This window comes from Klebsiella sp. C349492 (assembly GCF_042055345.1).
Lineage (GTDB): Bacteria > Pseudomonadota > Gammaproteobacteria > Enterobacterales > Enterobacteriaceae > Klebsiella > Klebsiella scottii.
Genome location: NZ_JANQCE010000008.1, coordinates 173,015 through 230,215, shown reverse-complemented (window position 1 = coordinate 230,215; position 57,201 = coordinate 173,015). Strand labels below are relative to the sequence as shown.

General features: G+C 57.9%; 52 protein-coding genes (2 of these 52 only partly in view). 30 read left to right on the top strand and 22 right to left on the bottom strand.

All coding sequences use genetic code 11. The annotated features are described in order from the left end of the window. Positions 1 to 1,232: the 5' portion of a sodium:alanine symporter family protein gene (locus NWP14_RS24645; protein WP_095103899.1), read on the bottom strand. 199 nt of this gene lie to the left of the window's left edge; only the first 1,232 of its 1,431 coding nucleotides appear in the window; the start codon lies at positions 1,230 to 1,232; the stop codon falls past the left edge of the window. Positions 1,233 to 1,434: 202 nt separating this feature from the next. Between NWP14_RS24645 and tal the strand changes: the two genes are divergently transcribed. From tal to NWP14_RS24630, 3 genes are all read left to right on the top strand, one after another. Further along, the gene (gene tal / locus NWP14_RS24640) at positions 1,435 to 2,388 is read left to right on the top strand and encodes a transaldolase (RefSeq protein WP_095103897.1); all 954 of its coding nucleotides are present in this window, start codon (positions 1,435 to 1,437) and stop codon (positions 2,386 to 2,388) included. A 109-nt stretch (positions 2,389 to 2,497) separates the two neighbouring features. After that, positions 2,498 to 3,085: a molybdopterin adenylyltransferase gene (gene mog / locus NWP14_RS24635; protein ID WP_095103895.1), complete on the top strand. Its 588-nt coding sequence runs from the start codon at positions 2,498 to 2,500 to the stop codon at positions 3,083 to 3,085. Between the two features lie 122 nt (positions 3,086 to 3,207). After that, complete coding sequence (locus NWP14_RS24630) at positions 3,208 to 4,518, top strand: MFS transporter (protein ID WP_375216138.1); 1,311 nt, start codon at positions 3,208 to 3,210, stop codon at positions 4,516 to 4,518. Positions 4,519 to 4,562: 44 nt separating this feature from the next. Here NWP14_RS24630 and satP read toward each other — a convergent pair whose 3' ends face one another. Further along, positions 4,563 to 5,129: an acetate uptake transporter gene (satP, locus tag NWP14_RS24625; protein WP_095103891.1), complete on the bottom strand. Its 567-nt coding sequence runs from the start codon at positions 5,127 to 5,129 to the stop codon at positions 4,563 to 4,565. 535 nt (positions 5,130 to 5,664) lie between these two features. Here satP and dnaK point away from each other — a divergent pair. From dnaK to nhaR, 4 genes are all read left to right on the top strand, one after another. Further along, positions 5,665 to 7,581, top strand: a complete 1,917-nt coding sequence (gene dnaK, locus NWP14_RS24620; protein ID WP_041143977.1) for a molecular chaperone DnaK — start codon at positions 5,665 to 5,667, stop codon at positions 7,579 to 7,581. Between the two features lie 87 nt (positions 7,582 to 7,668). Beyond that, positions 7,669 to 8,805: a molecular chaperone DnaJ gene (gene dnaJ, locus NWP14_RS24615; protein ID WP_095103889.1), complete on the top strand. Its 1,137-nt coding sequence runs from the start codon at positions 7,669 to 7,671 to the stop codon at positions 8,803 to 8,805. 224 nt (positions 8,806 to 9,029) lie between these two features. Further along, complete coding sequence (gene nhaA / locus NWP14_RS24610) at positions 9,030 to 10,190, top strand: Na+/H+ antiporter NhaA (RefSeq protein ID WP_375216137.1); 1,161 nt, start codon at positions 9,030 to 9,032, stop codon at positions 10,188 to 10,190. A gap of 52 nt (positions 10,191 to 10,242) precedes the next feature. After that, a complete protein-coding gene (gene nhaR / locus NWP14_RS24605; protein WP_095103885.1) occupies positions 10,243 to 11,142 on the top strand; it encodes a transcriptional activator NhaR in 900 nt (299 codons plus the stop codon). A gap of 72 nt (positions 11,143 to 11,214) precedes the next feature. Here nhaR and rpsT read toward each other — a convergent pair whose 3' ends face one another. After that, the gene (rpsT, locus tag NWP14_RS24600) at positions 11,215 to 11,478 is read right to left on the bottom strand and encodes a 30S ribosomal protein S20 (protein WP_003018940.1); all 264 of its coding nucleotides are present in this window, start codon (positions 11,476 to 11,478) and stop codon (positions 11,215 to 11,217) included. Positions 11,479 to 11,808: 330 nt separating this feature from the next. Here rpsT and ribF point away from each other — a divergent pair, with 330 nt between their 5' ends. From ribF to rihC, 6 genes are all read left to right on the top strand, one after another. After that, on the top strand, positions 11,809 to 12,747 hold the full coding sequence (gene ribF, locus NWP14_RS24595; protein ID WP_095103883.1) for a bifunctional riboflavin kinase/FAD synthetase: 939 nt from the start codon (positions 11,809 to 11,811) through the stop codon (positions 12,745 to 12,747). Between the two features lie 44 nt (positions 12,748 to 12,791). Further along, complete coding sequence (gene ileS / locus NWP14_RS24590; RefSeq protein ID WP_375216136.1) at positions 12,792 to 15,608, top strand: isoleucine--tRNA ligase; 2,817 nt, start codon at positions 12,792 to 12,794, stop codon at positions 15,606 to 15,608. After that, entirely contained in the window at positions 15,608 to 16,105 is a 498-nt protein-coding gene (gene lspA / locus NWP14_RS24585; protein WP_045860018.1) for a signal peptidase II, read from the top strand. Before ileS ends, lspA begins: the two co-directional genes overlap by 1 nt. A 105-nt stretch (positions 16,106 to 16,210) precedes the next feature. Further along, positions 16,211 to 16,660, top strand: a complete 450-nt coding sequence (gene fkpB, locus NWP14_RS24580) for an FKBP-type peptidyl-prolyl cis-trans isomerase (protein WP_045860016.1) — start codon at positions 16,211 to 16,213, stop codon at positions 16,658 to 16,660. Position 16,661: 1 nt separating this feature from the next. Further along, complete coding sequence (ispH, locus tag NWP14_RS24575) at positions 16,662 to 17,612, top strand: 4-hydroxy-3-methylbut-2-enyl diphosphate reductase (RefSeq protein WP_331834528.1); 951 nt, start codon at positions 16,662 to 16,664, stop codon at positions 17,610 to 17,612. Positions 17,613 to 17,677: 65 nt separating this feature from the next. Further along, on the top strand, positions 17,678 to 18,592 hold the full coding sequence (gene rihC / locus NWP14_RS24570) for a ribonucleoside hydrolase RihC (protein WP_095103879.1): 915 nt from the start codon (positions 17,678 to 17,680) through the stop codon (positions 18,590 to 18,592). 5 nt (positions 18,593 to 18,597) lie between these two features. Here the strand turns inward: rihC and NWP14_RS24565 are convergent, their stop codons facing one another. Further along, on the bottom strand, positions 18,598 to 19,500 hold the full coding sequence (locus tag NWP14_RS24565; RefSeq protein WP_331834529.1) for a LysR family transcriptional regulator: 903 nt from the start codon (positions 19,498 to 19,500) through the stop codon (positions 18,598 to 18,600). 92 nt (positions 19,501 to 19,592) lie between these two features. On the opposite strand from NWP14_RS24565, the gene NWP14_RS24560 reads away from it, so the two are divergent. The 3 genes from NWP14_RS24560 (at position 19,593) to NWP14_RS24550 (ending at position 21,676) form a co-directional block, all read left to right on the top strand. Continuing rightward, complete coding sequence (locus tag NWP14_RS24560; RefSeq protein ID WP_331834530.1) at positions 19,593 to 20,222, top strand: alanyl-tRNA editing protein; 630 nt, start codon at positions 19,593 to 19,595, stop codon at positions 20,220 to 20,222. A 115-nt stretch (positions 20,223 to 20,337) separates the two neighbouring features. Further along, the gene (locus NWP14_RS24555) at positions 20,338 to 20,901 is read left to right on the top strand and encodes a glucose-6-phosphate isomerase family protein (protein WP_375216135.1); all 564 of its coding nucleotides are present in this window, start codon (positions 20,338 to 20,340) and stop codon (positions 20,899 to 20,901) included. Then, positions 20,894 to 21,676 (top strand): glucose-6-phosphate isomerase family protein, encoded by a 783-nt coding sequence (locus tag NWP14_RS24550; protein ID WP_331834532.1) that lies wholly within the window; start codon positions 20,894 to 20,896, stop codon positions 21,674 to 21,676. The genes NWP14_RS24555 and NWP14_RS24550 overlap by 8 nt, the downstream gene beginning before the upstream one ends. Positions 21,677 to 21,758: 82 nt before the next feature. On the opposite strand, the gene NWP14_RS24545 is transcribed toward NWP14_RS24550, so the two are convergent. Genes NWP14_RS24545 through NWP14_RS24525 form a run of 5 tightly spaced genes read right to left on the bottom strand, consistent with a single transcriptional unit; the run spans position 21,759 to position 26,070 of the window. Continuing rightward, positions 21,759 to 22,577 (bottom strand): PTS system mannose/fructose/sorbose family transporter subunit IID, encoded by an 819-nt coding sequence (locus NWP14_RS24545; RefSeq protein WP_095103869.1) that lies wholly within the window; start codon positions 22,575 to 22,577, stop codon positions 21,759 to 21,761. Further along, positions 22,577 to 23,374, bottom strand: a complete 798-nt coding sequence (locus NWP14_RS24540) for a PTS sugar transporter subunit IIC (RefSeq protein WP_095103867.1) — start codon at positions 23,372 to 23,374, stop codon at positions 22,577 to 22,579. The genes NWP14_RS24545 and NWP14_RS24540 overlap by 1 nt, the downstream gene beginning before the upstream one ends. Positions 23,375 to 23,384: 10 nt before the next feature. Then, entirely contained in the window at positions 23,385 to 23,879 is a 495-nt protein-coding gene (locus NWP14_RS24535; protein ID WP_346430417.1) for a PTS sugar transporter subunit IIB, read from the bottom strand. Between the two features lie 12 nt (positions 23,880 to 23,891). Next, complete coding sequence (locus NWP14_RS24530; RefSeq protein WP_375216134.1) at positions 23,892 to 24,320, bottom strand: PTS sugar transporter subunit IIA; 429 nt, start codon at positions 24,318 to 24,320, stop codon at positions 23,892 to 23,894. A 4-nt stretch (positions 24,321 to 24,324) separates the two neighbouring features. Then, positions 24,325 to 26,070, bottom strand: a complete 1,746-nt coding sequence (locus NWP14_RS24525) for a class I mannose-6-phosphate isomerase (RefSeq protein ID WP_331834534.1) — start codon at positions 26,068 to 26,070, stop codon at positions 24,325 to 24,327. Positions 26,071 to 26,259: 189 nt separating this feature from the next. On the opposite strand from NWP14_RS24525, the gene NWP14_RS24520 reads away from it, so the two are divergent. From NWP14_RS24520 to NWP14_RS24500, 5 genes are all read left to right on the top strand, one after another. Continuing rightward, the gene (locus NWP14_RS24520) at positions 26,260 to 27,294 is read left to right on the top strand and encodes a LacI family DNA-binding transcriptional regulator (RefSeq protein ID WP_375216133.1); all 1,035 of its coding nucleotides are present in this window, start codon (positions 26,260 to 26,262) and stop codon (positions 27,292 to 27,294) included. A 207-nt stretch (positions 27,295 to 27,501) separates the two neighbouring features. After that, positions 27,502 to 28,323 (top strand): 4-hydroxy-tetrahydrodipicolinate reductase, encoded by an 822-nt coding sequence (gene dapB, locus NWP14_RS24515; RefSeq protein WP_375216132.1) that lies wholly within the window; start codon positions 27,502 to 27,504, stop codon positions 28,321 to 28,323. 458 nt (positions 28,324 to 28,781) lie between these two features. Next, positions 28,782 to 29,930 carry a glutamine-hydrolyzing carbamoyl-phosphate synthase small subunit gene (carA, locus tag NWP14_RS24510; protein ID WP_375216131.1) on the top strand — a complete coding sequence of 383 codons (1,149 nt, stop codon included), beginning with the start codon at positions 28,782 to 28,784 and terminating at the stop codon, positions 29,928 to 29,930. Positions 29,931 to 29,946: 16 nt separating this feature from the next. Next, on the top strand, positions 29,947 to 33,171 hold the full coding sequence (gene carB / locus NWP14_RS24505) for a carbamoyl-phosphate synthase large subunit (protein WP_095103853.1): 3,225 nt from the start codon (positions 29,947 to 29,949) through the stop codon (positions 33,169 to 33,171). Between the two features lie 168 nt (positions 33,172 to 33,339). Continuing rightward, entirely contained in the window at positions 33,340 to 33,573 is a 234-nt protein-coding gene (locus NWP14_RS24500; protein ID WP_041143999.1) for a YgdI/YgdR family lipoprotein, read from the top strand. 54 nt (positions 33,574 to 33,627) lie between these two features. Here NWP14_RS24500 and NWP14_RS24495 read toward each other — a convergent pair whose 3' ends face one another. Genes NWP14_RS24495 through idnO form a run of 3 tightly spaced genes read right to left on the bottom strand, consistent with a single transcriptional unit; the run spans position 33,628 to position 35,401 of the window. Beyond that, complete coding sequence (locus NWP14_RS24495; RefSeq protein WP_095103851.1) at positions 33,628 to 34,095, bottom strand: YhcH/YjgK/YiaL family protein; 468 nt, start codon at positions 34,093 to 34,095, stop codon at positions 33,628 to 33,630. Further along, positions 34,092 to 34,622 carry a gluconokinase gene (locus tag NWP14_RS24490; protein ID WP_331834539.1) on the bottom strand — a complete coding sequence of 177 codons (531 nt, stop codon included), beginning with the start codon at positions 34,620 to 34,622 and terminating at the stop codon, positions 34,092 to 34,094. Before NWP14_RS24490 ends, NWP14_RS24495 begins: the two co-directional genes overlap by 4 nt. 14 nt (positions 34,623 to 34,636) lie before the next feature. Continuing rightward, on the bottom strand, positions 34,637 to 35,401 hold the full coding sequence (gene idnO, locus NWP14_RS24485) for a gluconate 5-dehydrogenase (protein WP_331834540.1): 765 nt from the start codon (positions 35,399 to 35,401) through the stop codon (positions 34,637 to 34,639). A gap of 288 nt (positions 35,402 to 35,689) precedes the next feature. Between idnO and NWP14_RS24480 the strand changes: the two genes are divergently transcribed. From NWP14_RS24480 to folA, 6 genes are all read left to right on the top strand, one after another. Beyond that, positions 35,690 to 36,682 (top strand): LacI family DNA-binding transcriptional regulator, encoded by a 993-nt coding sequence (locus NWP14_RS24480; protein WP_095103845.1) that lies wholly within the window; start codon positions 35,690 to 35,692, stop codon positions 36,680 to 36,682. A gap of 210 nt (positions 36,683 to 36,892) precedes the next feature. Further along, complete coding sequence (locus NWP14_RS24475) at positions 36,893 to 37,843, top strand: 2-hydroxyacid dehydrogenase (protein WP_331834541.1); 951 nt, start codon at positions 36,893 to 36,895, stop codon at positions 37,841 to 37,843. A gap of 94 nt (positions 37,844 to 37,937) precedes the next feature. Continuing rightward, complete coding sequence (locus tag NWP14_RS24470) at positions 37,938 to 39,242, top strand: MFS transporter (protein ID WP_095103841.1); 1,305 nt, start codon at positions 37,938 to 37,940, stop codon at positions 39,240 to 39,242. A 95-nt stretch (positions 39,243 to 39,337) separates the two neighbouring features. Beyond that, positions 39,338 to 39,868 (top strand): glutathione-regulated potassium-efflux system oxidoreductase KefF, encoded by a 531-nt coding sequence (kefF, locus tag NWP14_RS24465; RefSeq protein WP_095103839.1) that lies wholly within the window; start codon positions 39,338 to 39,340, stop codon positions 39,866 to 39,868. After that, positions 39,861 to 41,726 (top strand): glutathione-regulated potassium-efflux system protein KefC, encoded by a 1,866-nt coding sequence (gene kefC, locus NWP14_RS24460; RefSeq protein ID WP_095103837.1) that lies wholly within the window; start codon positions 39,861 to 39,863, stop codon positions 41,724 to 41,726. The genes kefF and kefC overlap by 8 nt, the downstream gene beginning before the upstream one ends. A 155-nt stretch (positions 41,727 to 41,881) precedes the next feature. Beyond that, positions 41,882 to 42,361 (top strand): type 3 dihydrofolate reductase, encoded by a 480-nt coding sequence (gene folA, locus NWP14_RS24455; RefSeq protein WP_095103835.1) that lies wholly within the window; start codon positions 41,882 to 41,884, stop codon positions 42,359 to 42,361. 60 nt (positions 42,362 to 42,421) lie between these two features. Here the strand turns inward: folA and apaH are convergent, their stop codons facing one another. From apaH to lptD, 6 genes are all read right to left on the bottom strand, one after another. Then, complete coding sequence (gene apaH / locus NWP14_RS24450) at positions 42,422 to 43,270, bottom strand: bis(5'-nucleosyl)-tetraphosphatase (symmetrical) ApaH (protein ID WP_095103833.1); 849 nt, start codon at positions 43,268 to 43,270, stop codon at positions 42,422 to 42,424. 4 nt (positions 43,271 to 43,274) lie between these two features. Then, positions 43,275 to 43,652, bottom strand: coding sequence for a Co2+/Mg2+ efflux protein ApaG (apaG, locus tag NWP14_RS24445; protein WP_041144010.1), 378 nt, complete (start codon positions 43,650 to 43,652; stop codon positions 43,275 to 43,277). A gap of 2 nt (positions 43,653 to 43,654) precedes the next feature. Continuing rightward, entirely contained in the window at positions 43,655 to 44,476 is an 822-nt protein-coding gene (rsmA, locus tag NWP14_RS24440) for a 16S rRNA (adenine(1518)-N(6)/adenine(1519)-N(6))-dimethyltransferase RsmA (protein ID WP_041144011.1), read from the bottom strand. Further along, a complete protein-coding gene (pdxA, locus tag NWP14_RS24435; RefSeq protein WP_375216130.1) occupies positions 44,473 to 45,462 on the bottom strand; it encodes a 4-hydroxythreonine-4-phosphate dehydrogenase PdxA in 990 nt (329 codons plus the stop codon). The genes rsmA and pdxA overlap by 4 nt, the downstream gene beginning before the upstream one ends. Positions 45,463 to 45,645: 183 nt before the next feature. Then, a complete protein-coding gene (gene surA / locus NWP14_RS24430; RefSeq protein ID WP_095103829.1) occupies positions 45,646 to 46,932 on the bottom strand; it encodes a peptidylprolyl isomerase SurA in 1,287 nt (428 codons plus the stop codon). Between the two features lie 54 nt (positions 46,933 to 46,986). Next, positions 46,987 to 49,332: an LPS assembly protein LptD gene (lptD, locus tag NWP14_RS24425; RefSeq protein ID WP_375216129.1), complete on the bottom strand. Its 2,346-nt coding sequence runs from the start codon at positions 49,330 to 49,332 to the stop codon at positions 46,987 to 46,989. A 244-nt stretch (positions 49,333 to 49,576) separates the two neighbouring features. Between lptD and djlA the strand changes: the two genes are divergently transcribed. Further along, the gene (gene djlA / locus NWP14_RS24420; protein WP_331834545.1) at positions 49,577 to 50,404 is read left to right on the top strand and encodes a co-chaperone DjlA; all 828 of its coding nucleotides are present in this window, start codon (positions 49,577 to 49,579) and stop codon (positions 50,402 to 50,404) included. A gap of 30 nt (positions 50,405 to 50,434) precedes the next feature. On the opposite strand, the gene NWP14_RS24415 is transcribed toward djlA, so the two are convergent. Further along, positions 50,435 to 51,133, bottom strand: a complete 699-nt coding sequence (locus NWP14_RS24415) for a response regulator (protein WP_095103823.1) — start codon at positions 51,131 to 51,133, stop codon at positions 50,435 to 50,437. Further along, complete coding sequence (locus NWP14_RS24410; protein WP_331834546.1) at positions 51,123 to 52,748, bottom strand: sensor histidine kinase; 1,626 nt, start codon at positions 52,746 to 52,748, stop codon at positions 51,123 to 51,125. Before NWP14_RS24410 ends, NWP14_RS24415 begins: the two co-directional genes overlap by 11 nt. Before the next feature lie 287 nt (positions 52,749 to 53,035). Here NWP14_RS24410 and NWP14_RS24405 point away from each other — a divergent pair, with 287 nt between their 5' ends. After that, a complete protein-coding gene (locus NWP14_RS24405) occupies positions 53,036 to 54,403 on the top strand; it encodes a 2-hydroxycarboxylate transporter family protein (RefSeq protein ID WP_095103819.1) in 1,368 nt (455 codons plus the stop codon). Positions 54,404 to 54,573: 170 nt separating this feature from the next. Beyond that, positions 54,574 to 55,062 (top strand): citrate lyase holo-[acyl-carrier protein] synthase, encoded by a 489-nt coding sequence (locus NWP14_RS24400; protein WP_095103817.1) that lies wholly within the window; start codon positions 54,574 to 54,576, stop codon positions 55,060 to 55,062. A gap of 97 nt (positions 55,063 to 55,159) precedes the next feature. Here NWP14_RS24400 and rluA read toward each other — a convergent pair whose 3' ends face one another. Continuing rightward, complete coding sequence (gene rluA, locus NWP14_RS24395) at positions 55,160 to 55,819, bottom strand: bifunctional tRNA pseudouridine(32) synthase/23S rRNA pseudouridine(746) synthase RluA (protein ID WP_331834548.1); 660 nt, start codon at positions 55,817 to 55,819, stop codon at positions 55,160 to 55,162. A 12-nt stretch (positions 55,820 to 55,831) separates the two neighbouring features. Further along, positions 55,832 to 57,201, bottom strand: the 3' portion of a protein-coding gene (gene rapA, locus NWP14_RS24390) for an RNA polymerase-associated protein RapA (RefSeq protein ID WP_095103813.1). The gene runs 1,537 nt beyond the window's last position; 1,370 of the gene's 2,907 nt are visible here — the last part of the coding sequence; its start codon lies off the right edge, out of view; its stop codon occupies positions 55,832 to 55,834.

Here is a 57,201-nt window from a genome sequence, read left to right as displayed (position 1 = left end):
AGTCGCCAGACGACGGGGAGGCTCATCATCGTTCCCGTTAAGACCATCAGGATGGTGATAGTCCGCAGCGCCCAGATGCAGGTTGGGCTATTAAAACGCAGAAAAATAAGGTTATTTTCAGCGTAAATGTAGTTTGCCACGATGGAGCTAAAGGCAAAAAGCAGCACGATGACGGCGACAAAGCTGGCGCCCCAGCCGCCGACGAGCCCGTTCATCGCATACTGAATGGCCTGGATACCGTTAGCGGCGTCCTCTCCGCCTCCGCGCGGCGCCAGCATGATAATCACCGCGCTGGCGGTGCAGATAACCACGGTATCGATAAAAACGCCAAGCATCTGGACTATCCCCTGAGCCGCCGGGTGAGGAGGCCAGGAGGCGGCGGCTGCGGCGGCGTTAGGCGTTGAGCCCATTCCCGCTTCGTTAGAGAACATCCCGCGCTGAAAACCGCTGGTCAATGCCTGGCTGATGGTATAACCCACCGCGCCGGCGGCGGCTTCCTGCCAGCCGAATGCGCAGCGGAAAATGGTATTAAAAATTGCCGGCAGGGCGGTGATGTGCCACAGGCCGATTAGCAGGCTGGCAGCGACCCACAGCACGGCCATCAGCGGGACGAACCATTGCAGGATCTTTGCCACGTTGCGCAAGCCGCGAACGATAACCAGCAGGGTGATCACGGCCAGCACGCCGCCGGTGATAACGCCGGGCAGATCGAACGCATAGGCCATCGCATGCGCCACCGAGTTGGCCTGAACGGTGTTAAAAATGACGCCATAGGCGAGCAGCAGCAGGATTGAAAACAGCACGCCCATCCAGCGCATCCCTAAGCCTCGGGTCATATACCACGCCGGGCCGCCGCGAAATTGCCCCTGCGCATCGCGTTCTTTGTAGAGCTGGGCAAGGGAGCATTCGGCGAAGCTGCTGGCCATACCGAGCAGCGCAGAGACCCACATCCAGAATATGGCGCCCGGCCCGCCGGCGGTGATAGCCAGCGCCACGCCGGCCAGGTTACCGCTACCGATGCGGGCGGCCAGGCTGGTGCACAGGGCCTGAAAAGAGGTTAAGCCGTCGGGCTGGGGCAGAAGGCTTTTGCGCAAACTTTTTCCAAACTGGCGAACATAACGGAACTGAATACATTTCGTCCGCCAGGTAAACCATACGCCGGCGCCCAGTAACAGATAGATCATTACCGAGCCCCAGAGTATTTCATTGATAAATGAGAAAAAGTCAGGCATTAAGCATCCTCTTGTCCATGTTGGTAAGCTCGTGTAAGCGTTACCATTTTAGTGACAATCCTTTAACATTCAGAGAATTAATTCGCTCAGTTTATCACACTCTGCGCTCTTGCATGGTCCGCAGTTGCGCTGACCATGCAGCGTGTTATCATCTTGGCAGACCGGTTACATCCCCTTAACTGCTGTTTAAGAGAACACTATCATGACGGATAAATTGACTTCTCTGCGTCAGTACACCACTGTCGTAGCTGATACCGGAGATATTGCGGCAATGAAGCTGTATCAGCCTCAGGATGCCACGACTAACCCTTCTTTGATTCTTGGCGCGGCTCAGATCCCTGAGTACCGTAAGCTGATTGATGACGCTATCGTCTGGGCCCGCGCTCAGAGCAGCGATCGCGCGCAGCAGATTATCGACGCTTCCGATAAGCTGGCGGTGAATATTGGTCTCGAAATCCTTAAGCTGATTCCTGGCCGTATTTCTACTGAAGTTGATGCCCGTCTCTCCTATGACACCACGGCATCCATCGCTAAAGCTAAACGCATCATCAAGCTGTACAACGATGCGGGCATCGGCAACGATCGCATTCTGATCAAACTGGCTTCTACCTGGCAGGGCATCTGCGCCGCCGAGCAGCTGGAAAAAGAAGGCATCAACTGTAACCTGACCCTGCTGTTCTCCTTCGCTCAGGCTCGCGCTTGTGCGGAAGCGGGCGTATTCCTGATCTCTCCGTTCGTAGGCCGTATTCTCGACTGGTACAAAGCGAACACTGATAAGAAAGAGTATGCGCCGGCGGAAGATCCGGGCGTGGTTTCCGTTAGCGAAATCTACGAGTACTACAAGCAGCACGGTTATGAAACCGTGGTGATGGGCGCAAGCTTCCGTAACGTCGGTGAAATCCTCGAGCTGGCCGGCTGCGACCGTCTGACCATTGCTCCGACGCTGCTGAAAGAGCTGGCGGAAAGCGAAGGCGCTATCGAACGTAAGCTGACCTTCAGCGGCGAAGTTAAAGCCCGCCCGGAACGCATCACCGAATCTCAGTTCCTGTGGCAGCATAACCAGGACCCGATGGCGGTAGACAAACTGGCGGAAGGTATCCGTAAGTTTGCTATCGACCAGGAAAAACTGGAAAAAATGATCGGCGACCTGCTGTAATCATTGCGCGTGGCCGGGCTCCCGGTCACGCTACTTCTTTTGAACCCTGTCTGTATTTCCCTCCAGCGTGTATCATTCCGTCTAATTGCACTATTTGAACGGAATAACGATGAATACCTTACGAATCGGCTTAGTTTCCATCTCCGATCGCGCCTCCAGCGGCGTTTATCAGGATAAAGGCATCCCGGCACTTGAAGAGTGGCTGGCGCGTGCGCTGACGACCCCTTTTGAGCTCCAGACCCGCTTGATCCCCGATGAACAGGTGATTATCGAGCAAACGCTGTGCGAGCTGGTTGACGAAATGGGGTGCCATCTGGTGTTAACTACCGGCGGTACCGGCCCCGCGCGACGAGACGTGACGCCGGATGCGACGCTGGCGATTGCCGATCGCGTTATGCCGGGCTTTGGCGAGCAGATGCGTCAGGTGAGCCTGCACTTCGTCCCGACGGCTATTCTTTCCCGCCAGGTTGGCGTGATCCGCAAACAGGCGCTGATCCTCAATCTGCCCGGCCAGCCGAAGGCTATTCAGGAAACCCTTGAAGGGGTCAAAGATGCCGATGGCCAGGTGCTGGTGCACGGCGTCTTTGCAAGTGTACCGTATTGTATACAGCTGCTTGAAGGGCCTTATGTTGAGACTGCGCCGGAAGTGGTAGCGGCTTTTCGCCCAAAAAGCGCGAGGCGCGAAAGTTTATCCTGAATTTGATGCTTTCCTGACATAACCTGCAATGTTGGTGGTGTGCCGTTTTATTTACGATATAGTGTTTTTTACTTTACACACTGCGTGATAACACCTACATACCTCTGGATGAATAGCTCGTTATGTCACAACATACCCGATCTCTGAATCGACAAGACTATAAAACTCTGACGCTGGCTGCCCTTGGCGGGGCGCTGGAGTTTTACGACTTCATTATCTTCGTCTTCTTTGCCGCCGTCGTCGGCGAGCTGTTCTTCCCGGCGGATATTCCGGAATGGCTGCGCCAGGTGCAGACCTTCGGCATTTTCGCCGCCGGCTATCTGGCGCGCCCGCTCGGCGGCATTATCATGGCCCACTTTGGCGATCTGGTCGGGCGCAAGAAAATGTTTACCTTGAGCATTTTGCTGATGGCGCTGCCGACGCTGGCGATCGGCCTGCTGCCGACCTATGAATCGATGGGGATCGTCGCACCGCTGCTGCTGCTGCTGATGCGCGTGCTGCAGGGCGCGGCGATTGGTGGTGAAGTTCCCGGCGCCTGGGTCTTTGTTGCGGAGCACGTGCCGGAGAAAAAAATCGGTATCGCCTGCGGCACGCTGACGGCGGGCTTAACGGTGGGGATCCTGCTGGGATCGGTGGTGGCGACGCTGATTAATACCAGCCTGTCGCCGCAGGGCATCCATGACGGCGGCTGGCGTATTCCTTTCCTGCTGGGCGGCGTGTTCGGCCTGGTGGCGATGTATTTGCGCCGCTGGCTGCAGGAAACGCCAATATTCCTTGAGATGCAGCAGCGTAAAGCATTAGCCCAGGAGCTGCCGGTTAAAGCCGTGGTGCTGAAGCATCAGAAGGCCGTGGTGATCTCAATGCTGCTGACCTGGCTATTATCTGCAGGCGTGGTGGTGGTCATTTTGATGTCGCCGGTATGGCTGCAAAAGCATTACGGCTTTGCTCCGGCGGTGACTCTGCAGGCGAACAGCATTGCGACGATTATGCTGTGTGTCGGCTGCCTGCTGGCAGGCCTGGCGGCAGATCGCTTTGGCGCCAGCCGGACTTTTATTGTCGGCAGCCTTCTGCTGGCGGTGTCCAGCTGGGCGTTCTATCACCTTTCCGGCACCTCGCCTGAACAGCTTTTCCTGCTGTACGGCACCGTAGGGCTGTGCGTTGGCGTGGTCGGGGCGGTGCCTTATGTGATGGTCCGCGCCTTTCCGGCGGAGGTGCGTTTTACCGGAATTTCATTCTCGTACAACGTGTCCTACGCTATTTTCGGCGGCCTGACGCCGATTGCCGTCACTATGCTGATGGGCGTATCGCCGATGGCTCCGGCGTGGTACGTGCTGGCGCTTTCGCTGATGGGGCTGGGGCTGGGAATTTGGCTGCGTCAGGGGCTGGGGGAGTATACCGCCGCCGCGAGGGGCGAACTGCAGCGCCTGCCATAGCGTGGCTGCTGAATACCCTCGCCGTCAGGCGAGGGTATTGTCTATCAATGAGGCGCGCCGATCGGCAGAATGGTGCGACCAAACTGCTCGTTGAGCACTTCACCCATCGCCAGATAAATGGCGCTGCCGCCGCAGACTAAGCCAATCCAGCCCGCGATTTTAACGATGCCTTCGTTGTCGGCCAGGTGACCAATTGCCAGCAGGGCAAACAGTACGGTCAGGCTGAGGAAAACGAACTGCAGCATCCGTGCGGCTTTCAGGGTACCGAAGAACATAAACAGCGTGAAAACTCCCCACAGTCCGAGATACATGCCCAGGAAGTGCGCATTTGGCGCCTCCGCCAGGCCCATTTTCGGCATGAGAAGAATGGCGACCAACGTCAGCCAGAAGGCGCCGTAGGACGTAAAAGCGGTTAAACCAAAGGTGTTACCTTTTTTGAATTCCAGCAGGCCTGCGAAAATTTGCGCAATGCCGCCGTAAAAAATGCCCATCGCCAGGATAGCTACATCAAACGCGAACAGGCCGCTATTCGCCAGGTTAAGCAGAACAGTGGTCATGCCGAAGCCCATAAGGCCCAGCGGTGCCGGATTAGCCAACTTAGTGTTGCCCATAATTCCTCAGAATAATGATTAGAAAGGGAAGCATTACCCCGCCACGCAGCGGTGGGGCGCGGCATAATAATGAGGAGTCGGCAGGCTGTCTATGATCTGGCGAGGTATTTTTCACCAATTTTACACTCTGGCCGAACGATGCCGGGCATTTGCCTGAAGCCGGCCGGGGGATGATGGTCGTAAGGCTATGATCCGTGTGGCTTCAGGCCCCTCAAAGTCGGGGCGAACCCTCTGCAGCAAGCGTATGGCTTTAATCATCATTCATTTAAGGGGCCATCGCGGATGAACGATATGAAGCGCGCTTTTTCGCGCCATATCGGGGAAACCTCCTCGTCGCTGCCCGGCTTCGTGGGGCGATGAAGATAAAAATTTTTTTGCCTCCCCCCTTGATGAAGCGGTGGACGACCCCATCTTGTAGTCAACCGCAGTGAATGAACCTGAAAAAAAAAGATGTTGGGCAGTTGAAACCGCACGTTTCGCCCTTATTACAGGTTCACAACCACATGTTGATCGAATTTTTAGTGGAGACGTTTAGATGGGTAAAATTATTGGTATCGACCTGGGTACTACCAACTCTTGTGTAGCGATTATGGACGGCACTACTGCTCGCGTGCTGGAAAACGCCGAAGGCGATCGCACCACGCCTTCTATCATTGCTTATACCCAGGATGGTGAAACTCTGGTTGGTCAGCCGGCTAAACGTCAGGCAGTGACAAACCCGCAAAACACCCTGTTTGCGATTAAACGCCTGATTGGTCGCCGCTTCCAGGATGAAGAAGTTCAGCGTGACGTTTCTATCATGCCGTACAAAATTGTTGCCGCAGACAATGGCGACGCATGGCTTGATGTGAAAGGTACCCGCACCGCACCGCCGCAGATTTCTGCTGAAGTGCTGAAAAAAATGAAGAAAACTGCTGAAGATTACCTGGGTGAGCCGGTAACTGAAGCCGTTATCACCGTACCTGCATACTTCAACGATGCTCAGCGTCAGGCTACGAAAGACGCCGGTCGTATCGCGGGTCTGGAAGTTAAGCGTATCATCAACGAACCAACCGCCGCTGCGCTGGCCTACGGTCTGGATAAAGAAGTCGGCAACCGTACTATCGCGGTTTACGACCTGGGTGGCGGTACCTTCGATATCTCTATTATCGAAATCGACGAAGTTGACGGCGAGAAAACCTTTGAAGTTCTGGCAACCAACGGTGATACCCACCTGGGCGGCGAAGACTTTGATAGCCGTATGATCAACTACCTCGTTGACGAGTTTAAGAAAGATCAGGGCATTGACCTGCGTAACGACCCTCTGGCAATGCAGCGCCTGAAAGAAGCGGCAGAAAAAGCGAAAATCGAGCTTTCTTCCGCTCAGCAGACCGACGTGAATCTGCCGTACATCACCGCAGATGCGACCGGTCCGAAACACATGAACATTAAAGTGACCCGTGCGAAACTGGAAAGCCTGGTGGAAGACCTGGTTAACCGTTCTATCGAGCCGCTGAAAGTTGCGCTGCAGGATGCTGGCCTGTCCGTATCCGACGTCCAGGACGTTATCCTGGTCGGTGGTCAGACTCGTATGCCGATGGTGCAGAAGAAAGTTGCCGAGTTCTTTGGTAAAGAGCCGCGTAAAGACGTTAACCCGGATGAAGCTGTTGCTATCGGCGCAGCGGTACAGGGCGGCGTACTGACTGGCGAAGTTAAAGACGTTCTGCTGCTGGACGTTACCCCGCTGTCGCTGGGTATCGAAACTATGGGCGGCGTGATGACTGCGCTGATCAACAAGAACACCACTATCCCGACCAAGCACAGCCAGGTGTTCTCGACTGCGGAAGATAATCAGTCTGCGGTAACTATCCACGTGATTCAGGGCGAGCGTAAACGCGCTTCCGATAACAAATCACTGGGTCAGTTCAACCTCGACGGCATCAACCCGGCGCCGCGCGGTATGCCGCAGATCGAAGTGACCTTCGATATCGATGCCGATGGTATCCTGCACGTCTCCGCGAAAGATAAGAACAGCGGTAAAGAGCAGAAAATTACCATTAAAGCGTCTTCCGGCCTGAACGAAGAAGAAATCGCCAAAATGGTCCGTGAAGCAGAAGCGAACGCGGAATCTGACCGTAAGTTCGAAGAGCTGGTTCAGACCCGCAACCAGGGCGACCATCTGCTGCACAGCACGCGTAAGCAGGTTGAAGAAGCGGGCGACAAGCTGCCGGCTGACGACAAAACCGCTATCGAGTCTGCGCTGACCGCGCTGGAAACTTCCCTGAAAGGTGAAGACAAAGCCGATATCGAAGCGAAAATGCAGGCGCTGGCTCAGGCTTCTCAGAAGCTGATGGAAATTGCCCAGCAGCAGCATGCTCAGCAGCAGGCTGGCGGCGCTGAAGCTTCCGAAAGCAATGCGAAAGACGATGATGTCGTTGACGCTGAGTTTGAAGAAGTGAAAGACAAAAAATAATCGCCCTTTGAACGGGTAAAACACTGGCACGGGCGAAGAGGTTTCCTCTCCGCCCGTGCACGCATGTTAAGGGGCTGAAAAACACCAATGGCAAAGCAAGATTATTACGAGATTTTAGGCGTTTCCAAAACAGCGGAAGAGCGTGAAATCAAAAAGGCGTACAAGCGCCTGGCCATGAAATATCACCCGGACCGCAACCAGGGTGATAAAGAGGCCGAAGCTAAATTTAAAGAAATCAAAGAAGCCTACGAAATCCTGACGGATGACCAGAAGCGTGCGGCCTACGATCAGTACGGCCACGCCGCGTTTGAGCAGGGCGGCATGGGCGGCGGCGGCGGTGGTTTCGGCGGTGGCGCGGATTTCAGCGATATCTTTGGCGATGTTTTCGGCGACATCTTCGGCGGTGGCCGCGGTCGTCAGCGCGCGTCGCGCGGGGCTGACCTGCGCTACAACATGGATCTGACGCTGGAAGAAGCGGTTCGCGGCGTAACGAAAGAGATCCGTATCCCGACGCTGGAAGAGTGCGACGTTTGCCACGGCAGCGGCGCTAAATCGGGCAGCAAGCCGCAGACCTGTCCGACCTGTCACGGTGCCGGCCAGGTGCAGATGCGCCAGGGCTTCTTCGCCGTTCAGCAGACCTGTCCGCACTGTCAGGGCCGCGGAACGCTGATTAAAGACCCGTGCAATAAATGTCACGGTCACGGTCGCGTAGAGAAAACCAAAACGCTGTCGGTTAAAATCCCGGCAGGCGTAGATACCGGCGATCGCATTCGTCTGTCTGGCGAAGGTGAAGCCGGCGAGCACGGTGCTCCAGCCGGCGATCTGTACGTTCAGGTCCAGGTGAAGCAGCACGCCATCTTTGAGCGTGAAGGTAACAACCTGTACTGCGAAGTGCCGATTAACTTCACCATGGCGGCGCTGGGCGGCGAGATCGAAGTCCCGACGCTGGACGGCCGCGTGAACCTGAAGGTGCCTGGCGAAACGCAGACCGGCAAGCTGTTCCGCATGCGCGGTAAAGGCGTGAAGTCCGTACGCGGCGGCGCGCAGGGCGATCTGCTGTGCCGTGTGGTTGTTGAAACGCCGGTTGGCCTCAACGACAGGCAGCGGCAGCTGTTGAAAGAACTTCAGGAAAGCTTCGGCGGCCCGACGGGTGAGAACAACAGCCCGCGCTCCAAAAGCTTCTTTGACGGCGTGAAGAAATTCTTCGATGATTTGACGCGCTAATCATCGTGCCGTGTAAAAAGCCACTTTATCGCAAAGTGGCTTTTTTATTTCTCGCCGTCTATCCGTTAATGATGCCTGAACCTCTCGATCGGACATCTTTCTGATTCTTCTCTTTTTAGTTCGTAAAAACCGATTGAAAGGGCAATAATAATCTTATTTTTTCGATCTGTTATGGCGATTAAAATAGTTTAAACGATGAATAATCCTGATAGAGAGAATAAAAAGTGAAACATCTGCAGCGTTTTTTAAGTAGCGATGCTTCCGGGGGCATAATCCTCATTTTTGCCGCCGTGCTGGCGATGCTGTTGGCAAATACCGACGCCACCAGCGGCCTGTATCACGCCTTTTTGACAATGCCGGTTCAGCTGCGCGTCGGTGCGTTAGAAATCAACAAGAACATGCTGCTGTGGATTAACGATGCGCTGATGGCCGTCTTCTTCCTGCTGATTGGCCTCGAAGTAAAGCGCGAGATGATGCAGGGGGCGCTGGCCAGCCGTCGTCAGGCGGTATTCCCGGTGCTGGCCGCCTTAGGTGGGATGGTCGTCCCGGCGCTGATCTACCTTGCGTTTAACGCTCAGGACCCGATTGCCAGAGGGGGCTGGGCGATCCCGGCGGCAACCGATATTGCGTTTGCGCTGGGCGTGCTGGCGCTGCTGGGCAGCCGCGTGCCTGTGGCGCTGAAGATTTTCCTGATGGCGCTGGCCATTATCGATGACCTGGGGGCGATCGTCATTATCGCGCTGTTCTACACCAGCGACCTTTCCATGCTGTCGCTCGCCGTGGCGGCGGGAGCCATTGGCGTGCTGGCGCTGCTGAACCTGAGCGGGGTGCGGCGCACCGGTATCTATATTCTGGTCGGGGCGGTGCTGTGGACCGCGGTGCTGAAATCCGGAGTTCACGCCACCTTAGCGGGAGTCATTGTCGGCTTTATGATCCCGCTGAAGGAGCAGGATGGAAAATCGCCGGCGCAGCAGCTTGAGCACGTTCTGCACCCGTGGGTTGCCTGGCTTATCCTGCCGCTTTTTGCCTTTGCTAATGCGGGCGTCTCGCTGCAAGGAGTGACGCTTGAGGGGCTGACGTCGCTGCTGCCGCTGGGGATTATTGCCGGGCTGTTTATTGGCAAGCCGCTGGGGATCGGCCTGTTCTGCTGGCTGGCGCTGAAGCTGAAGTGGGCTTCGCTGCCGAAAGGGGCCAGCTTCCAGCAGATTATGGCGGTCGGCGTGCTCTGCGGGATTGGCTTTACCATGTCGATTTTTATCGCCAGCCTGGCGTTTGCCAGCACTGACCCCGGATTAATCAACTGGGCCAAGCTTGGCATTCTGACCGGCTCGGTACTATCGGCCGTCAGCGGATATATGCTGCTGCGTAAGCGCATAGCGGCGTAACACTTTCGGAGAGCCCGCAGAGGCTCTCCAGGACATTATCAGGGAGAGAAGCATGTCGCATATTAATTACAACCATCTGTACTACTTCTGGCACGTGTACAAGGAAGGCTCCGTTGTCGGGGCGGCGGAAGCGCTATTTCTGACGCCGCAGACCATAACCGGACAAATTAAAGCGCTTGAAGAGCGCCTGCAGGGCAAGCTGTTTAAGCGTAAGGGCAGGGGGCTGGAGCCGAGCGAGCTGGGTGAGCTGGTGTTCCGCTATGCCGACCGCATGTTTACGCTAAGCCAGGAGATGCTGGATATCGTCAACTATCGCAAGGAGTCCAATCTGCTGTTCGACGTTGGCGTGGCGGATGCGCTCTCGAAGCGGCTGGTGAGCGGCGTGCTGGATGCCGCGGTGGTTGAGGATGAGCAGATCCACCTGCGCTGCTTTGAATCGACCCACGAGATGCTGCTGGAGCAGCTGAGCCAGCATAAGCTCGATATGATTATCTCCGATTGCCCCATCGACTCAACCCAGCAGGAGGGGCTGTTTTCGGTGCGCATCGGCGAATGCAGCGTGAGCTTCTGGTGTATGAATCCGCCGCCGGAGAAACCGTTTCCCGCCTGCCTTGAGGAGCGTCGCCTGCTGATCCCCGGCAGACGTTCGATGCTAGGCCGCAAGCTGCTGAACTGGTTTAATTCGCAGGGGCTCAAGGTTGAGATCCTCGGGGAGTTTGATGACGCGGCGCTGATGAAGGCGTTCGGTGCGGCGCACAATGCGATTTTTGTCGCCCCGACGCTATACGCGCATGATTTCTACCATGACGAGTCGATCATTGAGATTGGCCGGATGGAGAACGTGATGGAGGAGTATCACGCCATCTTTGCCGAGCGCATGATCCAGCATCCGGCGGTACAGCGTATCTGCAACCGCGACTACTCGGCGCTCTTTACCTCGCCGCAGCGCTGACGGTCGGCAGATTTCAGGCATAAAAAAACCCGCTTTCGCGGGTTTTTCTACAAAGCGATAACAAGCAGGCTATTAAGCCAGTTTGTTGATCTGAGCGGTCAGGTTTGCTTTATGACGCGCAGCTTTGTTTTTGTGGATCAGACCTTTAGCAGCCTGACGGTCCACGATTGGTTGCATTTCGTTAAATGCTTTCAGTGCAGTAGCTTTGTCGCCAGCTTCGATGGCTGCGTATACTTTCTTGATGAAAGTACGCATCATAGAGCGACGGCTAGCGTTGTGCTTGCGGGCCTTTTCAGACTGAACGGCGCGCTTCTTAGCTGATTTGATATTAGCCAAGGTCCAACTCCCAAATGTGTTCTATATGGACAATTCAAAGGCCGAGGAGAATGCCCGTTTAGCCTTCTTTTGTCAATGGATTTGTGCAAATAAGCGGCGCTTAAAACAACGACGCTTTATTACGTAGTGATGGCGCAAGATTCTACCAGCTTGTTGCGGGCGAATACAGCCTTTCCACCATAAAAATCGACGGGCGCGCGTAGTTTTCCCCGCGTTCCAGCGCTGAGTTGATGAATTCTCGGGATCTTTCAACGAAGAGGTGCAATCGCTGGTTAACGTCGCCAGTTGTACAAGGTATACTCGGACGATTTTCACTGTTTTGAGCCAGACATGAAGCTGATACGCGGCATACATAATCTCAGCCAGGCCCCGCGCGGGTGCGTGCTGACCATTGGTAATTTTGACGGTGTGCATCGCGGGCATCAGGCGCTGCTGCAGCGCTTGCGCGCAGAGGGCCGCCAGCGTGGCTTACCGGTGGTGGTGATGATTTTCGAACCGCAGCCGCTGGAGCTGTTTGCCGCCGATAAGGCGCCCGCGCGCCTGACGCGCCTGCGTGAAAAGCTGCGCTATTTGGCTGAAAGCGGCGTCGACTACGTGCTGTGCGTGCGGTTCGACCGACGCTTTGCCGCCTTGACCGCTCAGGACTTTATCAGCGAACTGCTGGTCCGCCGCCTGGGCGTGCAGTTCCTCGCCGTGGGCGATGATTTCCGCTTTGGCGCTGGTCGTCAGGGGGATTTCTTGTTATTACAGAAAGCCGGAGTGGAGTTTGGGTTTGACATAACCAGCACCCAGACTTTCTGTGAAGGCGGCGTACGCATCAGCAGCACCGCGGTGCGGCAGGCGCTGGCGGATGACGATCTGGCTCTCGCAGAAACCCTGCTGGGCCATCCGTTTACCATCTCCGGGCGCGTGGTCCACGGCGATGAGCTGGGGCGCACCATTGGCTTCCCGACGGCGAATTTACCGCTGCGTCGTCAGGTTTCCCCGGTTAAAGGGGTCTATGCGGTAGAAGTGACGGGGCTTGGCGACAAACCTTTGCCGGGTGTCGCCAATATTGGCACTCGCCCAACGGTCGCCGGCGTGCGTCAACAGCTGGAAGTACATCTGTTGGACGTTGTAATGGACCTCTACGGTCGCCATATAGATGTAATACTGCGTAAAAAAATACGTAACGAACAGCGATTTGCGTCGCTCGATGAGCTGAAGGCGCAAATTGCACGTGATGAGTTAACGGCCCGCGAGCTTTTTGGGCTGACCAGCCAGGCATAAACCTGTTGGTGTTTATCAAACCGAAATACGGAACCGAGAATCTGATGAGTGACTATAAATCCACCCTGAATTTGCCGGAAACAGGGTTCCCGATGCGTGGCGATCTCGCCAAACGCGAACCGGGAATGCTGGCGCGTTGGACCGATGATGATCTGTACGGCATCATCCGTGCGGCGAAAAAAGGCAAAAAAACCTTCATTCTGCATGATGGCCCTCCTTATGCGAATGGCAGCATTCATATTGGTCACTCGGTTAACAAGATTCTGAAAGACATTATCGTTAAGTCCAAAGGGCTGACGGGCTATGATTCTCCCTACGTTCCGGGTTGGGACTGCCACGGTCTGCCGATCGAGCTGAAAGTGGAGCAGGAATACGGCAAACCGGGCGAGAAGTTCACCGCTGCCGAGTTCCGCGCTAAGTGCCGCGAATACGCCGCGACCCAGGTTGACGGCCAGCGTAAAGACTTTATCCGTCTTGGCGTGCTGGGCGACTGGTCGCGTCCGTATCTGACCATGGATTTCAAAACCGAAGCCAATATCATCCGCGCGCTGGGTAAAATCATCGGCAACGGCCACCTGCACAAAGGCGCGAAGCCGGTGCACTGGTGCGTAGACTGCCGTTCCGCGCTGGCGGAAGCGGAAGTTGAGTATTACGACAAAACCTCCCCGTCTATCGACGTGGCGTTCCACGCGGTCGATAAAGCGGCGGTGCTGGCGAAATTCGGCGTTGCCGACGTCAGCGGCCCGGTTTCCCTGGTTATCTGGACCACCACGCCGTGGACCCTGCCGGCTAACCGCGCCATCTCCCTGTCGCCGGAATTCGACTATGCGCTGGTGCAGGTTGACGGCCAGGCGCTGATCCTGGCGAAAGACCTGGTTGAAAGCGTGATGAAGCGTACGGGCATCGCGGATTACACCATCCTTGCGGTGGTCAACGGCGCCGAGCTGGAGCTGATGCGCTTTAAGCATCCGTTCCTCGACTTCGACGTTCCGGCGATCCTCGGCGACCACGTTACCCTCGATGCGGGTACCGGCGCGGTGCATACCGCCGGTGGTCACGGCCCTGACGACTACACCATCAGCCAGAAATATGGTCTGGAAATCGCCAATCCGGTGGGTCCGGACGGCGCCTACCTGCCAGGAACCTATCCGTCGCTGGACGGTATCAACGTCTTCAAGGCCAACGACATCATCGTTGAGCTGCTGCGTGACAGCGGCGCGCTGCTGCACGTTGAAAAAATGCAGCACAGCTATCCGTGCTGCTGGCGCCACAAGTCGCCGATCATCTTCCGCGCCACGCCGCAGTGGTTCGTCAGCATGGATCAGAAAGGCCTGCGCGCGCAGTCGCTGAAAGAGATTAAAGGCGTGCAGTGGATCCCGGACTGGGGCCAGGCGCGTATCGAATCGATGGTTGCCAACCGTCCTGACTGGTGTATTTCCCGTCAGCGTACCTGGGGCGTGCCGATGTCCCTGTTTGTGCATAAAGAGACCCAGGAGCTGCATCCGCGCACTCTGGAGCTGATGGAAGAAGTGGCGAAGCGCGTTGAGGTTGACGGTATTCAGGCGTGGTGGGATCTCGACTCCCGCGACATCCTCGGTGCCGATGCCGACAGCTACGAGAAAGTGCCGGATACCCTCGACGTGTGGTTCGACTCCGGCTCTACCCACTCCTCGGTGGTTGACGTGCGTCCGGAGTTTTCCGGTCACGCCGCCGATATGTATCTGGAAGGTTCCGACCAGCACCGCGGCTGGTTCATGTCCTCGCTGATGATCTCCACGGCGATGAAGGGCAAAGCGCCGTATCGTCAGGTGCTGACCCACGGCTTTACCGTTGATGGCCAGGGCCGCAAGATGTCCAAATCCATCGGCAATACCGTCTCTCCGCAGGACGTGATGAACAAGCTGGGCGCGGATATCCTGCGTCTGTGGGTGGCTTCCACCGACTATACCGGCGAAATGGCGGTCTCCGATGAGATCCTCAAACGCGCCGCCGACAGCTATCGTCGTATCCGTAACACCGCGCGCTTCCTGCTGGCGAACCTTAACGGCTTCGACCCGCTGACCGACATGGTGAAACCGGAAGAGATGGTGGTTCTGGATCGCTGGGCGGTGAGCTGCGCGAAAGCGGCGCAGGAAGATATCCTCCAAGCCTACGAGTCCTACGATTTCCACGAAGTGGTGCAGCGCCTGATGCGCTTCTGCTCCATCGAGATGGGTTCGTTCTACCTCGACATCATCAAAGACCGCCAGTACACCGCGAAAGCGGACAGCGTGGCGCGTCGCAGCTGCCAGACCGCGCTGTTCCACATCGTGGAAGCGCTGGTGCGCTGGATGGCGCCGATCATGTCCTTCACCGCCGACGAAATCTGGGGCTACCTGCCGGGTTCCCGCGAGAAATACGTCTTCACCGGCGAGTGGTATGAAGGCCTGTTTGGCCTGGCTGACGACGAAGCGATGAACGATGGCTTCTGGGACGAACTGCTGAAAGTGCGCGGCGAAGTCAACAAGGTTATCGAGCAGGCTCGCGCAGACAAGCTGGTGGGCGGCTCTCTTGAGGCGGCGGTCACGCTGTATGCGGATAGCGAGCTGGCGGCGAAGCTGAATGCGCTGAGCGATGAATTACGCTTTGTCCTGTTAACCTCCGGGGCGAACGTTGCCGACTATGCGCAGGCGCCGGCTGATGCCTGGCAGAGCGAGCTGCTGAAGGGTCTGCGGGTTGTGCTGAGCAAAGCGGAAGGCGATAAGTGCCCACGCTGCTGGCACTACACCAGCGACGTCGGCAAGGTGGCGGAACACGCGGAAATCTGCGGTCGCTGTGTCAGCAACGTCGCCGGTGACGGCGAACAACGTAAGTTTGCCTGATGAGTAAATCTGTTTGTTCAACCGGGCTACGCTGGCTGTGGGTCGTCGTCGCCGTGCTGATTATCGATCTGGGCAGCAAATTCCTGATCCTCCAGAACTTTGCTCTGGGGGATACGGTTTCGCTGTTCCCATCGCTGAACCTGCACTATGCGCGCAACTACGGCGCGGCTTTTAGCTTCCTCGCCGATAGCGGCGGCTGGCAGCGCTGGTTCTTTGCGGGGATCGCCCTCGGCATCTGCGTGATTCTGACGGTGCTGATGTACCGCTCGAAGGCGACGCAGAAGCTGAATAACATCGCCTACGCGCTGATTATTGGCGGGGCGTTAGGCAACCTGTTTGACCGGCTGTGGCACGGTTTTGTCGTCGATATGATTGATTTCTACGTCGGTGAGTGGCATTTCGCCACCTTCAACCTGGCCGATACCGCCATTTGTATCGGCGCGGCGCTGATTGTGCTGGAGGGCTTTTTGCCCGGCGCTGCGAAGAAAACCGCGTAATCCCTGCCGGGTGGCGTTTTCGCCGGCCCGGCCTACATTATAAGCGTACCCCGCCAGCTGTCTTGCCGGCGGGGTACACACGGAACCAACTTAGAGCAAACCTGCATGTCAAACTCTGTACAGAGCAACAGCGGGGTGCTGGTGCACTTCACGCTGAAACTTGATGATGGCTCCACCGCGGAGTCTACGCGCAATAACGGCAAGCCGGCGCTGTTCCGTCTCGGCGATGCTTCGCTCTCCGAGGGGCTCGAACAGCACCTTCTGGGGCTGAAGGCGGGGGATAAAACCAACTTCTCCCTTGAGCCTGATGCCGCGTTTGGCGTACCCAGCCCGGACCTGATTCAGTACTTCTCCCGCCGCGAATTTATCGATGCGGGCGAACCGGAAATCGGCGCAATTATGCTCTTTACCGCAATGGATGGCAGCGAAATGCCCGGCGTGATTCGGGAAGTTAACGGCGATTCCATCACCGTTGATTTCAACCATCCGCTGGCCGGGCGCACCGTTCATTTTGATATTGAAGTGCTGGAAGTCGATCCGGCGCTGGAGGAGTAAAATGCAGATCCTGTTGGCTAACCCGCGCGGCTTCTGCGCCGGCGTTGACCGCGCTATCAGCATTGTCGAAAACGCGCTGACGCTGTACGGCGCGCCGATCTATGTTCGTCATGAGGTGGTGCATAACCGCTATGTGGTCGATAGCCTGCGCAAGCGCGGCGCTATTTTTATCGAGCAAATCGGTGAAGTGCCGGACGGCGCGATCCTGATTTTCTCCGCTCACGGCGTCTCGCAGGCGGTACGCAACGAAGCGAAAAACCGCGATCTGACGGTTTTCGATGCCACCTGTCCGCTGGTGACTAAGGTCCATATGGAAGTGGCTCGCGCCAGCCGCCGCGGCGAAGAGTCGATTCTGATCGGTCACGCCGGCCACCCGGAAGTTGAGGGGACGATGGGCCAGTACAGCAACCCGCAGGGGGGCATGTATCTGGTGGAGTCGCCGGACGACGTCTGGACGCTGGAGGTGAAAAACGACGCCAGGCTGTCGTTCATGACCCAGACCACGCTCTCCGTTGATGACACCTCTGACGTCATTGACGCCCTGCGCGAGCGCTTCCCGAAAATTGTCGGGCCGCGTAAAGATGATATTTGCTACGCCACCACCAATCGCCAGGAGGCGGTACGCGCGCTGGCGGAGCAGGCGGACGTGGTGCTGGTGGTGGGGTCGAAGAACTCCTCCAACTCCAACCGTCTGGCCGAACTCGCACAGCGCATGGGGAAAGCGGCGTATCTGATCGATGATGCGACCGATATCCAGGAGCCGTGGGTCAAAGCGGCCAAATGCGTAGGCGTGACCGCCGGCGCATCGGCGCCGGATGTCCTGGTACAGAACGTGATCGCTCGCCTGCAGGAGCTGGGCGGCGGCGACGCGGTGCCGCTGGAAGGACGCGAAGAGAATATCGTATTTGAAGTTCCCAAAGAGCTGCGGGTCGATGTCCGTGAAGTAGAATAAGTTCTTTGCGCCGTCAGTATGCGAAGATGCCAGACTTAACGTCTGGCATTTTTTTTGGAGAGTTTATGCGCTTACCGATCGTTCTTGATACCGATCCCGGCATTGATGATGCGGCGGCGATCGCCGCCGCGCTGTTCGCGCCCGAGCTGGATCTGCAGCTGATGACCACGGTGGCCGGCAACGTGTCGGTGGAAAAAACCACCCGCAATGCGCTGCAGCTGCTGCATTTCTGGAACGCCGACGTGCCGCTGGCCCAGGGCGCCTCAATGCCCCTGCTGCGCCCGCTGCGCGATGCGGCCTCCGTGCACGGTGAGTCGGGGATGGAGGGGTATGAGTTTGTCGAGCATCGCTGCCAGCCGCTGCCGAAACCGGCGTTTCAGGCCATTCGCGATGCGCTGATGCATGCCCCGGAGCCGATGACGCTGGTGGCCATTGGCCCGCTAACCAACATTGCGCTGCTGCTGACGCAGTATCCGGAGTGTCGGTTTAACATTCGTCGTCTGGTCATTATGGGCGGGTCCGCCGGGCGAGGTAACTTCACCCCCAATGCGGAGTTCAACATTGCCATCGATCCGGAAGCCGCGGCCAAAGTGTTTCAGAGCGGGCTGGAGATTGTGATGTGCGGACTGGACGTCACGAATCAGGCCATGCTCGCGCCGGAGTACCTCGCCACGCTGCCGACGCTCAACAGGACCGGGAAAATGCTCCACGCGCTGTTCAGCCACTACCGCAGCGGCAGCATGGAGAGCGGGCTGCGCATGCATGACCTGTGCGCCATCGCCTGGCTGGTTCGCCCCGAGCTGTTTACCCTTAAATCGTGCTTTGTGGCGGTCGAAACGCAGGGGAGCTGGACGGCGGGCACCACGGTCGTTGATATCGAAGGCCGCCTTGGCCAGCCGGCTAACGCCAGCGTGGCGCTGGATCTGGACGTGGCAGGCTTCCAGCGCTGGGTAGCAGAAGTTCTGGCGCTGGCGCCATAGGCCGTTTAGCGGCGATAAATTTTCTCGCTGAGATAGTCAATCATGGCCCGCATTCTGGCGGGCATATGCTTATTGCCCGCCCACAGCAGCCAAAGCTGGCCGGAATAGCTGCTGATAAACTCCCACTCAGCCAGCACCTGCACGATCTCCTCGCGCTCCAGCGCTTCGCGGGCGGTAAACAGCGGCAGGCTGCCAATGCCTAAATTCTGCTTCACCGCATCCAGCCGCACGGCGGTGTGGTTGGCGGCGTAGCGTCCTCGGGTCTGAACGGTCTCTGTTTTTCCTTCACGACGAAATTTCCAGCGCGCATCGGCGGGCGTTTCGCCGAGGCTGATGCAGCTATGGTCGCGCAGATCCTGCGGATTTTGCGGCGCGCCGTGCTGCTGTAAATAGTGCGGGGTGGCGCAGATCACGTGGCTGACCGGCATCAGCGGCTTGCCGTGGAGCCCCGGCGAAGGCGAATGGGTGATACGCAGCGCCAGATCGATACCATCATCAATCAGGTCAAGATAGCGATCTTCGAGACGCAGGCAGACGTCAACCTGCGGAAAGCGGGTCAGAAACTCCGTCATCAGCGGATGGATAACAAACCGCCCGACGGCCTTCGGCACGCTGAGCGTCAGCTTGCCTTGCGCCACCTGCTGAGTGCTGCCGGCGGCATCCATCGCCAGGCGCGCGGCTTCCAGCATCTCCAGCGCATGGGCGTAAACCGTCTTTCCGGCATCGCTCAGACGGAGTTTGCGCGTGGAGCGGTGCAGCAGCTTGCTGCCCATCTCCTGTTCAAGGCGCGAGACGCTGCGGCTGACCGCGGAGGGCGTGGTTCCCGAAAGCCGGGCGACCGCGGAAAAGCTGCCCTGCTCGACGATTTGCACGAAGAGGGCTAAATCGGGAAGTAAGCTTAAATTCATTTGTGCCCTCTAAGCAAAGGTGCATTGACGGATGACGGGATTATCTCTGTGCGTATTATCAATATACTGTGCGCAAAGAGAGGAGAACAACCATGACTGAACGTCTTTATTACACCAGCGATGCCACCGAAGGGCGCGCACGGGTGGTGAGCTGCGCGGCGCAGGCCGATGGCCGCTACGCAATCGAGCTGGACCGGACGCTGTTTCATCCGCAGGGCGGCGGGCAGCCGGCGGATCGCGGCTGGATAGCGGATATCGCCGTTGACGGCGTGACGGCGTTTGGCGACAGCATTCTGCACCTTGTCCCGCAGCCGCTGGCCCTGGGCGAGGTGGCGATGCGGATTGATGCCGCAGCGCGGCATCAGCATGCCCGCCTGCACTCCGCAGGCCACCTGATTGGCCTGGCGGGAGAGCAGTGCGGCTGGCAGCCGACGAAAGCCCATCACTGGCCCGGAGAGGGGCGGATTACCTTCACTTCAGGCGCTAACGCGGCCCTGCCGGAGGCCGGCGCTCTGCAGGCAAAGGTTGCCGGCTGGCGGGCGGAAAACCTGCCGCGCCATATCTCCGTGGCCGACGGGCTGCGCAGGGTGGGGTTTGGTTCACTGCCTGCCTATCCCTGCGGCGGTACCCACGTTGCCAGCCTCTCTGAGCTGGGCGAGGTGGTGATAACTCAGGTGAAAATGAAAAAGGGCCAGCTGATCGTGAGCTACACGCTGGCGTGAAGGTACATTTGCGGTGCCGGCTGTGATATCCGCTACAAAGTCATCCTCTCGCCCTTGGGTTAATCGATTAATCTGCTAAGCTGATTGTGCTGTTCTCCTTGGGCCGGAGACAAATATGAATCCTTTCTTTTTCCAGCCACCGCAGGTGGCGTGGGCCAGCGGCCTGTTTTCCGACGGCCCGCTGCTGCGCAAGTCGACGCGTATTCAGGATCTGGTCGGCGTTTTTGCCGATGAGCGAACCCGTCTGACGATGGCGGGCGATCTCGTGGTGTACGAAGTCGAAATGCTGGATACCTCCTCCGCACCGGGCGAGCTCTATACCGGCGTAACCCATCTCCAACCCGGCAAAGTCGGGGATGAATTTTTTATGACCCGCGGGCACTTTCACGCCCGCCGCGAGCAGGGCGAAGTCTACTTCGGCCTGCGCGGCGGCGGCCTGCTGCTGCTGCAAAACGAGCGCCGGGAAACCCGTCTGGAGAAGGTATTCGCCGGCTCGGTGCACGTTATCCCCGGCTATACCGCCCACCGGTTAATTAACACCGGCAGCGATATTCTGTCGGCGCTGGCGGTCTGGCCTGCCGCAGCGGGGCATGACTACGCGGCGCTGGGCAGCGGCTTCAGGCTGCGGGTCGTGGAGGAGAACCAGACGATTCAGGCAAAGGAGGTGCAGAATGGCTGACTCCGCCCGCGCCTGGGGCCTGGATATGACGATTCACCAGAACCCTCCTGGTTTTAGCTACGGCAATGACGTGACCGGGCCGATGCCGGAGATCCGTCGCCTCGATGAGATCCGCGCCTCGCTGCGCGATCCGCACTGTGAAGGGCCGGATGAGGTCTATGCGATCGCGATGGACGTGGCGCGCATGCAGGATCGCGATGAGCTGAAAAAGCGCATGTTGCTGTTTGGCGTCGTGACCTACGCCGCCGGAAGGCTGGGGGAAGAGCCGGTGCGCAGCCAGGGCCATATTCATCGTGTCAGCCAGCACAGCGGCTGGTCGCCGCCGGAGCTGTATGAAATCTGGCAGGGGAGGGCGATTATCTATATGCAGGAGCGGGTGGAGGACGACCCGGGCCGCTGCTTTGCGGTGATTGCCGAACCCGGTGATAAGGTGCTGGTGCCGCCGGGGTGGGGGCACGCGACAATTTCCGCCGATCCCGAGGTGCCGCTGACCTTCGGCGCCTGGTGCGATCGGGAGTACGGCTTTGAATATGATGCCGTGCGGGCGCATAAGGGGCTGGCGTGGTACCCGCTGCTGCAGGATAACCACGTTATCTGGCAGCATAATTCACGCTATCTTCCCGGCCGCCTGCAGGCGATTACGCCGCGCCGGTACGTGGAGTTTGGCATCACCTCTGCGCCGATTTATCAGCAATTTATCGACGATCCCGCCCGCCTGCAGTTTATCTCCAGTCCCGACAGGACGGCGGAGCTGTGGCACAACTTTCATCCATAAAAAACCGGGGCGCGATGCCCCGGTTCAGATATTGGCGCTACAGGCGGCGACCCCGGCCTGCAAACCGGGGTCGCGTTCGCGGCTAGCCGGCAAACAGGCCGCTGGCGACGCCTGCCGCAGCCAGCACCAGCAGCATGACCATCGCCTTCACCGGCGAAACGCCGCGCTTCGCCATTAAATACCAGGTCCCCAGCACCACTACCAGCGGCAGGAGCTGCGGGAATATGCCGTCCAGCATCTGCTGCACGTGGATATTGACGCCATCGCGGGTAATGAACTCCAGCCCGGTTCCCAGCTTCACGTAGCTCGCCGCGACGCCGCCCATCACGAAGACGCCGAGCAGCGACAGGGCCTCGCGCAGGCGGGTGGAGCGGCTGCTGACCAGCATCTCCACCGAGCCGGAGCCCATTTTGTAGCCTTTTAAAAACAGGAACCACGAGCCGGGGATAATAATCGCCAGCCAGGCGACGATATAAAACAGCGGCCCGAGGACGTTGCCGCCCGCCGCCAGCGCCATGCCGATACTCAGCAGAATAGGGATCAGCATTCCCGGGATCATCGAGTCGCCGATCCCGGCGATCGGCCCCATCAGGCCAACCTTCAGGGTGTTGATCGTCTCACCGTCGATGGGCTCGCCATTGGCTTTTTTCTCTTCCAGTCCGAGCACCATCCCGTTAACGATCGCGCCGATCTGCGGCTCGGTATTGTAGAAGGAGGCGTGGCGGCGCAGCATTTCAGTGCGCTGGGCCGCGTCCGGATAGAGCTTTTTCGCCACCGGCAGCATGCTCAGGCAGAAGCCGAACGACTCCAGGCGCTCAAAGCTCATCGACGAGAGGTTGTGCATCATCCACGCCCGCCAGCAGCGGCGAAGATCTTTACGGTTCAGGGTACGTTCTTCCATCAGAATTCATCCTCATCATCGACGGCCGGCTTGCTGCCCGCGGCCTGCTGCGGTTCCGGCTTATAGTTGTAGTGGATCAGCGCCAGCAGCGAGCCCACGATCACCAGCGCGACCATGTTGAGCTTTAAAAAGACGATGCAGACGAACCCGACGAGAAAATAGATCAGCATGGTGTAGTTCTTGATGATCTGTTTAAGCAGAATCGCGATCCCCACCGCCGGCAGAATGCCGCCCAGCACGTTCATCGTCGCGAGCACGATTTTCGGCAGGCTGTCCATAAAGCCGCTGATGTACTGGGCGCCAAAATAGACCGCAATAAAGGTGGGAACAAAACGCAGAATGAAGTTACTGACCTGCGGCCAGATCGCGCTGTTCAGATAAATACCGCGCTCATCGCCGCGCTCCAGCGCCACGTCGGCGCGGTGGTTCCAGAAGGAGTTCAGCACCATCATCGCATTGAACAAAATCGTGCCGGCGATACCGATAGTCGCCGCCAGCGCCACCGCGACTTCCGGTCCTTTACCCGACAAAATACCCAGCGCAATCGCCGGCCAGGCGACGAAGTTGAGGTCGGCGGGCATTGAGCCTCCCGGCGTCACCATGGCGATATACACCGCCTGGACCGCAACGCCTATCACGATCCCGGTCTTCAGGTCGCCTAAAATCAGGCCGACCAGCATGCCGGAGACCAGCGGCCGGGTAATCAGATACCAGCCGCCGGTCAGGCCTAAAAGCCAGGGGCTGCTGAGGGCCCCCAGATAGCAAAGAATGCCAATCAGCGTAGCTTCGATAATCATCATCCGCTCCTTATTTCAGCTTCTGCCGCGCGTCCTGCCAGCTGTAGCAGCTGGCATCCGGCACCAGACGGAATTCAACGTGATGCCCGCGCTGCACCAGCCAGTCAAAGGCGGCGATCTCGGCGGCGTTAACCGACTGATTCGGCCCAATGGTGGTGGTATCGGCGCGGGCGCTCATCGGGCCAACGTTGATTTTACCATTGGTATTTTTCAGGCTGATCCCCGCCGCTTCCAGGCGCTGTAAGGTGACCGGGGATTTGCCTATCACGAAATAGCGTTTCTCGCTGGCGATGACTTTGGGTAACTTTTCAATGGCCGTGGCGGTGTCGAACAGCCAGACCTTGAGGTCCTGCACGGCGCCTTTCATCACCGATGAGAGGAGCGGGTCGGCCGCGACGGCGTCGTCAATCGCCACGATACCGTCGCAGGGCAGCTCTTTGGCCCAGCGCGTCACGAGCTGCCCATGGATCACCCGGTCGTCAATACGTACAAAAGAGATACTCATAAGCGTTTTCCTCTAAAAATCATCTGGCTGAACGGCTAAAACCGGGGAGGCTTTAATCAGGGTTGGTACGGTTAACGCCAGCAGCCGTTCGGCAGCGGCGTGGACATCCGTCAGGTGGAGAATCTCTTCACACTGCAGCAGCATCGGGAAATTCACCCCCGCCAGTACGGCGACGGGGGGCGTTGTCTGCGCAGAGAAAGCGTGCAGGCAGGCGACGTTCCACGGCGTTCCGCTTTGCATATCGCACAGCACCAGTACGCCGTCGGCCTGCTGCCCGGCGCCGTCCAGCGCGCGGGCAAAATCCTGCTTAAAGCCTTCGATGCCCGCCTGCTCGTCGAGGGTGACGGTTGAGATAGACGGCAGCTCGCCGTAAACCATCCGCCCGCTGGCCAGCAGGGCGTCAGCCAGCGGGCCGTGAGTGGCAACAATAACGTTAATCATGACCTTATCCTCTTACCCAGGCTTTGATGGTGGCCAGCTGCTGTCCGCTGCCTTGACCCGCCGGCGAAATACGGTACTCCCCGACGGCGGCCGGAATGATAAAGGTCTCGGCGTAGTGCACGGTGAAGGGGGCAAAGGCGCCGCTCGGGCTGTCGACCACGGCTTCTGCTCCCTCTACCAGGTTCAGAACGTTAACCCCGCCGTGGGTATGGTGCGTGACCGGCGCGCTGAACCAGTGGCGGCGGGTTTCGATAAACTCGCGCTCGTGCATTCCCGTCCGCTCCTCCCGCCAGCCTTCACCTTCGGCAATGGGCTCAATGCGGTTAACCAGGTTGTCGTTGACCCACTGCGTATCGCGCTGCCAGTCAATAACCTGTTCGCCGTGCTGCAGATGCACCGGGCGAGGCAATCCGTCTAAACCTAAACGCCCCCAGTCCCAGAGCTTGAAGGTGAAAATATACGGCGTCGCGCTGATTTCGAGCACCATTGTGCCGCGTCCTGAACAGTGCACCGTACCGGCAGGGATAAGAAAGTGATCGTGCTTACGCGCCGGGATTTGGTTAACGAAGCGCCGATCGTCGAAGGCCTTTTCGCCGCGGCCGGCGGCCTGCAGATCGGCAAGCATTTCCTGCGGTTTGATCCCCGTCTGAGTTCCCAGGTAGACGACGGCTTCCGGCTCCGCCTCGAGGATGTAGTAGCTCTCATCCTGGGTGTAGTGCATACCAAACTGCTGCTGGATATATTCGGTTATCGGATGAACCTGGAAACTCAGGTTTTGCCCGCCGATGGTGTCGAGAAAATCAAACCGGATCGGGAACTCGGCGCCGAAGCGGGCGTGTACCTTTTCACCCAGCAGCGCACGTGGGTGCAGCAGCACCAGGTCCTGGGAGGGGATCTCGATCCGTACGTCACCAAAACGCAGTAACAGGCTGTTTTCCTCGGGCACGCAATCAAAACACCACGCGTAGTTGGCGGCCGTAGGATCGAGATCGAATCGTTGCTTCATCCACTGCCCGCCCCAGACGCCGGGATCGAAGAAAGGGGCGACGCGGAACGGCTGGGTGGTGGTCTGCTGTAGCCCGGCGCGCAGCGCTTCGCCGCTGACCAGAGCCGGGGCATTTTTTACCGTGGTATCAAGCAAAAAATCGGCGCGTTTGAGCAGCGGCACCTTATGCCGATCGAAGACGCGCCATTCAATGAAAAAGGCGCGCTTGTAGCGGCGGAGGATATCTTCATCCTGATTATCCGCCCCCCAGTTCCCCAGGCCGCTATGGCGCATGCGCTGCTGGATCTCCCAGCGCGGCATGTCGGCGTACACCAGCAGATCGCCGGGATGAACCAGCGCCGCGCCGGGCCCATAGATGACCACGACGCCCTCGCTGACGGCCGCGATCTGCTGGCGCAGGCTATTCAGCTTTTCGGGGGCAAAAAATTCGTCAAGATGGTGACAGGAAAGCACGCCGAACACGCGGTCGTCGGTAAGATTGCGCGCCAGCAGGGCGTGGATTGCCTGCTCGTCGCGGCGAGCGGACTCTACGTTAAGCGTCAGCGCGCCGCCGAGCCCCGGCAGCAGATGCTGTTCCAGCTCTTCCAGCCGCACGCCTGGATAGCAATCGACAACCAGCACGGTTCTCGCGGCCGCCGACGTCCTGGCGCTAAGCGCGGTACGGATGGACTCCCAGCCCTGCCAGGCGTGGTCGTCATAGCCCCGAATCGCAACCTCAGGGTATTTGTTATAGGTCGTTTGCATTTTCACTCTCCATATTGGCTAAATGAAGATTAATCGATTAACCTTGTTTTGGCAGTGTGGTTAACGCGATTAACCCGCCATAATCGACAAGTCAGGGGGCGAAATGGCCTTTAATGTGAAGGCAGTCACAGGGAAAAATACAAAATACAGGTTATTCGATTAACCTGTGGCGAATAAACGGGAGGGGTGATGACGACAGTGACGCTGGCGCAGGTGGCGGAAAGAGCAGGGGTATCGACGGCGACCGTTTCGATGGTGCTGCGTAACCGGGGGCGGATTTCACAGGCCACGCGCGAAAGGGTACTCAAGGCGCTGGATGACGCGGGTTATGTCTACAACCAGACCGCCGCCAATCTGCGCAACCGCAGCAGTAATCAGGTCGGGCTGCTGCTGCACGATATTACTAACCCCTTTTATGGCGAGATGACGGCGGGCCTGAGCCATGAAATGGAGCGGCACGATCTGCTGCTGTTTCTGGCTAACAGCGAAGAGTCGGGGGAACGCCAGCAAAAATTTGTCGATTCGCTGATGCGTAATAACGCCTGCGGCATGGTGCTGTGCGCCGCGCGGGAGACGCCGACCTCATTTTTTGAAGCCCTGAAACGGCGCAATATTCCGGCCATTATGGTGGTTCGCCCGCTCAGCGATCCGGATTTTGATTTCGTCGGCACCGACAACTTCCTTGGCACCCAGATGGCGACGCGGCATTTGCTGAAAATGGGCCACCAGAATATTGCCTTTATCGGCGGTAGCCCGAGCTCAGGCACCCGGGCGCAGCGCATTGGCGGCTTTACCAGCACGCTGCTGGAAAGCGGGATCTCGCCCAATCCGCAGTGGATTGTTACCGCGCAGGCCAGCCAGATTGAGGGTGCGAAGGTGGCGGAGGATCTGCTGTCCCGCTATCCGGAGATTACGGCGGCGGTCTGCTATCAGGATATCGTGGCGCTGGGGGTGATGCAGGCGCTGCGCAAAACGGGCCGTGAACCGGGGCGGGATTTCGCGCTGGTGGGCTTCGATGATATTACCGAAGCGGCGCTGGTACAGCCGGCGCTGACCACCGTATCTGTGGCGGCGAAAGAGATCGGCCGTAAAGCGGGGGAGCTGTTGTATAGCCGTATTCAGGGTAATGATGAGCCGCCGAAACGGATTATCCTGCCGCCGGCGCTGGTCATCCGTGAATCATGCGGATTTCGCCGGGAAGAGTCAGCGATATCAGGCAGTTAGCGGCGTGTTTCGCGCGCTATCTGCTGGCGAAGCGGCGCTTTAGCGCGGCGATATCTCTCCTTCGTACGATGACAAACATATAGTTTTTACTGATATCGACCGCGGTTTGTCATAAATTTCTAATTATCGGCGTTTTTGAGTAGCGGCCCATCGATGGGCTGGTTACTCTGAAAACAATTTACGTAAAGTTAACAAAAGAGAATAGCTATGCATGATGCACAAATCCGCGTGGCCATCGCGGGCGCGGGCGGCCGGATGGGACGCCAGTTAATTCAGGCGGTACAGCAGATGGACGGTGTGGCGCTTGGCGCGGCGCTGGAGCGCGATGGCTCCTCCCTGATCGGCAGCGACGCCGGCGAACTGGCGGACGCAGGCAACATGGGCGTCACGGTGCAAAGCAGCCTGACGGCGGTCAAAGATGATTTTGATGTGCTGATCGATTTCACCCGCCCGGAAGGGACGCTGACCCACCTCGCATTCTGCCGCGAGCACGGTAAAGGGATGGTGATCGGCACCACCGGTTTTGATGACGCGGGGAAACAGGCCATTCGCGATGCGGCGCAGGAGATTGCTATCGTCTTTGCGGCCAATTTCAGCGTCGGCGTCAACGTACTGCTCAAGCTGCTGGAAAAGGCGGCGAAGGTGATGGGCGACTACACTGATATTGAAATTATTGAAGCGCACCATCGGCATAAAGTGGATGCCCCGTCGGGGACCGCGCTGGCGATGGGCGAGGCGATTGCCGGTGCGCTGAACAAAGATCTGAAAGATTGCGCGGTCTACAGTCGTGAAGGCTACACCGGCGAACGCGTTCCGGGAACGATCGGCTTTGCCACGGTGCGCGCGGGGGATATCGTCGGCGAACATACGGCGATGTTCGCCGATATTGGCGAACGTATTGAGATCAGCCATAAGGCATCAAGCCGGATGACCTTTGCCAACGGCGCGGTTCGCTCGGCATTATGGCTGAAAGGCAAGAAAAGCGGTCTCTTTGATATGCGTGACGTCCTTGAACTGAACTCTTTATAAGGTTTATTACCCATCGTGATGTGGTTATGGCATTCAATAAGTAATTGATTGCAGAGGGCAATGTTTTATTGCCCTTTTTATTTTTTACGGATTTTTCTGTCTTTTTGATTAAGATCGCTATAATCTGCGATTATCCTGCCTTTAACTGTTACTTTTATGTGAATTTTGACCATCTGGTCTACTTTTTCATGTTGATGGGCAATGTTTTACAATCCAGACGCTGCGCAAGCGTTTTCTAAGGCTAGTTTGTTGATCTTTTTAGCCGCTAAAGCAGCGCTAATGAGCCAGTGGCGTAAAATGATATTAAAAATATGCGCTTTAAGTTGACTTTTCCCCGACATCTCTCCAGAATGCCGCCGTTTGCCAGAAATCCATAGGTAAGCAAATTTGCATTGATTCATGCTACGCGAATGCATTAATATGCAAATAAAGTGAGTGAATATTCTCTGGAGGGTGTTTTGATTAAGTCAGCGCTATTGGTTCTGGAAGACGGAACCCAGTTTCACGGTCGGGCCATCGGGGCAACGGGCACGGCGGTTGGGGAAGTCGTTTTCAATACTTCAATGACCGGTTATCAAGAAATCCTCACTGATCCTTCCTATTCTCGCCAAATTGTCACCCTTACTTATCCCCATATCGGTAATGTCGGCACCAACGCCGCCGACGAAGAGTCTTCCCAGGTGCATGCTCAGGGTCTGGTTATTCGCGACCTGCCGCTGATTGCCAGCAACTTCCGTAATACCGAAGACCTCTCTTCTTACCTCAAGCGCCATAACATCGTGGCGATTGCCGATATCGATACCCGTAAGCTGACCCGCCTGCTGCGTGAAAAAGGCGCGCAGAACGGCTGCATCATCGTTGGCGATAGCCTCGACGCGCAGCTGGCGCTGGAAAAGGCAAAAGCATTCCCAGGCCTCAACGGGATGGACCTGGCGAAGGAAGTCACCACCTCAGAAACCTACCGCTGGACGCAGGGGAGCTGGACTCTGGAGGGCGACCTGCCGGAAGCGAAGGCGGAAAGCGAGCTGCCGTTCCACGTGGTGGCCTACGATTTCGGCGCTAAGCGCAACATCCTGCGCATGCTGGTGGATCGCGGCTGCCGCCTGACGGTCGTGCCGGCAAAAACCTCTGCAGAAGAGGTTCTGAAACTGAATCCAGACGGCATCTTCCTCTCCAACGGCCCAGGCGACCCGGCGCCGTGCGACTATGCGATTGAGGCAATTGAGAAATTCCTCACCACCGATATTCCGGTATTCGGCATCTGCCTCGGCCATCAGCTGCTGGCGCTGGCGAGCGGAGCGAAGACCGTTAAGATGAAGTTCGGCCACCACGGCGGCAACCACCCGGTTAAAGATATTGATAATAACGTGGTGATGATTACCGCGCAGAACCACGGTTTTGCGGTAGACGAAGCCTCCATGCCAGCTAACCTGCGGGTGACCCACAAGTCCCTGTTCGACGGTACGCTGCAGGGCATTCACCGCACCGATAAGCCAGCCTTCAGCTTCCAGGGACACCCGGAGGCGAGCCCAGGCCCGCACGATGCCGCGCCGTTGTTCGACCATTTCATCGAGTTAATTGAGCAGTACCGCCAGTCCGCGAAATAATCAGGAGAAAAAAGCCATGCCAAAACGTACAGATATAAAAAGCATCCTGATTCTTGGCGCTGGCCCGATCGTTATCGGCCAGGCTTGTGAATTTGACTACTCTGGCGCCCAGGCCTGTAAAGCCCTGCGCGAAGAGGGTTACCGCGTCATTCTGGTGAACTCTAACCCAGCCACCATCATGACCGACCCGGAAATGGCCGATGCCACCTATATTGAGCCGATCCACTGGGAAGTGGTACGCAAAATCATCGAAAAAGAGCGTCCGGATGCGGTACTGCCGACCATGGGCGGCCAGACGGCGCTGAACTGCGCGCTGGAGCTGGAACGTCAGGGCGTGCTGGAAGAGTTTGGCGTCACCATGATTGGCGCCACCGCCGACGCGATTGATAAAGCGGAAGACCGTCGTCGCTTCGACGTGGCGATGAAGAAAATTGGCCTCGACACCGCACGTTCCGGTATCGCGCACACGATGGAAGAAGCGCTGGCGGTTGCCGCTGACGTGGGCTATCCGTGCATCATCCGTCCCTCCTTCACCATGGGCGGAACCGGCGGCGGTATCGCCTATAACCGCGAAGAGTTTGAAGAAATTTGTACCCGCGGCCTGGATCTCTCTCCGACCAACGAACTGCTGATCGATGAATCGCTGATCGGCTGGAAAGAGTACGAGATGGAAGTGGTGCGCGATAAGAACGACAACTGCATCATCGTCTGCTCCATCGAAAACTTCGACGCGATGGGCATCCATACCGGTGACTCCATCACCGTGGCCCCGGCGCAAACCCTGACCGATAAAGAGTACCAGGTGATGCGTAACGCCTCGATGGCGGTGCTGCGCGAAATCGGCGTTGAAACCGGCGGTTCCAACGTCCAGTTCTCGGTGAACCCGAAAGACGGTCGCCTGATTGTTATCGAAATGAACCCGCGCGTATCACGCTCTTCGGCGCTGGCTTCGAAAGCGACCGGCTTCCCGATTGCCAAAGTGGCGGCGAAGCTGGCGGTGGGCTACACCCTTGATGAGCTGATGAACGACATTACCGGCGGCCGTACCCCGGCATCGTTCGAACCCTCTATCGACTACGTCGTCACCAAGATCCCGCGCTTCAACTTCGAGAAGTTCGTCGGCGCTAACGACCGCCTGACCACGCAGATGAAATCGGTCGGCGAAGTGATGGCGATTGGCCGCACCCAGCAGGAGTCGCTGCAGAAAGCTCTGCGCGGCCTGGAAGTGGGCGCAACCGGTTTTGACCCTAAAGTGAGCCTCGACGACCCGGAAGCGCTGACCAAAATTCGCCGCGAGCTGAAAGACGCCGGCGCCGAGCGTATCTGGTACATCGCCGACGCCTTCCGCGCGGGCCTGTCCGTTGACGGCGTCTTCAACCTGACCAACATCGATCGCTGGTTCCTGGTGCAGATTGAAGAGCTGGTGCGCCTGGAAGAGAAAGTGGAGGAGGCCGGTATCAACGGCCTTGACGCTGACTTCCTGCGGATGCTTAAGCGTAAAGGCTTTGCCGACGCGCGTCTGGCTAAGCTGGCGGGCGTTCGCGAGGCGGAAATCCGCAAGCTGCGCGACCAGTACAACCTGCACCCGGTCTACAAGCGCGTGGATACCTGCGCGGCGGAGTTCGCAACGGATACCGCCTACATGTACTCAACCTATGAAGACGAGTGTGAAGCGAACCCGTCGGTTGACCGCGATAAAATTATGGTGCTTGGCGGCGGCCCGAACCGTATCGGTCAGGGTATCGAATTCGATTACTGCTGCGTGCACGCCTCGCTGGCGCTGCGCGAAGATGGTTACGAAACCATTATGGTTAACTGTAACCCGGAAACCGTGTCCACCGACTACGACACCTCCGACCGCCTGTACTTTGAGCCGGTGACCCTCGAAGACGTGCTGGAAATCGTGCGTATCGAGAAGCCGAAGGGCGTTATCGTTCAGTACGGCGGCCAGACTCCGCTGAAGCTGGCGCGCGCGCTGGAAGCGGCCGGCGTGCCGGTTATCGGCACCAGCCCGGACGCGATTGACCGTGCGGAAGACCGCGAGCGTTTCCAGCAGGCGGTTGACCGTCTGAAGCTGAAACAGCCGGCGAACGCCACCGTGACCGCGATTGAGATGGCCGTTGAGAAGGCCAAAGAGATTGGCTACCCGCTGGTGGTGCGTCCGTCCTACGTTCTCGGCGGTCGGGCGATGGAAATCGTCTACGACGAGGTTGACCTGCGTCGCTACTTCCAGACCGCGGTAAGCGTCTCTAACGACGCGCCGGTGCTGCTGGACCGTTTCCTTGACGATGCGGTAGAAGTCGACGTTGACGCTATCTGCGACGGCGAGATGGTGCTGATTGGCGGCATTATGGAGCACATCGAGCAGGCCGGCGTTCACTCCGGCGACTCCGCGTGCTCTCTGCCAGCCTACACCCTGAGCCAGGACATTCAGAACGTGATGCGCGAGCAGGTGCAAAAGCTGGCCTTCGAGCTGCAGGTACGCGGGTTGATGAACGTGCAGTTCGCGGTCAAAAACAACGAAGTGTATTTGATTGAAGTGAACCCGCGCGCCGCGCGTACCGTACCGTTTGTCTCCAAAGCCACCGGCGTTCCGCTGGCTAAAGTGGCGGCACGCGTGATGGCCGGCCAAACGCTGGCGCAGCAGGGCGTGACCAAAGAGATTATCCCGCCGTATTACTCGGTAAAAGAAGTGGTGCTGCCGTTCAACAAGTTCCCGGGCGTTGACCCGCTGTTAGGGCCTGAAATGCGCTCTACCGGGGAAGTGATGGGCGTCGGCCGCACCTTTGCGGAAGCCTTCGCCAAGGCGCAGCTGGGCAGCAGCTCGACGATGAAAAAACATGGCCGCGCGCTGCTCTCCGTGCGTGAAGGCGACAAAGAGCGCGTGGTGGACCTCGCGGCTAAGCTGCTGAAGTTCGGCTTCGAGCTGGATGCCACCCACGGTACCGCGATTGTTCTCGGCGAAGCCGGTATCAATCCGCGCCTGGTGAACAAGGTGCATGAAGGTCGTCCGCATATTCAGGACCGTATCAAGAACGGCGAATACACCTACATCATCAACACCACCGAAGGCCGCCAGGCGATTGAAGACTCCAAGCTGATTCGCCGCAGCGCCCTGCAGTACAAGGTGCATTACGACACCACCCTGAACGGCGGCTTCGCCACGGCGATGGCGCTGAACGCCAACGCTATGGAGAAGGTGACCTCGGTTCAGGAAATGCACGCGCAAATCAAAAAATAAGCCGTTCCGGCGCTGCCGGCTGCGGAACCAAACGGGCTGACGTTATCGTCGGCCCGTTTTTTTATGTTGGTCATCTTCGGAGAGTTCTGCTTTTAACTTCCCCCCTGCTCGGGCTAACTATAATTAGCACGATAACAATACTCATTGACGAAAAAACAGGAGGATACAATGCGGAACAAAATTCTGGTGGCATCCGCGCTGGCAGCGACGGCAGTGTTGTTTGTGGCGGGGTGCTCATCAAATCAGTCGCTGAAAACCACCGATGGCAGAACCATCGTGACGGACGGCAAGCCGCAGGTGGATAGCGATACCGGCATGGTCTCTTACAAAAATGCCGCAACCGGCCGCACCGAGCAGATCAATCGCGATCAGGTGAAATCGATGGACGAGCTGGATAACTAATCGTTATCCAGGGCCCCGCGAGGGTGAATGCGGGGCCGGTTATCGTTACCGGTTTTACAGCAGGGCGTGGTCTATTTTGACGATAATTTTACGCAGCGGCGCGCCGGCATCCGTGGCGCCCATCGGCCGATGAAGCTCGCCGGGAAACAGAATCGCCAGCTCCTCAGGATGTAAGTGAATCAGCGTTTCGCTGCTAATTTCTGTGCAAAAGCCAATATCATGGGCGTCCTTAAACGGCCCGTCCGCGGTGATTGTCAGCCCTTTATTTCCGGCGCCAATAATCTCAGTCCCTGCCAGCACGATATGAATATCAATGTACTGACGATGGTACTCCGGACGCTGTTCCGCCAGCGGGCGCGTCTGGCCTTCGACCACGGTGAAAAACAGGTTATCGCCATCGACCGTATATTTCCCCGGCGGCAGCGAGTGCGGGTCCTGCTGGACGACAGCCTGCAGCGCCTGACGAATAACCGACGGATAGAACGTATTTTTTGCCGCAGCGGTTAAGGTATCAATAATCATGCCGGCATTCCCTGTAGTGATTGATGCTCTAGTAAATGTAATGACTGCGCCACGATGCTGGCGACGTCGGGGGCAATATCAACGGCTAAAATATCGCTCTCGCTGGCGTCCGGCGTCTCCAGCGCGGCAAACTGGCTGCGCAGCAGCGCCTCCGGCATAAAATGCCCCTTACGCTGCTGCATCCGCTGCAGAATGCATTCGTAATCGCCGGTCAGCCACAGAAAGCGCAGATTGCCGCTGCCCTCGCGCAGCCGATCGCGGTAGCGCTTCTTCAGCGCCGAGCACACCAGCACGCCCGACTCATTCTTCTGCTCAAGGCTAAAAATCACGTCCGCAATCCGTTCCAGCCACGGTCCGCGATCTTCGTCATTGAGCGGCTGGCTGGCGGCCATTTTGACGATGTTCTGCCGTGGATGAAGATCGTCTCCATCGATAAATTTCGCGCCGAGCGCCTGGGCTAACGCCTGGCCGACGGTGGTCTTTCCGGTGCCTGAGACACCCATCAAAATAATGCATTGCCCTGCCATAATGCGCTCCTTACTTAGACAGCAACCAGCATGCCGCCGTCGACGAACAGCAGATGACCGTTGACGAAATCAGAGGCTTTAGACGACAGGAACACCGCTGCGCCAACCAGCTCCTGCGGATCGCCCCAGCGGGCGGCCGGCGTGCGCTTGCACAGCCAGTCGGTGAAGGCTTTATCATCAACCAGCGCCTGGGTCATGGCGGTTTTAAAGTAGCCCGGCGCGATGCCGTTGACCTGGATGTTATAGCGGGCCAGCTCGACGCACATGCCGCGGGTCAGCATTTTTACCGCGCCTTTGGCGGCGGCGTACGGCGTAATGGTGTCGCGGCCAAGCTCGCTCTGCATTGAACAGATATTGACGATTTTTCCGCGCTGGCGAGCGACCATTCGTTTCGCCACGGCCTGGGAGACGAGGAATACCGCGGTTTGGTTCACGGAAATAACATCGTTCCATTCCTGTACCGGAAATTCGGTAAACGGATGGCGACGCTGAATGCCCGCATTATTAAATAATACGTCGATGGCACCAATTTCCTCTTCGATGTGACTAATTGCCTGCTCGACGGAATCAGCATCGGTAACATTAAATACCGCCGCATGAGCGATGGCGCCTTCGTCACGTAATTTCATGACCGCATCATCTGCACGGCTGGCAGAAATATCGTTGATAATAATTTCTGCGCCATATTTCGCAAGGCCCTGCGCCATGACAAAACCAATACCTTGCCCGGCACCAGTAATTAAAATGCGTTTGCCTTGTAAGCTGAAAAGATCTTTCATCTTGATATCCTGATTAACGGCTGAATATAAATGACGGTGTGCGCTTTTATTCCTGATCCACAAAAAGGTGAAGCGGAAGAACCTGTGCTCTATCTCACGGATTTTTGCCGGGTAAAACCGTGATGGAGATCACTCAAAACGGTGTTACGAAAAGGGGTTACATTAAACGTGAAGCCGGGCGTAAATTACCGTTACTCAAGGGGTTAACGATAGTGAGGTTCGATTCTCTTTTTGTTCATCGGCAGGCATAATAACCTGATGCAGTGGACGTATTTGACGGGCAGGTAGATGAAAGCACAACGCATAACGCTCAATGATATTGCAGCGCTGGCTGGCGTAACCAAAATGACCGTCAGCCGCTATTTACGTACGCCGGATAAAGTCAAACCGGAGACGGCAGAGCGCATCGCCAGCGTGATTGCGGAAATTGGCTATGAGCCCGATCCCGATAATCCGGCGATGATCGGCGTCGTCGTGCCGCGCATTGGCGTACTGATCCCCTCCTTTCATAACCAAATCTTTGCCGACCTGCTGGCCGGTATCGAATCGGTTACCGCCGCCCACGGCTATCAGACGCTGGTGGTGAACTATGATTATGACCGCCAGCGCGAAGAGGAGCAGATTGCCGCCGTGCTGGCCTTTAACGTCAAAGGCCTGCTGCTGACCGAATCTGCCCACACCCTGCGGGCCGATAAGTACCTCAATGCGGCGAAAATCCCCGTCGCGGAGGTGATGGGGCTGGCGGAGAATCCGGGGCGTATCAACGTGGGCTTTGACAACTTCAAAGCCGGTTTCGATATGACCAATATGCTGCTGGCGAGCGGTAAACGGCAGATCGTCTATTTTGGCGCGATGTCCGACGTGCGCGACGAGCAGCGCTACGCCGGCTACTGCCAGGCGATGGAAAATGCCGGGCTGGCGGTGGGACGTATCGCGCCGAACAAGGTGTCGTCGGTATCGATCGGTACCGGGATGATGACCCTGGCGCGCCAGATGTATGCCCGCATGGACGGCATTCTGTGCACCAATGACGATCTGGCGGTTGGCGTGTTACAGGAGTGCCTGGCATCTGGTATCAGCGTGCCTGAAGAGCTGGCTATAGCCGGTTTTCATGGCCTGGAAATCGGCCAGATTATCTCGCCGCGCCTGGCGAGCGTCCTGACGCCACGCTTTGAAATGGGCAAGGTCGCAACAGAGATATTAATTAAAAAAATCAAAGGACTGCCAACCATTGAAAAGGTCGATCTGCACTATCGCCTGTCGATGGGGGAAACCATATAGCGCCGCTGGCGTGACGATAGCGCCGTGTTAGCAGAAGGTTAAGGTACGATCCGCCCCAGGCCCGCAATCCGCGGGTTTTGTCTTATCGATCACGGACGGTGTAACAGCTATTTTTAACACGATTCAGCGTGATGCAGATCGCAAAACGCCGCGACAAAAAACCGTTTGATAGTGGCTACAGTCGTTATGAAACTTCAAACAGGTGATCCGATGAATAGTGCTATTACCCGAGCCGTCCTTTTAGTAGCCCCCGTTATTGAGACCTTACAGGAGCAGCTGGCCGCCGAATTCCCGCTATTGCGCCTGTACGAGCAGGACGATCCGATCGCCTTTTTGCGCGAGCAGGGAGAGAACGTTGCGGCCGTCGTGACCCGTGGAGACGTCGGCGTGCAGAACAGCGTGCTGGAGCTGCTGCCGCACGCTGGCCTGATCGCTATCTTCGGCGTCGGTACCGATGCGGTGGATTTAGAGTATGCCCGCTCCCGGCAGATCGCCGTCTCCATCACTTCCGGCGTGTTGACCAACGATGTCGCTGACCTGGCTATGGGGCTGCTGCTGGCCGGTTCGCGCCAGCTGTGTCAGGGCGACCGCTTTGTGCGGGAAGGCCGCTGGCTGAACGGCGGCCTGCCGCTGGCAACTCAGGTCAGCGGCAAGCGCATCGGCCTGCTGGGGATGGGCAATATTGGCCAGGCCATCGCCCGCCGCGCCCGTGGCTTTGATATGCAGGTGCTCTATACCGACCGTAAGCAGGTGGCCGGGCTCGATTATCAGTGGTGCGCCGATCTGCATACCCTGGCCCATGAAAGCGATTTTTTGGTGATTGCCGCCTCCGGCGGTGAAGCCAACCGCGGGCTGATCGATGCCTCCGTCTTTAACGTGATGCCAAAACAGGCGTGGCTTATCAACATCGCCCGCGGGTCGCTGGTCGACGAAAAGGCGCTGATTCAGGCGTTACAAAACGGTGTTATCGCCGGGGCCGCTCTCGACGTCTTTGAAGACGAACCGCGGGTTCCCGCCGAGCTGATTGCGCTCGATAATGTGGTCCTGCAACCGCACGTTGCCAGCGCAACCCATGAAACCCGACAGAAAATGAGTGATGTGGTGTTTGCTAACGTCGCCGCTTATTTTTCCGGGAACCCGCTGCCCAACGCTATTAATTAATTACCGCTCTTATTTCTGTACCCAGCGCCAATGAGAACCTGGTGGGACAGGTTCTTAAATTACAACGATAACCTCTGCATAGAGAGTGCGAAATATGAATGATAAAATTCCCGGCACCCGCTGGCTGCGTATTATTACGCCGGTGCTGATCGCCTGTATTATTTCGTTTATGGATCGGGTTAATATTAGTTTTGCTTTACCCGGTGGCATGGAAGAGGATTTAGGTATTACCAGCCAGATGGCCGGTGTTGCCAGCGGTATATTTTTTATTGGCTATTTATTTCTGCAAATACCCGGTGGGCGGATTGCGGTAAACGGCAGCGGAAAACGTTTTATTGCCTGGTCGCTGGTAGCCTGGGCGATAGTATCGGTGGCGACCGGCTTTGTGACCCACGAATATCAGCTGCTGGTTCTGCGCTTTATTCTCGGCGTTTCCGAAGGTGGGATGCTGCCGGTGGTCCTGACGATGGTCAGCAACTGGTTCCCGGAAAAAGAGCTGGGCCGGGCCAACGCTTTTGTCATGATGTTTGCCCCGCTGGGCGGCATGCTGACCGCCCCGGTCTCCGGCGCCATTATCGCCGCGCTCGACTGGCGCTGGCTGTTTATTATCGAAGGGCTGCTGTCGCTGGTGGTGCTGGCGGTGTGGTGGTACATGATTAGCGACCGCCCGGAAGAGGCCCGCTGGCTGCCGGAGAAGGAGCGCAACTATCTGGTCACCACCCTCGCCGCGGAGCGGGCGGCCAAACTGGCGGAAGATGCGGTGAGCAACGCGCCGGTAAAAGACGTCTTCCGCAATTCCGGGCTGATGAAGCTGGTGATCCTCAACTTCTTTTACCAGACCGGCGATTACGGCTATACCCTGTGGCTGCCGACCATTCTTAAAGGACTGACCGGCGGTAACATGGCCAGCGTTGGCCTGCTGGCGGTGCTGCCGTTCGTCGCTACCCTCGCCGGGATCTACGTAATTTCATTATTTAGCGATCGCAGCGGCAAGCGTCGGCTGTGGGTCCGCTTCTCGCTCTACAGCTTTGCCGCCGCGCTGGTAGCGTCGGTGGTGCTGCGCGAACACGTGGTGGCGGCCTATATTGCGCTGGTGATTTGCGGCTTCTTCCTGAAATCGGCAACCAGTCCGTTCTGGTCGATGCCGGGGCGGATTGCCTCAGCGGAAGTGGCCGGCAGCGCGCGCGGGGTGATTAACGGCCTCGGGAATCTCGGCGGTTTCTGCGGCCCCTATCTGGTAGGCGTGATGATCTATCTGTACGGACAAAACGTGGCGGTCTGCGCGCTTGCCGGATCGTTAATCATTGCCGGAACCATGACCTTCCTGCTGCCGAAACGCTGCGACCTTGCGGGCAGCGAGCCCGATGTCAGCGTCAGCAAGCAGCCGCGGAACGCGTAGGATAAGGCGACATAAATCACAGTTATCATTGTAAGCGCTTCGATTAACTGACTACACTCTTGCTGATTACAACAAGAGTTAACGCAGGCTAATCAATGATTCTGATAATTTATGCCCATCCCTATCCGCATCACTCGCATGCGAATAAGCGGATGCTTGAGCAGGCAGGGACGCTGGATGGCGTAGAGATACGCTCCCTTTATCAACTTTACCCCGATTTTAATATCGACGTCGCCGCCGAACAGGCGGCGCTGGCCCGCGCGGATCTGGTTATCTGGCAGCATCCCTTACAGTGGTACAGCGTTCCGCCTCTGCTGAAGCTGTGGCTGGACAAGGTGCTGTCGCACGGCTGGGCCTACGGCCATAACGGCATCGCCCTGCACGGTAAATCGCTGATGTGGGCGGTCACCACCGGCGGCGGCGAAAGCCACTTCGATATTGGCTCCTTCCCCGGTTTTGACGTGCTGGCCCAGCCGCTGCAGGCTACCGGACTGTACTGCGGGATGAAGTGGCTGCCGCCGTTTGCGATGCACTGCACCTTTATCTGCGACGACGAAACCCTCCAGGCGCAGGCGCGCCGCTATCGACAACGCTTAATCGAATGGCAGGAGGCGCACAATGGATAGCCATACGCTGATACAGGCGCTGATCTATCTCGGGTCCGCCGCGCTGATCGTACCGATTGCCGTCCGCCTTGGCCTCGGCTCGGTGCTGGGGTATTTGATCGCCGGCTGTATTATCGGTCCGTGGGGGCTGAAGCTGGTGACCGACGCCGGGACGATCCTCCACTTCGCCGAAATCGGCGTGGTGCTGATGCTGTTCGTGATCGGCCTTGAGCTCGACCCGCAGCGCCTGTGGAAGCTGCGGGCTTCGGTATTTGGCGGCGGGGCGCTGCAGATGGTGGCCTGCGGGGCGCTGATTGGCCTGTTCTGCATGCTGCTGGGAATGCGCTGGCAGGTGGCTGAGCTTATCGGCATGACGCTGGCGCTGTCGTCTACGGCGATCGCGATGCAGGCCATGAATGAACGCAACCTGACGGTTTCGCAAATGGGGCGTAGCGCCTTTGCGGTGCTGCTGTTTCAGGATATCGCGGCCATCCCGCTGGTGGCGATGATCCCGCTGCTGGCCAGCAGCGGCGGCTCCACCACGCTGTGGGCGTTTGCCCTGTCGGCGCTGAAGGTGGCGGGCGCGCTGGCGCTGGTAGTGGTGCTCGGTCGCTACCTGACCCGGCCGGTGCTGCGCTTCGTTGCCCGCTCCGGCCTGCGGGAGGTGTTCAGCGCCGTAGCCCTGTTCCTGGTCTTTGGTTTTGGGCTGCTGCTGGAGGAGGTCGGGCTATCGATGGCGATGGGCGCCTTCCTTGCCGGGGTGCTGTTGGCCAGCTCGGAGTACCGCCACGCGCTGGAAAGCGATATTGAACCGTTCAAGGGGCTGCTGCTGGGGCTGTTCTTTATTGGCGTCGGGATGTCGGTGGATTTTGGCACCCTGGTGACTCATCCGCTGCGCATTTTGATTCTGCTGGCCGGGTTCCTGGTCATCAAAGGCGTCATGCTGTGGCTGATTGCGAAACCTCTCGGCGTACCGCGCGCCCAGCGCCGCTGGTTTGCGGTGCTGCTGGGGCAGGGAAGCGAGTTTGCCTTTGTGGTATTCGGCGCCGCGCAAATGGCCGAGGTGCTGGATAGCGAGTGGGCCAGGGCGCTGACCCTGGCGGTGGCGCTGTCGATGGCGGCGACGCCGATCCTGCTGGTGCTGCTGACCCGGCTGGAAAAATCATCCTCCGGGCAGGCGCGCGAGGCCGATGAGATTGATGAAGAGCAGCCGCGGGTGATTGTCGCCGGTTTTGGCCGCTACGGGCAGATCGCCGGCCGCGTGCTGCTCTCCGGCGGGGTGAAGATGGTCATCCTCGACCACGATCCTGACCACGTTGAGGCGCTGCGTAAATTTGATATGAAGGTGTTCTACGGCGACGCGACGCGGGCCGATCTGCTGGAGTCGGCGGGAGCGGGAAAAGCGGAAGTGCTGATAAACGCTATCGACGATCCGCAGGCCAGCCTGCAGCTGGTTGAGCTGGCGAAAGAGCACTTCCCGCATCTGCAAATTATCTCGCGGGCCCGCGATATCGATCACTATATTCAGCTGCGCCAGGCCGGGGTCGAGGCGCCCGAGCGTGAAACCTTTGAAGCGGCGCTGAAGTCCGGGCGCATGGCGCTGGAGGCGCTGGGCCTGGGCGCCTATGAGGCGCGCGAGCGCGCCGATCTGTTCCGCCGTTTCAATATCAAAATGGTGGAAGAGATGGTGGAGATGGCGGAAAACGACCCGGCTTCCCGCGTGGCGGTCTTTAAGCGCACCAGCGATATGCTGACCGGCATCATCAACGAAGACCGCACCCATCTGTCGCTGGTCCAGCGCCACGGCTGGCAGGGTACGGAAGAGGGCAGGCATACGGGGGATATTGCCGACGAGCCGGAGAATAAGCCTTCAGCTTAAGGCATCGCGCGCCGTTCTCATCTGGCGGCTCACGAGGCTGACGTGGGCTCGCCGGCAAATCCGAAAATTTTCGTATTCTTTACTCTCCGTCCAGTCGACGAAGTATTATGCTTTCCGTATAGTGGCGGCAATTTTTTGTATTTGGGAAATATTCAATGATCAGTCTGATTGCGGCGTTAGCGGTGGATCGCGTCATTGGTATGGAAAACGCCATGCCATGGAACCTGCCTGCCGATCTCGCCTGGTTTAAACGTAATACGTTAAACAAGCCGGTGATTATGGGGCGTCTGACCTGGGAATCTATTGGTCGTCCGCTGCCTGGACGTAAAAATATCGTGATCAGCAGCCAGCCCGGGAGTGACGATCGCGTGCAGTGGGTTAAGTCGGTTGATGAAGCGATTGCCGCCTGCGGCGACGTTGAAGAGATGATGGTGATCGGCGGCGGCCGCGTGTACGAGCAGTTCCTGCCGAAAGCCCATAAGCTCTATTTGACGCATATTGATGCTGAAGTGGAAGGCGACACCCACTTCCCGGATTACGATCCGGACCAGTGGGAATCGGTATTCAGCGAATTCCACGACGCCGATGCGCAGAACTCGCATAGCTACTGCTTCGAAGTTCTGGAACGCCGCTAAGCTTCCGGGAACAGGGCTTCTCAGATAACCCGGATAACGCGCAGCTATCCGGGATCTTTCTCAGGAGGCGACCGCCTCACCTTCATGCAGATCCTTCTGCCGGTTCGACGGCTGGGTGAAGTACGCCTTGTCTTCCCAGCGCAGGCAGGTGAGATCTCCCCCCCAGCAGCAGCCGGTATCCAGGGCATAAATGCCTTCAGGCGTTCCGCGTCCCTCCAGCGAAGCCCAGTGGCCAAAAGCAATGCTGTACTCGTTCGCCACCGGACCGGGGATGGTAAACCACGGCTTCAGGGGCGCCGGGGCGTCCTCAGGCGCTTCTTTGGCATACATATCCAGCTGCCCGTTCGGGAAGCAGTAGCGCATGCGGGTAAAGGCGTTGGAGATAAAGCGCAGTCGCGCAAGGCCGCTCAGCTCGCTGCTCCAGTTGTTGGGCATGTCGCCATACATGGCGTCGAGGAAGAACGGATAGGAGTCGCTGGAGAGCACCGCTTCAACATCGCGCGCGCACTGCTGCGCCGTTGGCAGATCCCACTGCGGCGTGATGCCGGCATGGGCCATCACCAGCTTTTTCTCTTCATCAATCTGCATCAGCGGCTGGCGACGCAGCCAGTTGAGAAGCTCATCGGCATCCGGCGCTTCCAGCAGTGACTTCAGGCGATCTTTCGGCTTGTTGCGGCTAATGCCGGCGAAGACGGCCAGCAGATGGAGATCGTGATTGCCAAGGACAATACGCACGCTATCGCCAAGGGATTTTACGTAGCGTAAAACCTCCAGCGAGCCCGGGCCGCGGGCGACTAAATCACCGGTAAGCCATAGCGTATCGCTGCCAGGGGTAAACGCAACCTGCTTTAATAATGCGATCAGTTCATCGTAGCAACCGTGAACGTCGCCAATAAGGTATGTAGACATGGTTTTAGTGAATGAGCGTTGGTACTGCGAGACGGAAAACAGGGATGTCGACGGAGAACGGCGCACCGTTCACGTCGATCATGGCGTAATGTCCCTGCATGGTGCCCAGCGGCGTTTCAATAACCGCGCCGCTGGTGTATTGAAACTCCCCGCCAGCGGGAATATGCGGCTGCTCGCCGACAACCCCTTCACCCTGAACCTCAGTCTCACGACCGTGACCGTTGGTGATAAGCCAGTAGCGGCCAAGAAGCTGAACCTGACTCCGCCCCAGATTGCGGATGGTGACGGTATAAGCGAAGACGTAACGATCGTTTTCCGGAGAAGACTGCGATTCGATATAGACGCTCTGTACCTGTACACAAACTCGGGGCGAATTGATCATGGTTAGCTCTCCTTGGTGGGCGAGTTTTCAGTTAACCAGTTAGCTAGCTGACAATACTGCGCCACGGAAATATTCTCTGCGCGTTTCGCCGGGTCGATGCCCAGCTCGGTCAGCACTTCAACGCTGAACAGATTGCCGAGGCTATTGCGAATCGTTTTCCGGCGCTGGTTGAACGCTTCTGTGGTGATTCGGCTCAGTACGCGAACCTCTTTGACCGGATGCGGCAGCGTGCGATAGGGCACCAGGCGAACCACGGCGGAATCGACTTTAGGCGGCGGCGTAAAGGCGGTCGGCGGGACTTCAAGCACCGGAATGATCTGGCAGTAATATTGCGCCATCACGCTCAGTCGACCATACGCCTTACTGTTCGGACCGGCAACCAGGCGATTGACGACCTCTTTTTGCAGCATAAAGTGCATGTCGGCAATGGCATCAGTATAGCTGAACAGATGGAACATCAGCGGCGTGGAGATGTTGTAAGGCAGGTTGCCGAACACGCGCAGCGGCTGACCCATGTTCTGCGACAGCTCGCCGAAGTTCATGGTCATGGCATCCTGCTGATAAATGGTCAGCTTTGGCCCTAAGAACGGGTGCGTTTTCAGGCGGGCGGCCAGGTCGCGGTCCAGCTCGATAACGGTGAGCTCGTCCAGACGTTCACCAACCGGTTCGGTCAGCGCTGCCAGGCCCGGGCCGATTTCGACAATCGCCTGACCTTTCTGTGGGTTAATGGCTGAGACAATACTGTCGATCACGAATCGATCGTTGAGAAAGTTTTGCCCGAAGCGTTTACGGGCTAAGTGGCCCTGATGGACTCGATTATTCATTGCGTATTAACAATCATTTTAATGGCGAGATTAAGCGCCGTGATAAAACTGCCGACATCCGCTTTCCCCAGGCCCGCCAGTTCTAGCGCGGTACCGTGGTCAACGGAGGTTCGAATAAAAGGTAAACCGAGCGTAATGTTCACGCCACGGCCGAAGCCCTGGTATTTTAGCACGGGAAGGCCCTGATCGTGGTACATCGCGAGCACCGCGTCGGCATGGTCGAGATATTTGGGCTGAAAAAGGGTATCAGCAGGCAGCGGCCCGCTGAGATTCATCCCCCGAGCGCGCATCTCTTCCAGCACCGGAATGATGGTATCGATCTCTTCCGTACCCATATGGCCGCCTTCTCCCGCGTGCGGGTTCAGACCGCACACCAGCACATGCGGGTGGGCAATACCAAACTTGTGCCGCAGATCGTGGTCAAGGATGGTGATGACTTCACGCAGCAGGTCGGGGGTAATGGCGTCACTGATCGCTTTCAGCGGCAGATGGGTGGTCGCCAGCGCGACGCGAAGCTCTTCCGTGGCCAGCATCATCACCACTTTACTGGCCTGCGAGCGCTCTTCGAAGAATTCGGTATGCCCGGTGAAGGCGATCCCGGCGTCGTTGATATTGCCTTTATGGACCGGCCCGGTGATTAATGCCGCAAACTCGCCGTTCAGGCAGCCGTCGCAGGCGCGCGCCAGGGTTTCCACCACGTAGCTGCCGTTGCGCACGTCCAGCACGCCGGGCGTTACCGGGGCGTTTAGCGTGACGGGAAGCAGGGTCAGGGTGCCGGCGCGCTGCGGGGCGGCGGGGCGGGACGGATCGTAGGGCTGAAGCAATAAAGGAAGACCGAGCCGTTGGGCTCGGTCAGATAACAGTGCGCCATCGGCGCAAACCACCAGTTCAACCGGCCAGTCTCTCTGCGCAAGCTGCGCGACGAGGTCAGGGCCAATCCCGGCAGGTTCCCCGGGAGTGATGACAACACGATTCATACGCTTCATCCTTCAGGCTATTTCCTGGTTGGCTACGCCGTTAGCGGTTCATCCATGAGCTTCGCCCGTTTTGGGCCGTCGCAGGCAACGTTACGGTCAGCGGCATCGCCCCGGCGGCTCATCGGTCAGCCTGGGGGCGCTATGCGCTTGCCGCCCGATACGCGTGGAACGGCTGGCGTATCGGGCGGTAAATTAGTTACTCAGAACTTTGACGTAAGCGCTGGCGCGCTGTTCCTGCATCCAGGTCGCCGCTTCTTCCGAGAACTTACGGTTCATCAGCATCCGGTAGGCGCGATCTTTCTGCGCCGCGTCGGTTCTGTCAACCTGGCGGGTGTCCAGCAGCTCAATCAGGTGCCAGCCGAAGGAGGAGTGCACCGGAGCGCTGGTCTGGCCTTTACTCATGTGCATCAGCGCATCGCGGAACGCCGGATCGAAGATATCGGTGGTTGCCCAACCTAAATCGCCGCCCTGGTTAGCTGAGCCGGGATCTTCAGAAAACTCTTTCGCTGCTTTAGCGAAGGTGGTTTTTCCGCTCTTAATATCGGCTGCAATTTGCTCCAGCTTGGCCTTCGCCTGGGCATCGTTCATGATTGGCGACGACTTCAGCAGAATGTGGCGGGCGTGGACTTCGGTAACGGAGATATTCTTGCTTTCGCCGCGCATATCGTTGATTTTCAGGATATGGAAGCCTACGCCAGAACGGATCGGGCCGACGATGTCGCCTTTCTTCGCGGTACTCAGCGCCTGGGCGAAGATCCCCGGCAGCTCCTGAATACGACCCCAGCCCATCTGGCCGCCTTTCAGCGCCTGCTGGTCGGCAGAGTAGCTGATAGCCAGCTTGCCGAAGTCGGCACCGCTGCGGGCCTGCTCAACGATAGCGTTCGCCTGATCCTGCGCGGCGGCAACCTGGTCGGAGGTTGGGTTTTCCGGCAGCGGAATCAGGATGTGGCTCAGGTTTAGCTCGGTGCTGGCATCGTTCTGATCGCCAATCTGTTTCGCCAGAGATTCAACTTCCTGCGGCAGCACGGTAATGCGACGGCGCACTTCGTTATTACGCACTTCTGAAATCAGCATCTCTTTGCGGATCTGATTGCGGTAGGTGGCGTAGTTCAGACCATCATAGGCCAGACGGCTACGCATCTGATCCATGCTCATATTGTTCTGCTTCGCGATGTTGGCAATCGCCTGATCGACCTGGTCGTCAGAGATTTTCACGCCCATCTTCTGGCCCATCTGCAAAACAATCTGGTCCATAATCAGTCTTTCGAGGATCTGATGACGTAAGGTGGCATCATCCGGCAGCTGCTGACCGGCCTGGCCGGCGTTAAGCTTAACCGATTGCATCAGGCCATTGACGTCGCTTTCAAGAACAACGCCATTATTGACGACAGCCGCTACTTTATCGACAACCTGTGGGGCAGCGAAACTGGTATTCGCGATCATGGCGATACCGAGAAGCAGCGTTTTCCAGTTCTTCATACTTTTTCCATTTCAATTAACCGCAAATGCGGATTACGTTTTAAACCAGCCACATCACAGGGAGTTCTGGTACGGTAGAATGTTCGAACGCAGCATCTGCTGGGTGCCGAGACCGTAGTTGGAGCTCAGGCCGCGTAGCTCAATGTTGATGCCAAAGGTATTGTCGTATTTGCTCTCGCCGTTGCCGTTGTTATCCCAGCCGTTGATCTTGCGTTCATAGCCGAGGCGAATAGCGTAGCAGCAGGAGTTATACTGGACCCCTAACATCTGGTTGGCGCTCTTTTTGGTATTGGTATCAAAGTAGTATGCGCCGACAACGGACCAGCGATCGACAACCGGCCAGCTGGCGGTCATACCCACCTGAGAAATACCGTTTTTGTACTGCTCAGCGGTTGAATACGAAGGCAGCGTTGCCTGAATGTATTCCGGGCTGGCATAACGATAGTTAAGTTGGATTAAGCGGTTTTCGTCGCGACGGTATTCAACGGTGCCGTTACCGGTTGCGACGTTATCCAGACGCGTATCGTACTGAATTCCCCCGCGTAAACCCCAGTCATCGGCGATGCGCCAGTAAGTATCTCCGGCCCATACCAGTGAACCCCTTGTGTCGTTATTCTCCCAGTTGATGTTGTCATCACCGGTACGTGACTCGGTGAAATAATAGATTTGACCAACGGAAATATTAAAACGTTCAACGGCAGCTGCATCATATACGCGAGACGTGACGCCGGTGGTAACCTGGTTTGCGGATGCAATACGGTCCAGGCCGCTGTAGGAGCGGTCGCGGAACAGGCCGCTGTAGTCCGATTGCAGCAGGGTGGAGTCGTAAGAACCGATATGGCTCTGGTCGCGATACGGGATGTACAGATACTGCACGCGCGGTTCCAGAGTCTGGGTAAAGCTCTCCTGCATATCGCGCTCGAAGACCATTTTGCCGTCGATTTTGAACTGCGGCATCACGCGGTTGACGGACTCTTTGTAGTCCGCATTGTTAGCCGCGTTGTAGTCGTCGAGGTTGCTCTGCTGGTAGTGGGTCGCCAGCAGCTTGGTTTCGGTATTGATGCTGCCCCAGCCGTTAGACAGCGGCAGATTGATCGTCGGCTCGAAGTGGACGCGGGTCGCTTCCGGCATGTTGCCGTTGGTATTGACGAAGTGCACCGCCTGCCCGTACAGATGGGTATCAAACGGACCGACATCGTTCTGGTAGTAGTTAACGTCCAGCTGCGGCTGAGCGGCATAGGAGTTGCTCGAATCGCGGTTAAAGACCTGGAACTGTTTGGTCGACACGGTGGCGTCGAAGTTCTGGTTTACGTAGCCGGCGCTGAATTTCTGCGTGGCGTAACCGTCGGTACTGGAACCGTATTTAGAGCTGAAATCGTTAAAGTAGTCCGGATCGCTGACCTTGGTATAGTCGGCGTTAAGGCGCCATACCTGGTCGATGACCCCGGAGTGGTTCCAGTAGAACAGCCAGCGGCGGCTGTTGCTGTCGCTGGAGTGATCGTCCTGGTAGACCTTATCGGACGGCAGGTAGTCAAACTCGAACAGCCCCGCGCCGGCTTTGGTCAGATAGCGGAATTCGTTTTCCCACATCACGCCGCCGCGCTTGCTCATATAGTGCGGCGTCAGGGTGGCGTCGAAGTTAGGCGCGATATTCCAGTAGTAAGGAAGAGAGAACTCCACGCCATTTTTCGTGCTGTATTTGGCGTTAGGGATCAGGAAGCCGGAACGACGCTTATCGCCTACCGGCAGCTGCAGGTAAGGACTGTAGAAAATAGGCACTGAGCCGAGCTTAAAGCGCGCGTTCCAGATTTCCGCAACCTGCTCTTCGCGGTCGTGAATCACTTCGCTTCCGACGACGCTCCAGGTGTCAGAACCCGGCAGACAGGAGGTAAAGCTGCCGTTTTCCAGAATGGTGTAGCGGTTTTCACCGCGCTGTTTCATCAGATCGGCCTTGCCGCGGCCCTGACGGCCGACCATCTGGTAATCACCTTCCCAGATATTGGTATCTTTGGTGTTCAGGTTTGACCAGCCTTTCGGGCCTTTCAGGATGACCTGATTATCGTCATAGTGAACGTTGCCCAGCGCATCGACCGTGCGCACGGGTTGAGGCTGGCCCGCTGCCTGCTGCTGATGAAGCTGAACCTCATCCGCCTGAAGACGGCTATTCCCCTGATTAATATCGACGTTACCGGTGAATGTGGCATTATCCGGATAGTTGCCCTTCGCATGATCGGCATCGATCGTCACCGGCAGCTCGTTAGTTTTACCTTCAACGAGGGGACGATTATAGCTTGGCACGCCAAGCATACACTGCGTGGCGAGATCGGCGGCGATGCCCTGTTGGCTATACAAGGCGCTGGCGATCATGGTGGCCAGGAGGCTGGGAATACGTTTTTTCATACGTTGTATTTGTTGTTCCGTCATCTTGTGGCAGCGGCTTGCAAACGGTCAGAGCCTAACGTACTCATCTTCATCGCGCTAGTGTTAATCCTGCCCGTTTCAATCCCGAGCGTTAGGCACCGTGTAGAATGACGAGTATGATAAAGCAAATTATAGGCTATGTCCCACAATTGACCGAAGCGTCAGTGCTTTGTAACGTGCGGTCATATATAGCTTAACTGGCGGCATAAAGATTGGGGAGTCTATGCAGTATTTGGGAAAAATAATTGGGGTTGCGGTTGCGCTGATGATGGGCGCGGGTTTCTGGGGCGTGGTGCTGGGCTTACTGGTCGGTCATATATTCGATCGCGCGCGCCGTCGGCGGATTAACGTTTTTGCTAACCAGCAGGAGCGGCAGTCGCTGTTCTTTTCCACCACCTTCGAGGTGATGGGCCATCTGACCAAATCCAAAGGTCGCGTTACCGAAGCCGATATTCATGTCGCCAGCATCCTGATGGATCGCATGAATTTGCATGGCGAGTCGCGTACGGCGGCACAGCAGGCCTTTCGCGTAGGGAAATCAGATGATTATCCGCTGCGCGAGAAAATGCGTCAGCTGCGCAGCGTCTGTTTCGGCCGCTTTGATTTGATTCGGATGTTTCTGGAAATTCAGCTGCAGGCGGCCTTCGCCGACGGCGAATTGCACCCTAATGAACGCGAGGTTCTGTTCGTCATTGCCGACGAGCTGGGGATCTCCCGCGCCCAGTTTGAACAGTTCCTGCGGATGATGCAGGGCGGAGCTCAGTTCGGCGGCGGTTCGCAGCAGCACTCCGGGAACCAGGGCCGCGGCCAGGCCGGCTGGCAGCAGGCGCAGCGCGGGCCGACCCTTGAGGACGCCTGCAACGTGCTGGGCGTGAAGCCGACCGATGACGCGGCGACCGTCAAGCGCGCCTACCGCAAGCTGATGAGCGAGCACCATCCGGATAAGCTGGTGGCGAAGGGCCTGCCGCCGGAAATGATGGAGATGGCGAAGCAGAAGGCTCAGGATATTCAGAAGGCCTGGGAGCTGGTCAAAGAGCAGCGTGGTTTCTGATTTGCCGGCCTCTCCCGCCGGGGAGAGGCATCAGGACGGGCTCCTGGCGCGGCGGTACATCCGCCGCGGATGGCCAATTTTACCGTACAGCATTTCCACTTCCAGAAAGCCCGTTTCCACGCAGTGCTCCAGATAGCGGCGGGCGGTCGTTTTACTCAGGCCGGCGTCGTTCACCACCTCATCGACCGAAAAGCAGTGTTCTTCCCGCCCGGTAAACAGGTTCTGCACCAGCGCCAGCGTTTTTTCCTCAATCCCTTTACTGCCGCTATCGGCGCGATAGTTTTTCGCCTGCAGCTGATATAGCGAATCAACGTTTTGCTGATCGACAATCTTCCACTCCCGCTGCTGGTCGTAAAACTGAACGAAGCGCTCGAGAGACTGGCTCAACCGTTTCCAGGAGACCGGCTTAAGGATGTAGTCGAAGGCCCCGTTGCGAATGGCCAGGCTGCAGGTTTCCATATCGCTGGCGGCGGTAATAAAAATAACCGAACAGTTGGCGCTCGCCAGCAGCGGGTCGGTGATCAGCGTCACCCCCTTTCCGTCGGGTAAATAGTTGTCGAGCAGCACCAGCTGCGGCGGGCTGGCGTTGAGCATCTGCCGCGCCTGGGTGAGCGAGGCGGCCATTCCCGCCAGCCGCATGCGCGGGTGTTTTTGAATCAGCTCGGCGTGCAGCCGCGCCAGCTCGCTCTCATCTTCGACGATCAGCACATCGACCAGGTCATGATGCATAGTTTGCCCCTTGTGGCGGGTGGGCCGGACCGTCGGCGGGAATAAATAGCGTAAAGATGGCCCCGCGCGGCGAGTTATCGGCGACCTCGATGGTGCCGCCAGCCTGAGTGACATAATGTTCAATAAGATACAGGCCGATGCCGTGATCGCCACGGGTTTTAGTGGTGACGCCGCGTTCAAAGATTCGATCGCGGATCTCCGGGCGAATACCGACGCCGCGATCGGCCACTTCAATCATCAGCTCCCGGGCGTTGAGCTGGATCAGCACTTCAACCGGCTCGTGCGGCAATTCGGCGCGCTGGGTGGCCTCAATGGCGTTATCCAGCAGATTGCCGATGATAGAGATAAGCTCCGATTCGATTAATGACGGCAGCGGGCGGTCGATGTGGCAGGCGGGATCGAAGCTCAGCTCGACGCCTTTCTCGCGCGCCCGGGCGGCCTTGCCCAGCAGCAGGCCGCAGAGCGTCGGCGAGCTAAAGCGGGATGAAATAAAGTCCAGCAGCTCCTGGGCATGCTCCGACTGCGCCTGAATATAGCGAATGGCCTCGTCGTAGTGGCCCATGTGCAGCAGGCCGGAAAGCGTGGTCATGCGGTTGAGCTGCTCATGGCGCATGATGCGCAGGTTATCCACATAGCGTTTCACCTGGCTGAGCTGGGCGCTAAGGGAGTTGATTTCATCGCGATCGCGGAAGGTGATCACCCAGCCCTGCAGCGAATTCTCCAGCATGATGCGCACCCGGCTGGCGAGGACGGTGAGCTGGTTGAAGCGGCATAGCTCATCGTGAGTGTCGCTTTCCAGCATCTCGCCGCTGGCGAAAAACGGCTGCGGAACGATGACGCTATCAATGGACTGCCCGCGCAGCCGGTACGCGGGCTGGCTAAGGCCGAGCAGGCTGCGGGCCGCGCGGTTAATGACCTTGATGCGGCGGGTATGATCGATAACGATGACCCCTTCATAAATCGATTCCATCATCGCCTTTTGCTGGCGCACCAGCAGGCCGATTTCCCGCGGCTCCAGGGAGAATATCTGCTTTTTGATGCTGCGGGTGAAGTACCAGGAGAAGATAAACAGCGCAACCAGCAGCAGCACGGCGGCGACGAAGATATTGATGACTTTTTGCAGCGTGATGCTGTCGAGGTAGCTGGTCAGATAGCCGACGGAAACGATGCCCACCACCTGGCCCGCCTCGTTACGCACCGGCGCCTTGCTGCGCAGCGAAATCCCGAGCCCGCCTTTGCGGATAGTGGTAATGGTTTGCCCTTCCAGCACCGCCTGATTATCGCCGCCAACCAGCCGGGTACCGACCCATTCCGGGTGCACGGAGTGGAACAGATGCACGCCCCGCGCGTCGCCAACAACGATAAAGCTGGCGTCGCTGCGGGCGGCTATTTCCTGCATAAAGGTTTTGATCGCCTGCGGGTCCTTGCGGGCAACCTGCTGACGTAAATTGGGCATCAGGGCGATCTCTTCGGCCTGTATTTTGGCGCGGGTGCTCATCTCCTGATAAAGCTGATGGCTGGCATCGAAATAGTAATAAACGCCCAGCAGGGCAAACAGGATCGAGAAAAACGCCACCAGGGAAATAAACAGCTTAAATTGAAAGGAAACTTTCATAGGCCTTGTACGGAGTCTCAGTAAGGCGGGTAAGAAACGAGCGGCCGCTTACGCCGGGGTCAGGGAACAGGATCGATCCGCGAAGCCTATTTATAAATGATCTATAGCGCTTGCGACAAAAAACCATAAAAACCACGCTAATAAATCAGAGATATATCACGCCGGGAATAGAAACCATAAAAACCATAGTGCCCATTAAAACTTCATTTTTAATCTGGCGATCCTCACATTAAGTCGGCTTATTCCCCCCTAGTCTGAAGATGAATAATAACTAAAGGGCTAAACCTATGAGCACCACAGACAATGCATTCTCTGCGACCCTCGACCCCATCGACACCCCAAAGGCCACGCTGAAACAGCGCTGGTGGCACGTTATGGATAACCGAAAAGTCGGGATTATCCCGCTGCCTCTGTTCCTGCTGGCCGGCGGCTTAATTGCCCTTGACTGTCTGGGCGGCAAGCTGCCGAGCGACATTGTGGTGATGGTGGCGACGCTGGCGTTTTTTGGCTTTGCCTGCGGCGAGTTTGGCAAGCGCCTGCCGGTGCTCGGCAAGCTAGGCGCGGCGGCGATCTGTGCGACCTTTATTCCCTCGGCGCTGGTCCATTACGGCCTGCTGCCGGACGTGGTGGTTGAATCCACCACCAAATTCTACAAGTCGACCAATATTCTCTATCTCTACATCTGCTGCATTATCGTCGGCAGCATAATGAGCATGAACCGCACCACGCTGATTCAGGGATTCCTGCGCATTTTCTTCCCGATGGTGTGCGGTGAAATTGTCGGCATGCTGGTCGGCGTTGGCGTCGGGACGGCATTAGGCCTGGAGCCGTTCCAGGTATTTTTCTTTATCGTCCTGCCGATTATGGCCGGCGGCGTAGGGGAAGGGGCGATACCGCTGTCGATTGGCTATGCCGCGCTGCTGCATATGGATCAGGGCGTCGCGTTAGGCCGCGTCCTGCCGATGGTTATGCTGGGCAGCCTGACGGCGATTGTCATCTCCGGCAGCCTGAACCAGCTGGGCAAGCGCTTCCCGCATCTGACTGGCGAAGGCCAGCTGATGCCGAACCGCAGCAATGAAACGCATCGTGAAACCGCCGGTGACGAAAGCTTCGGCGGCAAAACGGACGTGGCGACGCTGGCGTCCGGGGCGCTGCTGGCGGTGCTGCTGTATATGCTGGGGATGCTGGGCCAAAAGATGATTGGCCTGCCGGCGCCGGTGGGGATGCTGTTCCTGGCGGTGCTGCTGAAGCTGGCTAACGGCGTATCGCCGCGCCTGCAGGAGGGCTCTCAGGTGGTGTATAAGTTCTTCCGCACGGCGGTGACCTATCCGATTTTGTTCGCCGTTGGCGTCGCCATTACGCCGTGGCAGGAGCTGGTTAACGCCTTTACTATCACTAATCTGCTGGTGATTATCAGCACCGTCTCCGCGCTGGTGGCGACCGGGTTCTTTGTCGGTAAAAAAATTGGTATGCATCCGATCGATGTGGCGATCGTCTCCTGCTGCCAGAGCGGCCAGGGAGGAACCGGCGATGTGGCGATTCTGACCTCCGGCAACCGAATGAACCTGATGCCGTTCGCCCAAATCGCCACCCGCATCGGTGGAGCGATCAATGTCTCTCTGGGCCTGCTGTTTCTGAGTCACTTTATGGCGTGATTTAGTTCTGTGCTAACAGGAAAAACTGCTATTTCCCTCCACAGGACGAAGAAAATTTCTTTGTCCTGTATCCTAAATTCTGTTCATTTAGCGATACAATCAGCAGCGAAATCCGTTATCGCGACGGCAGCCCTGCCGCCGTTATTTTATTCAGTGAAGGAGAGGAATTAATGTCCGTGGATACTCCCGCCCGTGCGGGCGCCAGCGTAGAAACCCAGCTGGCGGTGAAAGCGCAGCGTGAAGCTCGTCAGAGCGAGTTGTTAACCCATTATCAGCAGCCGGTTATTTCGCTCACCCTGGTGACGCCGGGCGCGGAGAAAGACAGCATCCGCTATCGCAATATGATGGGCGTGGCGCTGCAGGCTTTCGATCAGCTGCTGTGGAAACACCGCTGGCAAACGCTGGACCGCCAGGTGCAGTGGCTGCCAACCGGGCCGGAAGCGCTGTGGTGCGTTGAGCACTCTGCCAGTGAAATTAACGCGCTTTGCACGGAGCTGACGCAATCCCATCCGCTGGGGCGTTTATGGAATATCGAAGTGATTTGCCCGGCGGACGGCCTGCAGAGCCGCCCGTCCGCTGCCGAGAGCAACGATCGCCACCCGCAGCAGTCGGCCGCTCACGTAGAGCAGATGATTGACGCCTGGTTTGCCCGCGACTAACGGATGATAGCGTGAGGAACCCCGCTCTCGCCGCGCTTAGCGGAGGGGCGGGGTAGCCCGGGTAAGGCGCTTACGCCATAGCCCGGGGAATCAGCGGTCAGAAGTCGACCGGCGCGCGGAAGGTCATTGCGTTGCCGAAAGCGGGATGGGTGATGGTCAGCATCTCCGCGTGCAGCAGCAGGCGCGGGGCCATAGCCAGCGCTTCCGGCGTCGCATAAAAGCGGTCGCCGAGAATCGGGTGGCCGAGGGCCAGCATATGCACGCGCAGCTGGTGCGAACGCCCGGTAATCGGCTTCAGGCGCACGCGGGCGCTGTTATCATCCGCGTACTCCAGCACCTCATACTCGGTTTGCGCCGCCTTGCCGGTTTCGTAGCACACCTTCTGCTTTGGCCGGTTCGGCCAGTCGCAAATCAGCGGCAAATCCACCAGGCCTTCTGCTTTCTGCGGGTGACCCCACACGCGGGCGACGTACTGCTTCTTCGGCTCACGCTCGCGAAACTGACGCTTCAGCTCGCGCTCTGCCGCTTTGGTCAGCGCCACCACAATCACGCCGCTGGTGGCCATATCCAGCCGGTGAACCGACTCGGCCTGCGGAAAGTCGCGCTGCACGCGCGTCATCACGCTGTCTTTATGATCCTCCAGCCGCCCCGGCACGGACAACAGGCCGCTCGGCTTGTTGACCACCATAATGTGCTCATCCTGATAGAGGATAACCAGCCAGGGGTCCTGCGGCGGATTGTAGTTTTCCATCGCCATATTCGCGTTCCGTTACTGGTGAGTGACGACGATTAAACGCAGCGCATCAAGACGCCAGCCGGCCTGGGCCAGCGCATCCATCACCTGCTGACGGTTGCTCTCAATTGCCGACAGTTCGTCATCGCGGATGTTCGGGTTAACCGCTTTAAGGGCTTCCAGACGCGACAGCTCCGCCGACAGCTTGTCGTTAGCCTCATCGCGCGCCGCTGCGATCAGCGCCTGAGCGGCCTTCGCGACCTGCGCTTCGCCGAGCTGCAGGATCGCGTGAACGTCCTGCTGCACCGCGTTGACCAGCTTGCTGCCGGTATGGCGGTTAACGGCGCTCAGCTGGCGGTTGAAGCTCTCGAACTCCACCTGGCCGGCGAGGTTATTGCCGTTCTTATCCAGCAGCATGCGTACCGGGGTGGCCGGCAGGAAGCGATTAAGCTGCAGCTGCTTCGGCGCCTGCGCTTCGACGACGTAAATCAGTTCGAGCAGCAGCGTCCCGACCGGCAGCGCCTTGTTCTTCAGCAGCGAGATAGTGCTGCTGCCGGTATCGCCGGAAAGGATCAGGTCCAGGCCGTTGATAATCAGCGGATGCTCCCAGGTGACGAACTGCGCGTCTTCGCGGGAGAGCGCGACGTCGCGCTCAAAGGTGATGGTGCAGCCGTCTTCCGGCAGGCCCGGGAAGTCCGGAACCAGCATATGATCGGACGGAGTCAGCACAATCAGGTTCTCGCCGCGATCGTCCTGGTTGATACCGACGATATCAAACAGGTTCATGGCAAAGGCGATCAGGCTGGTATCGTCATCCTGTTCTTCAATGCTTTCGGCGAGCGCCTGCGCCCCTTCGCCGCCGTTGGAGTGAATCTCCAGCAGGCGGTCGCGGCCCTGCTCCAGCTGCGCTTTCAGCGCGTCGTGCTGCTGGCGGCAGGATTTAATCAGCGCGTCGAAGCCGTCGGTCGTCTCCGGCGCGGCAAGATAGTTAATCAGCTCATCATGGACGCTGTCGTAAACGGTGCGGCCGGTCGGGCAGGTGTGCTCGAAGGCATCAAGGCCTTCGTGATACCAGCGGACCAGCACCGACTGGGCGGTTTTTTCCAGATACGGTACGTGGATCTGAATATCGTGCGCCTGGCCGATACGGTCCAGACGGCCAATACGCTGCTCCAGCAGGTCCGGGTTGAACGGCAGATCGAACATCACCAGGTTGCTGGCGAACTGGAAGTTACGGCCTTCGGAGCCGATTTCAGAACACAGCAGCACCTGTGCGCCGGTGTCCTCTTCGGCAAACCACGCGGCGGCGCGGTCGCGTTCGATGATCGACATCCCTTCGTGGAAGACCGCGGCGCGAATGCCTTCACGCTCGCGCAGCACCTGTTCCAGCTGCAGCGCGGTGGCGG

Bases quoted from the DNA above. Each gene is read 5' to 3' on its own strand.
- tal (WP_095103897.1), top strand. From the start codon at position 1,435: ATGACGGATAAATTGACTTCTCTGCGTCAGTACACCACTGTCGTAGCT.
- mog (WP_095103895.1), top strand. From the start codon at position 2,498: ATGAATACCTTACGAATCGGCTTAGTTTCCATCTCCGATCGCGCCTCC.
- NWP14_RS24630 (WP_375216138.1), top strand. From the start codon at position 3,208: ATGTCACAACATACCCGATCTCTGAATCGACAAGACTATAAAACTCTG.
- satP (WP_095103891.1), bottom strand. From the start codon at position 5,129: ATGGGCAACACTAAGTTGGCTAATCCGGCACCGCTGGGCCTTATGGGC.
- dnaK (WP_041143977.1), top strand. From the start codon at position 5,665: ATGGGTAAAATTATTGGTATCGACCTGGGTACTACCAACTCTTGTGTA.
- dnaJ (WP_095103889.1), top strand. From the start codon at position 7,669: ATGGCAAAGCAAGATTATTACGAGATTTTAGGCGTTTCCAAAACAGCG.
- nhaR (WP_095103885.1), top strand. From the start codon at position 10,243: ATGTCGCATATTAATTACAACCATCTGTACTACTTCTGGCACGTGTAC.
- ribF (WP_095103883.1), top strand. From the start codon at position 11,809: ATGAAGCTGATACGCGGCATACATAATCTCAGCCAGGCCCCGCGCGGG.
- ileS (WP_375216136.1), top strand. From the start codon at position 12,792: ATGAGTGACTATAAATCCACCCTGAATTTGCCGGAAACAGGGTTCCCG.
- lspA (WP_045860018.1), top strand. From the start codon at position 15,608: ATGAGTAAATCTGTTTGTTCAACCGGGCTACGCTGGCTGTGGGTCGTC.
- fkpB (WP_045860016.1), top strand. From the start codon at position 16,211: ATGTCAAACTCTGTACAGAGCAACAGCGGGGTGCTGGTGCACTTCACG.
- ispH (WP_331834528.1), top strand. From the start codon at position 16,662: ATGCAGATCCTGTTGGCTAACCCGCGCGGCTTCTGCGCCGGCGTTGAC.
- rihC (WP_095103879.1), top strand. From the start codon at position 17,678: ATGCGCTTACCGATCGTTCTTGATACCGATCCCGGCATTGATGATGCG.
- NWP14_RS24565 (WP_331834529.1), bottom strand. From the start codon at position 19,500: ATGAATTTAAGCTTACTTCCCGATTTAGCCCTCTTCGTGCAAATCGTC.
- NWP14_RS24560 (WP_331834530.1), top strand. From the start codon at position 19,593: ATGACTGAACGTCTTTATTACACCAGCGATGCCACCGAAGGGCGCGCA.
- NWP14_RS24555 (WP_375216135.1), top strand. From the start codon at position 20,338: ATGAATCCTTTCTTTTTCCAGCCACCGCAGGTGGCGTGGGCCAGCGGC.
- NWP14_RS24550 (WP_331834532.1), top strand. From the start codon at position 20,894: ATGGCTGACTCCGCCCGCGCCTGGGGCCTGGATATGACGATTCACCAG.
- NWP14_RS24545 (WP_095103869.1), bottom strand. From the start codon at position 22,577: ATGGAAGAACGTACCCTGAACCGTAAAGATCTTCGCCGCTGCTGGCGG.
- NWP14_RS24540 (WP_095103867.1), bottom strand. From the start codon at position 23,374: ATGATTATCGAAGCTACGCTGATTGGCATTCTTTGCTATCTGGGGGCC.
- NWP14_RS24535 (WP_346430417.1), bottom strand. From the start codon at position 23,879: ATGAGTATCTCTTTTGTACGTATTGACGACCGGGTGATCCATGGGCAG.
- NWP14_RS24530 (WP_375216134.1), bottom strand. From the start codon at position 24,320: ATGATTAACGTTATTGTTGCCACTCACGGCCCGCTGGCTGACGCCCTG.
- NWP14_RS24525 (WP_331834534.1), bottom strand. From the start codon at position 26,070: ATGCAAACGACCTATAACAAATACCCTGAGGTTGCGATTCGGGGCTAT.
- NWP14_RS24520 (WP_375216133.1), top strand. From the start codon at position 26,260: ATGACGACAGTGACGCTGGCGCAGGTGGCGGAAAGAGCAGGGGTATCG.
- dapB (WP_375216132.1), top strand. From the start codon at position 27,502: ATGCATGATGCACAAATCCGCGTGGCCATCGCGGGCGCGGGCGGCCGG.
- carB (WP_095103853.1), top strand. From the start codon at position 29,947: ATGCCAAAACGTACAGATATAAAAAGCATCCTGATTCTTGGCGCTGGC.
- NWP14_RS24500 (WP_041143999.1), top strand. From the start codon at position 33,340: ATGCGGAACAAAATTCTGGTGGCATCCGCGCTGGCAGCGACGGCAGTG.
- NWP14_RS24495 (WP_095103851.1), bottom strand. From the start codon at position 34,095: ATGATTATTGATACCTTAACCGCTGCGGCAAAAAATACGTTCTATCCG.
- NWP14_RS24490 (WP_331834539.1), bottom strand. From the start codon at position 34,622: ATGGCAGGGCAATGCATTATTTTGATGGGTGTCTCAGGCACCGGAAAG.
- idnO (WP_331834540.1), bottom strand. From the start codon at position 35,401: ATGAAAGATCTTTTCAGCTTACAAGGCAAACGCATTTTAATTACTGGT.
- NWP14_RS24480 (WP_095103845.1), top strand. From the start codon at position 35,690: ATGAAAGCACAACGCATAACGCTCAATGATATTGCAGCGCTGGCTGGC.
- NWP14_RS24475 (WP_331834541.1), top strand. From the start codon at position 36,893: ATGAATAGTGCTATTACCCGAGCCGTCCTTTTAGTAGCCCCCGTTATT.
- NWP14_RS24470 (WP_095103841.1), top strand. From the start codon at position 37,938: ATGAATGATAAAATTCCCGGCACCCGCTGGCTGCGTATTATTACGCCG.
- kefF (WP_095103839.1), top strand. From the start codon at position 39,338: ATGATTCTGATAATTTATGCCCATCCCTATCCGCATCACTCGCATGCG.
- kefC (WP_095103837.1), top strand. From the start codon at position 39,861: ATGGATAGCCATACGCTGATACAGGCGCTGATCTATCTCGGGTCCGCC.
- folA (WP_095103835.1), top strand. From the start codon at position 41,882: ATGATCAGTCTGATTGCGGCGTTAGCGGTGGATCGCGTCATTGGTATG.
- apaH (WP_095103833.1), bottom strand. From the start codon at position 43,270: ATGTCTACATACCTTATTGGCGACGTTCACGGTTGCTACGATGAACTG.
- apaG (WP_041144010.1), bottom strand. From the start codon at position 43,652: ATGATCAATTCGCCCCGAGTTTGTGTACAGGTACAGAGCGTCTATATC.
- rsmA (WP_041144011.1), bottom strand. From the start codon at position 44,476: ATGAATAATCGAGTCCATCAGGGCCACTTAGCCCGTAAACGCTTCGGG.
- pdxA (WP_375216130.1), bottom strand. From the start codon at position 45,462: ATGAAGCGTATGAATCGTGTTGTCATCACTCCCGGGGAACCTGCCGGG.
- surA (WP_095103829.1), bottom strand. From the start codon at position 46,932: ATGAAGAACTGGAAAACGCTGCTTCTCGGTATCGCCATGATCGCGAAT.
- lptD (WP_375216129.1), bottom strand. From the start codon at position 49,332: ATGAAAAAACGTATTCCCAGCCTCCTGGCCACCATGATCGCCAGCGCC.
- djlA (WP_331834545.1), top strand. From the start codon at position 49,577: ATGCAGTATTTGGGAAAAATAATTGGGGTTGCGGTTGCGCTGATGATG.
- NWP14_RS24415 (WP_095103823.1), bottom strand. From the start codon at position 51,133: ATGCATCATGACCTGGTCGATGTGCTGATCGTCGAAGATGAGAGCGAG.
- NWP14_RS24410 (WP_331834546.1), bottom strand. From the start codon at position 52,748: ATGAAAGTTTCCTTTCAATTTAAGCTGTTTATTTCCCTGGTGGCGTTT.
- NWP14_RS24405 (WP_095103819.1), top strand. From the start codon at position 53,036: ATGAGCACCACAGACAATGCATTCTCTGCGACCCTCGACCCCATCGAC.
- NWP14_RS24400 (WP_095103817.1), top strand. From the start codon at position 54,574: ATGTCCGTGGATACTCCCGCCCGTGCGGGCGCCAGCGTAGAAACCCAG.
- rluA (WP_331834548.1), bottom strand. From the start codon at position 55,819: ATGGCGATGGAAAACTACAATCCGCCGCAGGACCCCTGGCTGGTTATC.